The sequence below is a fragment of the Stutzerimonas urumqiensis genome, assembly GCF_003640395.1.
GTDB classification, from domain to species: Bacteria; Pseudomonadota; Gammaproteobacteria; order Pseudomonadales; family Pseudomonadaceae; genus Stutzerimonas; species Stutzerimonas urumqiensis.
Genome location: NZ_RBZQ01000001.1, coordinates 440,907 through 496,845 on the forward strand (window position 1 = coordinate 440,907; position 55,939 = coordinate 496,845).

Annotated in this window: 48 protein-coding genes and 1 pseudogene (1 of these 49 running past the window's edge); 30 read left to right on the forward strand and 19 right to left on the reverse strand. The window is 66.6% G+C overall.

Annotated elements, in window-relative coordinates:
- Positions 1–86 precede the first annotated feature (86 nt).
- The 3 genes from D7325_RS02290 (at position 87) to D7325_RS02300 (ending at position 5,066) form a co-directional block, all read left to right on the forward strand.
- Positions 87–587: a DUF4126 family protein gene (locus D7325_RS02290; RefSeq protein WP_120993663.1), complete on the forward strand. Its 501-nt coding sequence runs from the start codon at positions 87–89 to the stop codon at positions 585–587.
- Positions 588–680: 93 nt separating this feature from the next.
- Positions 681–2,822 carry a methyl-accepting chemotaxis protein gene (locus D7325_RS02295; RefSeq protein WP_120993665.1) on the forward strand — a complete coding sequence of 714 codons (2,142 nt, stop codon included), beginning with the start codon at positions 681–683 and terminating at the stop codon, positions 2,820–2,822.
- A 285-nt stretch (positions 2,823–3,107) separates the two neighbouring features.
- Positions 3,108–5,066 (forward strand): methyl-accepting chemotaxis protein, encoded by a 1,959-nt coding sequence (locus D7325_RS02300; protein WP_120993667.1) that lies wholly within the window; start codon positions 3,108–3,110, stop codon positions 5,064–5,066.
- 58 nt (positions 5,067–5,124) lie between these two features.
- Here the strand turns inward: D7325_RS02300 and D7325_RS02305 are convergent, their stop codons facing one another.
- The 3 genes from D7325_RS02305 to D7325_RS02315 form a co-directional block, all read right to left on the reverse strand.
- On the reverse strand, positions 5,125–5,688 hold the full coding sequence (locus D7325_RS02305; protein WP_120993669.1) for an NADPH-dependent FMN reductase: 564 nt from the start codon (positions 5,686–5,688) through the stop codon (positions 5,125–5,127).
- 192 nt (positions 5,689–5,880) lie between these two features.
- Positions 5,881–6,108, reverse strand: a complete 228-nt coding sequence (locus tag D7325_RS02310; protein WP_120993671.1) for a DUF2790 domain-containing protein — start codon at positions 6,106–6,108, stop codon at positions 5,881–5,883.
- Positions 6,109–6,217: 109 nt separating this feature from the next.
- A complete protein-coding gene (locus D7325_RS02315; RefSeq protein ID WP_120993673.1) occupies positions 6,218–7,168 on the reverse strand; it encodes a LysR family transcriptional regulator in 951 nt (316 codons plus the stop codon).
- A gap of 186 nt (positions 7,169–7,354) precedes the next feature.
- On the opposite strand from D7325_RS02315, the gene D7325_RS02320 reads away from it, so the two are divergent.
- Genes D7325_RS02320 through D7325_RS02330 form a run of 3 tightly spaced genes read left to right on the forward strand, consistent with a single transcriptional unit; the run spans position 7,355 to position 10,404 of the window.
- Positions 7,355–9,340 carry an FUSC family protein gene (locus D7325_RS02320; protein ID WP_120993675.1) on the forward strand — a complete coding sequence of 662 codons (1,986 nt, stop codon included), beginning with the start codon at positions 7,355–7,357 and terminating at the stop codon, positions 9,338–9,340.
- Positions 9,330–9,533, forward strand: a complete 204-nt coding sequence (locus D7325_RS02325) for a DUF1656 domain-containing protein (protein WP_120993677.1) — start codon at positions 9,330–9,332, stop codon at positions 9,531–9,533. The genes D7325_RS02320 and D7325_RS02325 overlap by 11 nt, the downstream gene beginning before the upstream one ends.
- A gap of 13 nt (positions 9,534–9,546) precedes the next feature.
- Positions 9,547–10,404: an efflux RND transporter periplasmic adaptor subunit gene (locus tag D7325_RS02330; RefSeq protein WP_120993679.1), complete on the forward strand. Its 858-nt coding sequence runs from the start codon at positions 9,547–9,549 to the stop codon at positions 10,402–10,404.
- 14 nt (positions 10,405–10,418) lie between these two features.
- Here the strand turns inward: D7325_RS02330 and D7325_RS02335 are convergent, their stop codons facing one another.
- Entirely contained in the window at positions 10,419–10,889 is a 471-nt protein-coding gene (locus D7325_RS02335; RefSeq protein WP_120993681.1) for a MaoC family dehydratase, read from the reverse strand.
- A gap of 237 nt (positions 10,890–11,126) precedes the next feature.
- On the opposite strand from D7325_RS02335, the gene fadD2 reads away from it, so the two are divergent.
- From fadD2 to D7325_RS02350, 3 genes are all read left to right on the forward strand, one after another.
- Entirely contained in the window at positions 11,127–12,815 is a 1,689-nt protein-coding gene (gene fadD2 / locus D7325_RS02340; RefSeq protein ID WP_120993683.1) for a long-chain-fatty-acid--CoA ligase FadD2, read from the forward strand.
- Between the two features lie 344 nt (positions 12,816–13,159).
- On the forward strand, positions 13,160–14,848 hold the full coding sequence (fadD1, locus tag D7325_RS02345) for a long-chain-fatty-acid--CoA ligase FadD1 (RefSeq protein WP_120993685.1): 1,689 nt from the start codon (positions 13,160–13,162) through the stop codon (positions 14,846–14,848).
- 356 nt (positions 14,849–15,204) lie between these two features.
- Positions 15,205–16,812: a M28 family metallopeptidase gene (locus D7325_RS02350; protein ID WP_120993687.1), complete on the forward strand. Its 1,608-nt coding sequence runs from the start codon at positions 15,205–15,207 to the stop codon at positions 16,810–16,812.
- Between the two features lie 52 nt (positions 16,813–16,864).
- Here the strand turns inward: D7325_RS02350 and D7325_RS02355 are convergent, their stop codons facing one another.
- A complete protein-coding gene (locus tag D7325_RS02355; RefSeq protein ID WP_120993689.1) occupies positions 16,865–17,782 on the reverse strand; it encodes a DMT family transporter in 918 nt (305 codons plus the stop codon).
- A gap of 123 nt (positions 17,783–17,905) precedes the next feature.
- Here D7325_RS02355 and hrpA point away from each other — a divergent pair, with 123 nt between their 5' ends.
- Positions 17,906–22,003 (forward strand): ATP-dependent RNA helicase HrpA, encoded by a 4,098-nt coding sequence (gene hrpA / locus D7325_RS02360; protein WP_120993691.1) that lies wholly within the window; start codon positions 17,906–17,908, stop codon positions 22,001–22,003.
- A gap of 1,539 nt (positions 22,004–23,542) precedes the next feature.
- Here hrpA and D7325_RS02365 read toward each other — a convergent pair.
- A complete protein-coding gene (locus D7325_RS02365; RefSeq protein ID WP_120993693.1) occupies positions 23,543–24,193 on the reverse strand; it encodes a DUF4198 domain-containing protein in 651 nt (216 codons plus the stop codon).
- Between the two features lie 89 nt (positions 24,194–24,282).
- Entirely contained in the window at positions 24,283–26,655 is a 2,373-nt protein-coding gene (locus tag D7325_RS02370) for a TonB-dependent siderophore receptor (RefSeq protein WP_120993695.1), read from the reverse strand.
- 380 nt (positions 26,656–27,035) lie between these two features.
- Between D7325_RS02370 and D7325_RS02375 the strand changes: the two genes are divergently transcribed.
- The 3 genes from D7325_RS02375 (at position 27,036) to D7325_RS02385 (ending at position 31,469) form a co-directional block, all read left to right on the forward strand.
- Complete coding sequence (locus tag D7325_RS02375) at positions 27,036–29,378, forward strand: M48 family metallopeptidase (protein ID WP_120993697.1); 2,343 nt, start codon at positions 27,036–27,038, stop codon at positions 29,376–29,378.
- A 277-nt stretch (positions 29,379–29,655) separates the two neighbouring features.
- Positions 29,656–30,189 carry a DUF3087 domain-containing protein gene (locus D7325_RS02380; protein ID WP_120993699.1) on the forward strand — a complete coding sequence of 178 codons (534 nt, stop codon included), beginning with the start codon at positions 29,656–29,658 and terminating at the stop codon, positions 30,187–30,189.
- Positions 30,190–30,272: 83 nt separating this feature from the next.
- Positions 30,273–31,469, forward strand: coding sequence for an MFS transporter (locus D7325_RS02385; RefSeq protein WP_120993701.1), 1,197 nt, complete (start codon positions 30,273–30,275; stop codon positions 31,467–31,469).
- Positions 31,470–31,535: 66 nt separating this feature from the next.
- On the opposite strand, the pseudogene D7325_RS02390 reads toward D7325_RS02385, so the two are convergent.
- A pseudogene (locus D7325_RS02390) lies at positions 31,536–31,754 on the reverse strand (helix-turn-helix domain-containing protein); the annotation flags it as partial.
- 163 nt (positions 31,755–31,917) lie between these two features.
- Here D7325_RS02390 and D7325_RS02395 point away from each other — a divergent pair.
- Positions 31,918–32,310, forward strand: a complete 393-nt coding sequence (locus D7325_RS02395) for a GFA family protein (RefSeq protein ID WP_120993703.1) — start codon at positions 31,918–31,920, stop codon at positions 32,308–32,310.
- A 78-nt stretch (positions 32,311–32,388) separates the two neighbouring features.
- Here D7325_RS02395 and D7325_RS02400 read toward each other — a convergent pair whose 3' ends face one another.
- Both D7325_RS02400 and D7325_RS02405 read right to left on the reverse strand, forming a co-directional pair.
- Complete coding sequence (locus D7325_RS02400; protein WP_120993705.1) at positions 32,389–32,616, reverse strand: hypothetical protein; 228 nt, start codon at positions 32,614–32,616, stop codon at positions 32,389–32,391.
- Between the two features lie 130 nt (positions 32,617–32,746).
- Positions 32,747–33,730, reverse strand: coding sequence for a ribonuclease Z (locus D7325_RS02405; protein WP_120993707.1), 984 nt, complete (start codon positions 33,728–33,730; stop codon positions 32,747–32,749).
- Positions 33,731–33,886: 156 nt separating this feature from the next.
- Here D7325_RS02405 and D7325_RS02410 point away from each other — a divergent pair, with 156 nt between their 5' ends.
- Genes D7325_RS02410 through D7325_RS02420 form a run of 3 tightly spaced genes read left to right on the forward strand, consistent with a single transcriptional unit; the run spans position 33,887 to position 35,354 of the window.
- The gene (locus D7325_RS02410; protein ID WP_162987985.1) at positions 33,887–34,075 is read left to right on the forward strand and encodes a hypothetical protein; all 189 of its coding nucleotides are present in this window, start codon (positions 33,887–33,889) and stop codon (positions 34,073–34,075) included.
- Positions 34,068–34,544 carry a GreA/GreB family elongation factor gene (locus D7325_RS02415; protein WP_120993711.1) on the forward strand — a complete coding sequence of 159 codons (477 nt, stop codon included), beginning with the start codon at positions 34,068–34,070 and terminating at the stop codon, positions 34,542–34,544. Before D7325_RS02410 ends, D7325_RS02415 begins: the two co-directional genes overlap by 8 nt.
- A gap of 54 nt (positions 34,545–34,598) precedes the next feature.
- Complete coding sequence (locus tag D7325_RS02420; protein WP_120993713.1) at positions 34,599–35,354, forward strand: SDR family oxidoreductase; 756 nt, start codon at positions 34,599–34,601, stop codon at positions 35,352–35,354.
- Between the two features lie 87 nt (positions 35,355–35,441).
- On the opposite strand, the gene D7325_RS02425 is transcribed toward D7325_RS02420, so the two are convergent.
- From D7325_RS02425 to D7325_RS02435, 3 genes are all read right to left on the reverse strand, one after another.
- Positions 35,442–35,864, reverse strand: a complete 423-nt coding sequence (locus D7325_RS02425) for a VOC family protein (RefSeq protein ID WP_120993715.1) — start codon at positions 35,862–35,864, stop codon at positions 35,442–35,444.
- A 168-nt stretch (positions 35,865–36,032) separates the two neighbouring features.
- Positions 36,033–36,809 carry a CPBP family intramembrane glutamic endopeptidase gene (locus D7325_RS02430; protein ID WP_120993717.1) on the reverse strand — a complete coding sequence of 259 codons (777 nt, stop codon included), beginning with the start codon at positions 36,807–36,809 and terminating at the stop codon, positions 36,033–36,035.
- A 6-nt stretch (positions 36,810–36,815) separates the two neighbouring features.
- Positions 36,816–37,160, reverse strand: coding sequence for an FKBP-type peptidyl-prolyl cis-trans isomerase (locus tag D7325_RS02435; protein ID WP_120993719.1), 345 nt, complete (start codon positions 37,158–37,160; stop codon positions 36,816–36,818).
- Positions 37,161–37,305: 145 nt separating this feature from the next.
- Between D7325_RS02435 and D7325_RS02440 the strand changes: the two genes are divergently transcribed.
- From D7325_RS02440 to D7325_RS02455, 4 genes are all read left to right on the forward strand, one after another.
- The gene (locus tag D7325_RS02440; RefSeq protein ID WP_120993721.1) at positions 37,306–37,749 is read left to right on the forward strand and encodes an HIT family protein; all 444 of its coding nucleotides are present in this window, start codon (positions 37,306–37,308) and stop codon (positions 37,747–37,749) included.
- Between the two features lie 92 nt (positions 37,750–37,841).
- On the forward strand, positions 37,842–38,843 hold the full coding sequence (locus D7325_RS02445) for an ABC transporter substrate-binding protein (protein ID WP_120993722.1): 1,002 nt from the start codon (positions 37,842–37,844) through the stop codon (positions 38,841–38,843).
- 44 nt (positions 38,844–38,887) lie between these two features.
- Positions 38,888–39,601, forward strand: a complete 714-nt coding sequence (locus tag D7325_RS02450; protein WP_425452243.1) for an ABC transporter permease — start codon at positions 38,888–38,890, stop codon at positions 39,599–39,601.
- Positions 39,594–40,226 carry an ABC transporter ATP-binding protein gene (locus D7325_RS02455; RefSeq protein WP_120993726.1) on the forward strand — a complete coding sequence of 211 codons (633 nt, stop codon included), beginning with the start codon at positions 39,594–39,596 and terminating at the stop codon, positions 40,224–40,226. Before D7325_RS02450 ends, D7325_RS02455 begins: the two co-directional genes overlap by 8 nt.
- 1 nt (position 40,227) lies before the next feature.
- On the opposite strand, the gene D7325_RS02460 is transcribed toward D7325_RS02455, so the two are convergent.
- Positions 40,228–41,493 carry a DUF445 domain-containing protein gene (locus D7325_RS02460; protein ID WP_120993728.1) on the reverse strand — a complete coding sequence of 422 codons (1,266 nt, stop codon included), beginning with the start codon at positions 41,491–41,493 and terminating at the stop codon, positions 40,228–40,230.
- Positions 41,494–41,721: 228 nt separating this feature from the next.
- Between D7325_RS02460 and D7325_RS02465 the strand changes: the two genes are divergently transcribed.
- Positions 41,722–41,931, forward strand: coding sequence for a DUF2188 domain-containing protein (locus tag D7325_RS02465; protein ID WP_162987986.1), 210 nt, complete (start codon positions 41,722–41,724; stop codon positions 41,929–41,931).
- Between the two features lie 172 nt (positions 41,932–42,103).
- Positions 42,104–42,529, forward strand: coding sequence for a 3-isopropylmalate dehydratase (locus tag D7325_RS02470; RefSeq protein ID WP_120993732.1), 426 nt, complete (start codon positions 42,104–42,106; stop codon positions 42,527–42,529).
- Between the two features lie 12 nt (positions 42,530–42,541).
- Here D7325_RS02470 and D7325_RS02475 read toward each other — a convergent pair whose 3' ends face one another.
- Together D7325_RS02475 and D7325_RS02485 are read right to left on the reverse strand one after the other, a co-directional pair.
- Positions 42,542–43,579: an RNA methyltransferase gene (locus D7325_RS02475; RefSeq protein ID WP_120993734.1), complete on the reverse strand. Its 1,038-nt coding sequence runs from the start codon at positions 43,577–43,579 to the stop codon at positions 42,542–42,544.
- A gap of 1,950 nt (positions 43,580–45,529) precedes the next feature.
- Positions 45,530–46,468 (reverse strand): DUF808 domain-containing protein, encoded by a 939-nt coding sequence (locus D7325_RS02485; protein ID WP_120993738.1) that lies wholly within the window; start codon positions 46,466–46,468, stop codon positions 45,530–45,532.
- 268 nt (positions 46,469–46,736) lie between these two features.
- On the opposite strand from D7325_RS02485, the gene D7325_RS02490 reads away from it, so the two are divergent.
- From D7325_RS02490 to D7325_RS02500, 4 genes are all read left to right on the forward strand, one after another.
- Complete coding sequence (locus tag D7325_RS02490; protein WP_120993739.1) at positions 46,737–47,798, forward strand: NAD(P)H-dependent flavin oxidoreductase; 1,062 nt, start codon at positions 46,737–46,739, stop codon at positions 47,796–47,798.
- Between the two features lie 83 nt (positions 47,799–47,881).
- Positions 47,882–48,019: a hypothetical protein gene (locus D7325_RS19020; protein ID WP_162987987.1), complete on the forward strand. Its 138-nt coding sequence runs from the start codon at positions 47,882–47,884 to the stop codon at positions 48,017–48,019.
- An 89-nt stretch (positions 48,020–48,108) separates the two neighbouring features.
- Positions 48,109–48,657, forward strand: a complete 549-nt coding sequence (locus tag D7325_RS02495; RefSeq protein WP_120993741.1) for a sugar O-acetyltransferase — start codon at positions 48,109–48,111, stop codon at positions 48,655–48,657.
- A gap of 129 nt (positions 48,658–48,786) precedes the next feature.
- Positions 48,787–49,107: a hypothetical protein gene (locus tag D7325_RS02500; protein WP_120993743.1), complete on the forward strand. Its 321-nt coding sequence runs from the start codon at positions 48,787–48,789 to the stop codon at positions 49,105–49,107.
- A 66-nt stretch (positions 49,108–49,173) separates the two neighbouring features.
- Here the strand turns inward: D7325_RS02500 and D7325_RS02505 are convergent, their stop codons facing one another.
- The gene (locus tag D7325_RS02505; protein ID WP_162987988.1) at positions 49,174–49,833 is read right to left on the reverse strand and encodes a single stranded DNA-binding domain-containing protein; all 660 of its coding nucleotides are present in this window, start codon (positions 49,831–49,833) and stop codon (positions 49,174–49,176) included.
- Positions 49,834–50,160: 327 nt separating this feature from the next.
- On the opposite strand from D7325_RS02505, the gene D7325_RS02510 reads away from it, so the two are divergent.
- The gene (locus D7325_RS02510; protein ID WP_120993746.1) at positions 50,161–50,490 is read left to right on the forward strand and encodes a hypothetical protein; all 330 of its coding nucleotides are present in this window, start codon (positions 50,161–50,163) and stop codon (positions 50,488–50,490) included.
- A gap of 75 nt (positions 50,491–50,565) precedes the next feature.
- On the opposite strand, the gene D7325_RS02515 is transcribed toward D7325_RS02510, so the two are convergent.
- Both D7325_RS02515 and D7325_RS02520 read right to left on the reverse strand, forming a co-directional pair.
- A complete protein-coding gene (locus D7325_RS02515) occupies positions 50,566–51,894 on the reverse strand; it encodes a dicarboxylate/amino acid:cation symporter (protein WP_120994117.1) in 1,329 nt (442 codons plus the stop codon).
- 333 nt (positions 51,895–52,227) lie between these two features.
- Positions 52,228–52,911: a hypothetical protein gene (locus tag D7325_RS02520; RefSeq protein ID WP_120993748.1), complete on the reverse strand. Its 684-nt coding sequence runs from the start codon at positions 52,909–52,911 to the stop codon at positions 52,228–52,230.
- A 333-nt stretch (positions 52,912–53,244) separates the two neighbouring features.
- Between D7325_RS02520 and D7325_RS02525 the strand changes: the two genes are divergently transcribed.
- Positions 53,245–54,888, forward strand: coding sequence for an alpha-glucosidase (locus D7325_RS02525; protein ID WP_120993749.1), 1,644 nt, complete (start codon positions 53,245–53,247; stop codon positions 54,886–54,888).
- Positions 54,889–55,033: 145 nt separating this feature from the next.
- On the forward strand, positions 55,034–55,939 hold the 5' portion of the coding sequence (malK, locus tag D7325_RS02530; RefSeq protein ID WP_120993752.1) for a maltose/maltodextrin ABC transporter ATP-binding protein MalK. It continues 210 nt past the right edge of the window; the window shows 906 of its 1,116 coding nt (coding positions 1–906); the start codon lies at positions 55,034–55,036; the stop codon falls past the right edge of the window.

Consider the following 55,939-nt stretch of genomic DNA (forward strand, 5'->3'; position numbering starts at 1 on the left):
GTGCGGCCAGAACGGCCCGGCATCGAGGGCGAGGCGGCGAAGAGGTCGGCCGAGCGATGAAAGCTGCACCGGCGTGGAGAACGATCATGACGACATCGAGCGGTGTTTTATGGGGCGCCCTGGCGATCGGGCTGGTCACCGGCATGCGCAGCACGCTGGCGCCGGCGATGGTCAGCCACGCGCTGGCCGATCGAAACGATCTGGACGCCATCGGCGAGCCCGCGCGCACGCTGGCCGCGCCCCGCACGCGCCATCTGCTGGCGCCGCTGGCGGCCGGTGAGTTGCTGGGCGACAAGCTGCCCTTCGCCCCGGATCGCACCATCGCGCCGTCCATGGCGGTTCGCGCGGTATCGGGTGGCCTGTGCGCAGCGGCGCTCGCCGGTGCCCGTCGACAGCCGATGATGCTGCCGGCACTGCTCGGCGCGACGGCCGCCTGCGTTTCCTCGGTGGTCATGATTCGCCTGCGCAAGCGTTATCGCACCGGCGCGATCAGCAACGCCGCGCTCGGCCTGGCGGAGGATGGACTGGCATTCGCGCTTGGCAATGCGGGGTTGCGGCGCGCCTTGCAGGTTGAGCCCGACGGTTGAGCCGACGGATGGGCAGGCTCGAGCCGTGCCTGGCCCTTCAGCGCATCATGCAGCGGACGATAAGCCGGCTCATCTGTCTTGCCGGCGACTCCCATGCTCAATCGATCTTCCATCAGGTTCAAGCTCACCGCCCTGGCCGGCCTGAGCCTGCTTCTCATCGTGACCGTGCTGGTCTGCGCGTCCCTGTACCAGTCCAAGCGCAGTGGCGAGGTCGTCAAGCGCACCAGCGTCAGCATGCTCGAGGATGCCGCGCGCTTGCGCCTGCAAGCGCGCGCCGAGGCCGAGGCGCAGCAGATTCGCACCCAGTTCCTCGAAATCCATACCTTCGCCAGCGGGCTGGCCCGTCAGGCCGCCTTGCTGCGTGTACAACAGGCCCAGGGCGTGCTCGCCAGCGAGGCGCTGCGCCAGACGCTGACCGCCGTATTGGGCGATGCGCTGAAGGCGCGGCCCGAATTGCTGGGCATCTACATGGCCTTCGAACCCGACCGGCTGGATGGTCAGGATGCGCTGCACATCGACCGGGGCGAGCTCGGCAGCAACGAGCAGGGCCGCTTTGCGCTGTACTGGTCGCAGGCTGAGCCGGGCGACTTCCTGCTCGAGGTCATGACCGAAGAGGAGATGCACGACACCACGCCAGGGCCGAGCGGGGCGGCCTACAACGCCTGGTACACCTGCCCGCTCGAGGCTGATGCCGCCTGCCTGCTGGAGCCATACGTCGATACGGTTAATGACGCGCCGGTCCTGATGACCAGCATCGCGTTGCCGCTGCGCGAGCAGGGCCGGGTGATCGGCGTGATCGGGATCGACATCAGCCTCGCCACGCTGCAGAGCTTCGCCGAGGGTGCCAGCCGTCAGCTGTACGACGGACAGGCAGACGTCGCCATCGTCAGCCCGGCGGGACTCATGGCCGCCAACAGCCGGGACGCGGCCACGCTTGGCGAACCGGTCGAGCGCGCCTATCCCGATCAGGCCGCCCTGTTCAAGCAGGGCCTCGCCTCCGGCCGGGCGCTCCCCGCCTCGCAGGGTGAGACCTTCGGCGTGTTCGAGCCCATCGTGCCGATTCCCGGCGCGCAGCCGTGGGGCATCGCGATTCAGGCGCCGACCGAGGTGGTGCTGGCGCGTGCCGAGGCGCTGGAGCAGACGCTGGATGACCAGCGCACCCGCGACAGCCTGTTGTCCGTCCTGCTTGGACTGGCCGCAGTCGTGGCAGGGCTGGGGCTGATGAGTCTCATGGCGCGGCGGGTCACCCGCCCGATCCTGGCCGTCGCAGGCATGCTGGAGAATATCGCCAGCGGGGAAGGGGATCTGACCCGCAGGCTCGACTACCCGCGCCGGGACGAGCTGGGCCAGCTCGCAGGCGCCTTCAACCGCTTCCTCGACAAGCTGCAACCTATCGTCGCGGATGTGAAACGCTCGGTGCAGGATGCCCGCACCACTGCCGATCGGTCCGCCAACATCGCCAGGCGCACCAGCCAGGGCATGCAGGCGCAGTTGAGCGAAGTGGATCAGGTCGCGACTGCTTCGACCGAAATGAGCGCCACCGCGCAGGACGTCGCCCGCAATGCCGCGGAGGCGGCCGAGGCTGCCAGCACTGCGGACCAGGCCACCCACGACGGGCTCGCCGTGGTGGACCAGACCACCCGGCGGATCGAGCGGCTGGCGCGCGACATGAGTTCGGCCATGCAGGAGGTCGAAGGCCTGGCGACCAGCAGCGAGCAGATCGGCTCGGTGCTCGAAACCATCCGTGCCATCGCCGAGCAGACCAATCTGCTCGCCCTCAACGCCGCGATCGAGGCGGCGCGTGCCGGCGAGGCCGGGCGGGGTTTCGCGGTCGTAGCCGACGAGGTGCGCAACCTCGCGCGGCGCACCCAGGAATCGGTGGAAGAGATTCGCCATGTAATCGAGCGCTTGCAGCAGGGCACCCGTGATGTCGTCGAATCGATGCGTGACGGCCATCTGCAAGCGCAGGACAACGTGGCGCACGTCGCGTCGGCCGCGACGGCGCTCGATCGGATCGGCGACGCGGTCTCGGTCATCACCTCCATGACCTTGCAGATCGCCAGTGCCGCCGAACAGCAGAGCGCGGTCGCCGAAGAGATCAACCGCAACGTGGCCGGCGTTCGAGAGGTGACCGGGACCCTGACCGAACAGGCCGACGAATCGGCCCGCGTCAGCCAGGCGCTCAATGCCCTGGCCAACCATCAGCAGGGTCTGATGGATCAGTTCAAGGTCTGAGGACGCTGCCGCACCCGAGGAGCGCTGGCGGCCGGGTGCGGCGCCGGTCGACGTACGGCCTGGATTACGCCGCGTTCGTTGACGCAGATCAGCCAAGTTGCCGCAGGCAAAAAAATGCCGTCAATAAATTGCAGGCCCAGACGATACCCATCGCGCAAGGCCTGCCACAGAGCGGCCCTGCCGTATTTCCGAACCTGCCCGGCGAACGTCGGAGCAGTGCAGATGCGAATTCGGCCCTGGCATCGGGATAGCCAGGGTCAGGCAAACGAGGTTGCAAAAAAAGACGTGCTCAGGAACATTTCTCTGCGGTTCAAGTTGTTGATGATTCTGCTGCTGCCCCTCGTGGGTTTCCTCTGGCTGGCCGGGCTGTTCATCGCCGACCGCTATCAGACGCTGCGTGACATGGAGGCGACCGTCCAGGCGAGCGCCACGGCGCAGAAGGTCAGCCGGCTGATCGATACGCTGCAACGCGAACGTGGCGCCAGCGGCGTCTACTTGGGCAGCCAGGGCAAGGTCATGAAGAATCGTCTGCCGGTCATGCGGCGCGACACCGACGAGGCGATCGAAGCCGTGCGGGCGTCGCTGTCGGCCGCTGGCGGTCAGGGCGAGGCGGTGGCCGCGCTGAACGCCTTGCAAGGCACTCGCGGCCAGATCGATGCGCTGGGCATCGACGGGCGCGAATCAGGTGCACGCTTCACCGCCACCATCAAGTCCCTGATCGGCTTCACCTATGCGCTGAAGAACAGCGTCGACGTGATCCAACTGTCCGAGGCGCTGGGGTCGCTGAACCAGTTCATCGAGATGAAGGAGCGCGCCGGTCGCGAGCGCGCGACGCTTGGCGTGGTGTTCGACCAGGACCATTTCGATGCGGGCCTGCTGGCCAGTTTCAGTGGCAACCTCGGCGAGTTCTCCGCTTACCTGGAAAACTTCCGGCGTGCCGCGCCCGCGGACTTCGTTCGCCAGTTCGACGAGAAGCTGCAACAACCCAGTTCCCTGGAAGTGGCGCGCTTGCAGCGGCTGGCCTTCGACGTGCCGCTGGGCGCGCCGCTGGGCGTGAACCCTGAGGCCTGGTTCGAAACCGCGACCACCCGCATCGATCTGCTGGGCCAGGTCGAGGAAGCGCTCGGCAAAAGCGTGGGCGACATGGCCGCGACGGCGCGGGCCAGGGCCAGCGTGCAGCTGTGGACGACTCTCGCGCTGGTGCTGGGTGCGCTGCTGGCCGTGACGTTGCTGTCGTACGTCATCATCCGCAACATCAACCGGTCGGTCGCTGCGGTGAACGAGGCGCTTGTGGCGCTTTCCTCGCGGGATCTCACGGCCCGTGCGGCCTATCAGGGCCAGGACGAGTTCGGCGTCATCGCCAACAACCTGAACCACATGGCCGACGAACTCACCCAGGTCGTGCAGGAGATCGGCAATGCGACCGGTCAACTGGCCACCGCGGCGGAAGAGTGCTCGGCGGTAACTGTGCAAACCAGCGAGAGCGTCGAGCGCCAGCGCCAGGGCACCGAGCTGGTGGTGACTGCGATCAATCAGATGAGTGCGACCGTGCGCGAGGTCGCCAAGAGTACCAACGATGCGGCGGAGCTTTCGCAGCGGGTCAATCGCAGCACGGCGCAGGGCAAGAACGAGATCGACAGCACCATCACGGTGATTCGCGAACTCTCGACGCAGGCCGACCAGACCGCCGAGATCATCGGCCACCTCAAGCAGGAGAGCGATTCGATCTCGTCGGTGCTCGACGTCATCCGCGGCATCGCCGAGCAGACCAACCTGCTGGCGCTCAATGCGGCGATCGAAGCGGCAAGGGCTGGAGACCACGGCCGCGGGTTCGCCGTCGTCGCCTCGGAGGTGCGCGTCCTGGCGCAGAAGACCCAGGAATCGACCGGCGACATCCAGCAGATGATTGCCAACCTGCAAGCCGGCTCCGACCGCGCCGCGCGTTCGATGCAGGAGACCCTGGCGACCGTCCAGGCGGGTGCGAGCAACGTCGAGCGCGCCGGGGAACTGCTGGCCGAGATCGCCGATGGCGTGGCCGGTATCAGCGACCGCAACATCCAGATCGCCTCGGCCGCCGAAGAGCAGAGCTCGGTCGCCGAAGACATCAACCGCAACGTCACCGAGATCAACGACGTCGCCATCCAGGTCAGCGCCGGCGCCGAGCAGACGGCGACCACCAGCCTGGAACTGGCCCGTCTGGCCGAGCAACAGCAGCAACTGGTGGGGCGGTTCAAGGTCGCCTGATCGCAAGATCGCTCGATACGAAGGCGCCGCTAACCCCGGCGCCTTTTTCATTTCGTAATCAGCGACCGCCCGCGTGGCGCTCCACCCAGCCTGCGTAGGCATCGATGAATTTCTGGAGGAAAGGGCGGATGCCGTCGCTGAGCTGGCCCTGTTCGTCGAAGAAGCTGGCGGCGCCACCCAGGTAGGCCTCGGGCTGCTGCATCAGCGGCACATCGAGGAAGACCATGCACTGGCGGATGTGATGGTTGGCGCCGAAACCACCCATGGCGCCGGGCGAGGCGGTCAGTACCGCACCGGGCTTGCCGCTGAAGGCGCTCTGTCCATACGGGCGGGAACCGACATCGATGGCATTCTTCAATGGCGCCGGGATCGAGCGGTTGTACTCAGGGCTGACGAAGAGCACCGCATCGGCAGCGTTGAGCTGTTCGCGAAAGCGTACATAGGGTGCGGGCGCCGAGGGGCCGTCGATGTCTTCGTTGTAGAGCGGCAGGTCGCCGATCTCGACGATGTCCAGCTTCAGCGACTCGGGTGCGAGGTCCGAGAGGGCGAGGGCCAGCTTGCGGTTGATCGACGCCTTGCGCAGGCTGCCAACGAGTACGGCGATGGTGTAGACCTTGCTCATGCATACGCTCCGAAGATGAAGATGCGGGTTCAGGGCAGACCTTCTTCGGACGCGGATGACTGCATCCGGTGTGCATGTAGGTCGGTACGTGCGCAGGGGCTGCGTCGTCGTACGGTTGTAGCGAGGGCGATTCGATTAGCGGTAGATGGCAGCGGGCCGTCGGTTATTGCCGCGGCCCGCTCCGATGGCGTGTCAGTTTCTGCAATCGTCGCCGATTCGCTCGTACACCAGGCGATGGACCTGGCCGTGGGAGTCCTCATAGACCATCACCGCTTCGCCGACCTGGCAGCCGGTTGGGTTGGTCATCGAGATGACTTTGGCGATGTCCAGTGTCTGGCCGTAGTGATAGGTCTCTTCGTCGGCAGCCAGCGCGCCGGTGGAAAGCAGAGCCAGGGCGGCCAAGAGGGCGAAAGGTTTCATGGTGCATCTCCGATGGGGTTGGGATGCACGCAGGCTAGGGAAGCTGGGGCCATAGAAAAACCAATCTACGGCAAACGATCTTTTGTCTAATCCGTAACAATCGCTCGACCTACAGGCGCGTCGCATCCGCCCAGTAGCGCCGGTCTTCGATGATGGCGGCCACCCCGTCGAAGGCCTTGGGGACTTCCTCCTTCAGGAAGGCGATCCAGGTCTTGACCTTTGCATCCAGGTAGCGCCGTGACGGGTAGACCGCATACAGGCCCTTCGGGTGCAGGCGGTGCTCGGGCAGCAGGCGAACCAGGCGGCCCTGCATCAGGAGGTTGGCGGCGACGTAGTCAGGCAGCAGGCAGATGCCCATGCCGGCCTCGGCGGCCTGGGCGATCGCTTCGGCGACGTTGACCTGGAAGGCGACCGGTGGGCGCACGGGGCGCTCCAGGCCGTCTTCGAGAAAGACCCAGCCCTCCGGGAAGGCCGGGTCTACCAGGCGCAGGCAGCGGTGCTCGACCAGTTCATCGGGCGTGCGTGGAATGCCGTGCTGGCGCAGGTAGGCGGGCGATGCGCAAACCACCGAATGGATGTCGGCGATGTGCTGGGCCACCAGGTCCGAATCCGAAAGCTGGCGGGACAGCGAGATCACCACGTCGTGGCCTTCCTCGAGCGGGTCGGGGTTGCGCTGGGACAGCATCAGGTCGAGCGTCACCTCGGGCCAGCGATCCCGATAGCGCGCCGCCAGCGGTGCCAGGAACTGCGTGCCGAAGCCGATGATCGAGTGCACGCGCAGCCGGCCGCGCGGCGTCAGGTGCGCGCCCCCGGCTTCGGCGTTGGCCGCATCGAGGTCGGCCAGGATGCGCCGGCAGTGCTCGAGGTAGCGGGCACCGGCTTCGGTCAGGCTGACCCGCCGCGTGGTGCGTTGCAGCAGGCGTGCCTGGAGATGACGTTCGAGATCGGCCACCAGCCGCGAGACGTGGGCGGTCGACTGGTCGCTGGCCTGCGCCGCGGCGGTGAAGCTGCCGGCGTCGGCCACGCGGACGAAGGTACGGATGGCGTGCATCAGGTCCACGGGAAATGCTCCGTCTTGTCTGTTGGGCGCGATTATCACCTGACAGGTAATGGTCTATCACCGCATGGCCGGTTTTTCCGGGGAGCGGTGGTTCTCTAGAGTTGCCCGTCGTTCGAGCCGCGCCAGGGGAGCATTCGCGCCTGCTGGCGTTGTCTCTGTCTGAAACCTTCCGTCAAGAGCCCGACCTTGCGCGAACTCCTTCACGCTCTGTTGCTGCCTTCCCCGCTGGCGCTGCGTTTCGCCACGAAAACCCTGTTCGGCGGTCTGCTGGCGCTTTGGGTGGCGATGCGGCTGGGCCTCGACCAGCCGCAATGGGCGCTGATGACGGCCTTCATCGTTGCCCAGCCGATGGCGGGCATGGTGGTGCAGAAGGCCTTGGCGCGGATCGTCGGCACCTTGGCCGGCGCGGCGATGGCGGTGCTGATGGTGGCGGTGGCCGCTCAGGCGCCGTGGCTGTTCCTGGGTTGGCTCGCCTTGTGGATCGGGCTGTGCACGGCCAGTTCGACGCTCCTGCGCAGCGCCTGGTCGTACGCCTTCGTGCTGGCTGGCTACACCGCGGTGCTCATCACCCTGCCGGCGATCGGCGAACCGACGCGGGTGTTCGATCATGCGGTCGCGCGGTGTTCGGAAATCCTACTCGGCATCGTCTGCGCAACGACGGTCAGCGCGGTGGTGTGGCCGCAGCATGTCAGCGAGCGGTTGCTGGGGCAGGCCCGATCCACCTGGCAGGCGACCCTGCGCATGGCCGCCGCCGAGATCGCCGACGACACGGCCGGTGAGTCCGGCCTGTTGCCCTTGCTGGGGCAGATTCTGGCGATCGAGGCCCAGCGTGAGCATGCCTGGTTCGAAGGCGGGGAGGGCCGTCGTCGGGCGCGCGCCATTCGTGCCCTGAGCCGCGCCTTGCTGAGCCTGATCCGAACGGCGCGCGCGGTCGGACGCCAGCGCCGGGATCTCGAAGCCGCGGACGCCGCCTGGCTGATGCCCTGGCTCCGGCGAGTGGACGCGCTGTTGCAGGCGCCTGATTCGGCCGACCCTGCCCAGCTGCGCCGCGAGCTTCTGGAGCTGGCACAGCCGGCAGGCAGCAGTGCCGGCGCGTTGTACCTGCGGGGGCGGCTGGTGTTGCTGCTCGACTGTCTCGCCCGTGCCCGCCAGGCCCTGGCCGCGGTCGAGCAAGGCGCGGCGGTGGCCATCGACGAAGGGGGCTTTTCGGCTCACCGCGACCTGCGCCTGGCGGCCTTGTACGGTACGCGCGCGGCCGTGGCGTTGCTGGTGCTGTCGGCGTTCTGGCTCGCGACCGGTTGGGGCGCCGCGGTGGGCGCGATCATCCTGGCGGCGGTCGTGTGCGGCCTGTTCGCCAGCCGTGAGAATGCCGTGCAGATCGGCTTCGGCTTCTTGCGCGGCATCCTCCTGGCGATTCCGGCGTCCTTCGTCTGTGGGCAACTTCTGCTGCCGCAGTGGAGCGGCTTCGCCATGCTGGCCCTGGCCCTCGGCGTGCCGCTGTGGCTCGGCGCCCTGTGCATGGCGCGCCCGGCATTGATGGGCACGGCGACCTCGTTCAGCCTGCATTTCATCGTGCTGACCCTGCCGACCACGGGTATCGCGCCGAACGTGGCCAACTTCTTCAACGAATCGCTCGGCATGCTGCTGGGCGTGGGGACGGCGGTCATGGCGTTCCGCCTGTTCGATTTGCGCAGCCCGGGTTGGCACGGTCGCCGTCTGAGACAGGCGACGCTGCGCGACCTCGCTGCGCTGACCGAGCGCCACCTGGCCGGTGCCGATGCCTGGTTCGCCGGGCGCATGACCGAGCGGCTGATCCAGCTGGCTCGCCACTTCCCGCAGCTGCCCGCCGAGCAGCGCCAGCGTTGGGACGACGGGCTGCTCGGCCTCGACATCGGTGACGAGCTGCTGCACCTGCGCCTGTGCCTGGCGGCCGCCCACCCGGCGGATCGGCAGCGACAGACCGAGGGATTGGCGCTGCTCAGGGATTCGTTGCTGCGCGGCCCCGCGGCCGGTCGGGGCGAAGCCTTGCAGCCCGCGATCCGTGCGCTCGGCGCGGCGCTCGAGTCGGCCGCCGATGGGCCGCCCCGCCGGCTCGGCGAAGGCGCCATGCGGCAACTTCAACGAAGCTGGAACCAATGGTGCGCCGCGCAGGAGGCCGTCGATGTGGCATGAGTGGTCGTTCGGGGGCGTGCTCGTCAGCCCCTATCTGGTCGCCGCGGGTTTCGCGCTGCTGGCGACGCTCGCCGTGCGGACCCTGCTGAGGCATACGCCGCTCGGTCGCTGGATCTGGCACGAGGCGCTGTTCGACCTGGCGCTGTTCATCGTGCTGATGGGCGTGGTTGTTGCCCTGATGAGCCAATCATGAGAGGAGGCCGTGCATGAAAACGCCGCTGCGTGTCGTTGTGACCCTGACCGTCGTCGCCCTGGCGGCGCTGGCCGGTCATCGGCTCTGGCAGCATTACCTGATCGCCCCCTGGACGCGCGATGCGCGCTTTCAGGCCGATGTGGTGACGCTGGCCGCCGATGTGTCGGGCGCGGTGGTCGACCTGCGCGTGCGCGACAACCAGCATGTCGCCAAGGGCGAGGTGCTGATGGTGATCGACCCCGAGCGCTACCAGGCGGCGCTGGACCAGGCCCGTGCGGTGGCGCAGGTGCGGGCGCAGGAGCTGCGCCTGCATGAGCACGAGGCCGAGCGGCGCGCCAGGCTCGGCCAATCCATCAGCGCCGAACAGCGGGAAAACGCGCAGATCGCCGCTGCCATTTCCCGTGCGCAGCTGCGCCAGGCCGAAGCGGCCGTGCGTGCCGCCGAGCTCGATCTGGCCCGCACGCAGGTGGTCGCACCGCAGGCCGGGCAGGTGACCAACCTGCGGCTGGTGCAGGGCAACCACGTGAGTGCCGGCGACCCGGTAATGGCGCTGGTGGTGGACGATTCGTTCTATGTGCAGGCGTATTTCGAGGAAACCAAGCTGCCCGCCATCCAGCTCGGCGATCCGGTGCAGGTGTGGCCGATGAGTACCGGCGAGCCGCTGCGCGGGGAGGTGGAGGGCATCAGCCTGGCGATTGCCGATCCAACCGTCGGCGCTGGCGATCGATTGCTCGCCAGCGTCGATCCGGCGTTCGACTGGGTGCGGCTGGCGCAGCGTATCCCGGTGCGGATTCGCCTGCTGGAGCGGCCGGAATCGCTGCGCCTGACCGCCGGCATGACCGCCAGCGTGAAGGTGCTGGATGCACCCTGACCAGGCGGCCAGCCTTAGCCGATGCTGATCGGCGGCAGCTCGGCGAGCTGGAAGGTTTCCTGCTTGCGGGGGGCGAGCACCTGCGCTTCGCCGTCGACGACCTGCTCGTCGTGCTGGTTGAACACCCGCGTGGCGATGCGCACGCGGTTCTTCGGCTGCTTCTCGAGAATCTCGAGTTCGACGCGCAGGGTGTCGCCGAGCTTGACCGGGCGGCTGAACGAGAGCTGCTGGCCGAGGTAGATGGTGCCGGGGCCGGGCAGCTCGCAGGCGATGGCGGCGCTGATCAGCGCGCCGCTGTACATGCCGTGTGCGATGCGTTCCTTGAACAGGGTACCGGCGGCGAAGTCGGCGTCCAGGTGGACCGGGTTGCGGTCGCCGGAGACGGCGGCGAAGAGCTGCACGTCCGCTTCCTGGACGGTCTTGCTGAAGGTCGCCTTCTGGCCGACTTCGAGGGCCTCGTAGGGTGTGTTGGTCACGTCGTTCATGAAGGTCTCTCGTACATGAAGGGAGGGGCATTCGCGTCGGCAGGCATTCTAGGCGCCCGGTCGCCGGTGCCCAAGCGATGCCTGCCAGGCCGGCCATTCAGCAGCAAGGCGGGATGAGCGAAATTCAGCCGAGTGATGACGCCGCCAGGCTGTTTGCCCTCGGCCCGCTTGCTGCTACTTTCCAAGCAGTGCGCCCGATGCGGGCCAGACGTTCTCAGGTAAAGAGGCCAATAACAAATGCAACCTGAATTCTGGAAGGACAAGCGCCCGGCGGGTGTGCCCAGCGAGATCGACATGGGCGGCTTCCGCTCGGTCGTCGAGGTATTCGAGCGATCGTGCAAGCACCACGCCGACCGACCGGCCTTCAGCAACATGGGCGTCACGCTGACCTATGCCGACCTTGAGCGCCACTCCGCGGCGTTCGCCAGCTACCTGCAGAACCACACCGATCTCAAGCCCGGCGACCGCATCGCCGTGCAGATGCCCAACCTGCTGCAGTACCCGATTGCCGTGTTCGGCGCGCTGCGTGCGGGGCTGGTGGTGGTCAACACCAACCCGCTGTACACCACGCGGGAGATGCGCCACCAGTTCAAGGATTCGGGCGCGCGTGCGCTGGTCTACCTCAATACCTTCGGCAACGCGGTGCAGCAGGTGCTGCCCGATACGGATATCGAATACCTGATCGAGGCGAAGATCGGCGACATGCTGCCGGCGCTCAAGGGCCTGCTGGTGGATGCCGCGGTCAAGCATGTGAAGAAGCTGGTGCCGGCCTACAGCCTGCCGCAGGCGGTCGCCTTCAAGGCCGCGCTGCGCGACGGCGCGCGTCACAGCCTCAAGCCCGTGCAGTCGACCCTCGACGATATCGCGGTGCTGCAATACACCGGCGGCACCACGGGCGTGGCCAAGGGCGCGATGCTGACGCACGGGAATCTGGTCGCCAACATGCGCCAGGTGCACGCGAACATGCAGCAGCTCGGCGACGACGGTCACCCGATCATCAAGGAAGGCCAGGAGGTGATGATCGCGCCGCTGCCGCTGTACCACATCTATGCGTTCACCGTGAATTGCATGTGCATGATGGTCACCGGCAACCACAACGTGCTGATCACCAACCCGCGCGACATCAACGGCTTCGTCAAGGAACTGCAGAAGTGGCGGTTCACCGGCTTCCTCGGGCTGAACACCCTGTTCGTCGCGCTGATGTCGCACCCGGAGTTCAAGAAGATCGACTTCTCCGCGCTCAAGGGCACCAATTCCGGCGGCACGGCGCTGGTGTCGTCGGTGGCCGATCGCTGGAAGAGCCTGACCGGCGTCACCGTGACCGAGGGGTACGGCCTGACCGAAACCTCGCCGGTGGTGAGCGCCAACCCGCACGGCGAAAAGGCCCGGCTGGGTACCGTCGGCCTGCCCGTGCCGGGCACTGCGCTCAAGGTGATCGACGATGAAGGCAACGAACTGCCGCTCGGCGAGCGGGGCGAGCTGTGCGTCAAGGGCCCGCAGGTGATGAAGGGCTACTGGAACCGCCCCGACGCCACCGCCGAGGTACTCGACGCCGAGGGCTGGCTCAAGACCGGTGACGTCGCGATCATCGACGAGGACGGCTTCGTGCGGATCGTCGACCGCAAGAAGGACCTGATCATCGTCTCGGGCTTCAATGTCTACCCGAACGAGATCGAGGACGTGGTCATGGCCCATCCGAAGGTCGCCAGCTGCGCGGCGGTCGGCGTGCCGGACGAACGCTCCGGCGAGGTGGTCAAGCTGTTCGTGGTCCGTAGCGATCCGAGCCTGACCCTCGAGGAGTTGCAGGCCTACTGCCGCGAGAATTTCACCGGCTACAAGATTCCCAAGCACTACGTGTTCAAGGACGCCCTGCCGATGACGCCGGTCGGCAAGATCCTGCGGCGCGAGCTGCGCGACATGGCCTGACGACCGCCCACTGACCCGACGCCTGCATCGGCTCGTCCGGCGCGGGGCAGTCCCAATCCACGCCGCGCGATTTGCGCGGCGTTTTCATTCCCGCTTCGCCCGTCAGGTGCGTGCCAGAGCCGTTGCGATCGCTGGCGGCGTCGCCTGGTCGACGGTGACCGAAGCGCCTTGATCGGTCATATTTTTGTCAGCCGGCCCCGCTTTCGGCTCTGTTCCGCCTGCGGCAAAACTGCTACGCTCGGCCCCGATTTTTGGCCGGGATAACGGTACAAAAGTTAACAAAACACAACAAAACAGCTGCAATCGCGCGCGAACATGCAGCTGACGCGTAGGAGTGGGGCGTTATGACCGATAACTTCTGGAAGGATAAATATCCAGTCGGGATACCCAGCGAGATCGATCCCGAGCAGTACCAGAACATCCAAGCCGTGCTGAAGCAGTCCTGCGAGCGCTTCGCCAGCAAGCCGGCCTTCAGCAATCTCGGCAAGACCCTCACGTACGGCGAGCTGTACCGGCTCTCGGGCGACTTCGCCGCCTACCTCCAGCACCACACCGACCTCAAGCCCGGCGACCGCATCGCCGTGCAGATGCCGAACGTCCTGCAATACCCGGTCGTCGTGTTCGGTGCCCTGCGCGCCGGGCTGATCGTGGTCAACACCAACCCGCTGTACACCGCGCGGGAAATGGAGCACCAGTTCAACGATTCGGGCGCCACGGCACTGGTCTGCCTGGCCAACATGGCGCACCTCGCCGAGCAGGTCCTGCCCAAGACGGGCATCCGGCACGTGGTCGTCACCGAAGTCGGCGACATGCTGCCGGGCCTCAAGCGCCTGCTGGTCAATAGCGTCGTCAAGCATGTGAAGAAGATGGTGCCGGCCTACCGCCTGCCGCAGGCCGTCAAGTTCAACCAGGCCATGTCGATGGGGCACGGCAAGGCGGTGACCGAGGCCAGCCCGCAGGGTGAAGACCTCGCCGTGCTGCAGTACACCGGCGGCACCACCGGCGTGGCCAAGGGGGCGATGCTCACGCACCGCAACATCGTCGCCAACATGCTGCAGAACCGCGCCCTGATGGGCAGCGAGCTGGCCGAAGGCGCCGAGGTGATGGTCGCGCCGCTGCCGCTGTATCACATCTATGCCTTCACCTTTCACTGCATGGCGATGATGCTGATCGGCGCGCACAACGTGCTGATTACCAACCCGCGCGACCTGGCGGCCTTCACCAAGGACCTGGCGAAGTACCGCTTCACCGGCTTCGTCGGTCTCAACACCCTGTTCGTCGCCCTGTGCAACAACGAGGCGTTCCGCAAGCTGGACTTCTCCTCGCTCAAGCTCACCGTCTCCGGCGGCATGGCGCTGCAACTGGCGACGGCCGAACGCTGGAAGGCGCTGACGGGCTGCGACATCGCCGAAGGCTTCGGCATGACCGAGACCAGCCCGGTGGTGTCGGTGAACCCGGTCAACCACATCAAGATCGGCACCATCGGCATCCCGCTGCCGTCGACGCAGTGCAAGGTCATCGACGACGAGGGCAACGACCTGCCGATGGGCTCGGTCGGCGAGCTGTGCGTCAAGGGCCCGCAGGTGATGAAGGGGTATTGGCAGCGCCCCGAGGCGACCGCCGAGATCCTCAGCGCCGAGGGTTGGTTGAAGACCGGCGACATCGGCATCATCCAGGAAGACGGCTACATGCGGATCGTCGACCGCAAGAAGGACATGATCCTGGTCTCGGGCTTCAACGTGTACCCCAACGAGCTGGAAGACGTGCTCGCCACGCTCCCTGGCGTGCAGCAATGCGCGGCGATCGGCGTGCCGGACGAGAAATCCGGCGAAGCGATCAAGCTGTTCGTGGTCACCAAGCCCGGCGAGAGCCTGACCAAGGAGCAGGTCATGCAGCACATGCACGACAACGTCACGGGCTACAAGCGACCCAGATACATGGAGTTCCGCGACAGCCTGCCGACCACCAACGTCGGCAAGATTCTGCGTCGCGAACTGCGCGACGAAGAGCTGAAGAAGCTCGGCAAGAAGTGATCTCGCGCTGAAGAAAAGAAGCCCCGCATTCGCGGGGCTTTTTGTTTTCTCGCACGGCTTCGAGCGTAACGCCAGGTGGTTAGTTGGGAACGGTTGACCTCGCCAAGACACACGCCGCTCGCCGCGGTGCGTTTATGCACGCGGTTGGCCAGAGGGAGGGGTGCGGCAGTGCCGTTTCGCATCGTTGCACAGGCTTTGCGGCGCTTGCCGACCAACGGCGCGGCAACGAACGGAACCGCGCGAACGCGGCTGCATGGAACCGGTCTAGCAGCCTATGGCCGCGCCCTGCGGTTCGCTGAGATTGATGTCGTGAGGCAGCGGCCTACCCATCAACTTTCCGCAAGGATGAGTTACCCATGCACAAGAAAAACAATGCAGTACGGGTAGTCGCGTCGCTCGCTCTGGCCGTGTCCACGGCCGCGCTCGCCGCACCGCAAAGCGATCCCGCTCAGTTCAACGAGTTCTGGACCCCCGGCATGCCGAACCCGGCGCTCTGCCGGTCGCCGTTGCTGGTCAGTTCGCCGCTCGGCTTGCCGCGCTGCATGGAAGTCAGCAACGTGATGAATCACCTGGAGGCGCTGCAGGACATCGCCTCGCTGAACGACGGCAACCGCGCATCCGGGACGCCGGGCTATCAGTCCTCGGTCGACTACGTGCGCACCCAGCTGGAACAGGCCGGTTACCAGGTGACGATCCAGCCGTTCCCGTTCCTGGCGTTCTATCCCAAAGGTCCGGGCACGCTCGCGGCCGTCGCGCCGCAGGCCGAGCAGTACGTCTGGGAAGAGGACTTCTCCTACCCCGAGCAGACCGATCCGGGCAGCGTCACCGCGCCGGTGGTGGCGGTCGACCTGCAACTCGGGCTCGGCAACACCTCTACCAGCGGCTGCGAGGCGGAAGACTTCGCCGGCTTCCCGGCCGGCTCGATCGCACTGATGCAGCGGGGCGCATGCACCTTCGAGCAGAAGGCCGAGAACGCCGCGGCGGCAGGGGCGGTGGGCGCCATCATCTTCAACCAGGGCGACACCGAGGACCGTACCGGGCTGATGGTCGCCACCCTCGGCTCGACCTACGAGGGCGGCATCCCGGTGCTGTTCGCGACCTACGAGAACGGCGTGGCCTGGTCGCAGACCGAGGGCCTGCAACTGGCCATGACGGTCGACGTGATCCGCGAACAGACCGAGACCTACAACGTGCTCGCCGAAACCCGGCGCGGTGACCCGGACAACGTGGTGATGGTCGGCGCGCACCTGGATTCGGTGTTCGAGGGTCCGGGCATCAACGACAACGCCTCCGGCAGCGCTGCGGTGCTGGAGATGGCGCTGCTGATGCGCAAGGCGCGGCCGTTCAACAAGGTGCGTTTCGCCTGGTGGGGCGCCGAGGAGTCGGGGCTGGTGGGTTCGACCTACTACGTCAACAGCCTGTCCGAGCAGGAGCAGGGACGGATCAAGGCGTACCTCAACGCCGACATGATCGGTTCGCCGAACTACGCCAACTTCATCTATGACGGCGACGGCTCCGACTTCGGCCTGCAAGGGCCGCCCGGGTCCGGCGCGATCGAGCGGCTGCTGCGTGCCTACTTCGATGTGCGGGGTGAGGCGTCGGAAGGCACCGAGATCGACTTCCGCTCCGATTACGCGCAGTTCTTCGAGGTCGGCATTCCGTTCGGCGGCCTGTTCACCGGCGCCGAAGGGATCAAGACGGTCGAACAGGCCCAGCTGTATGGCGGCGCGGCCGGCCAGCCATACGATCCCTGCTACCACCAGGCCTGCGATGACCTGACCAACCTGTCCACCGAAGCGTTGGAGTTGCATGCCGATGCGTTGGCGTTCGCGACCAGCTGGCTGTCGCTTTCGACCCAAATGATCGACGACGAGATCGCCGAGGCCGAGCAACAGAGCCAGCAGAGCCTTCGCATGCTGTCGGTTCCGCAGGAGCGCTCGCGTTGGGGTGACCTGATCCGCTAAGCACCAGGCCAGGCAGCGGCCCTCGACGCCGCTGCCTGCTGCCCGCCGACCATCAGGTCGCCTCCTGCGCCGCTGGGCTTCGATCCGGGCGCGACATCAGCACCACACCGATGACCACACAGACGGCCGCCAGCAGCATCGACAGGCTGCCGCTTTCGCCGAGCAGCAGGATGGCCACCGCCGCCCCGGCCATCGCACCCACCGAACCGATCTGGCTCAGGTACACCGGGCCGGCGATCTTTTGCAGGCGGAAAAACATCGCGTAGGTACAGGCGAACAGGAGCATCTGCGCCAGCACCGGCCACAGCTCAGGTTGCCGGGGCGTGCCCGCCGTATCGGTATTCGCCAAGCCCTGCATGGCCAGGCTCGGCACCAGCAGTAGCGCGCCGGCCAACAGCATGCCCGGCGCCAGCGCGAGCGGCGTGGCGCCTGCCGGCCAGCGCAGGGTGCGGTAGATGTTGCCCAGCGCCAGGAACACCGGAACCACCAGCACCGCCAGCACCCAGCCGAGCGGTGCATCGCCGGCGCTCGCCTTGCCGATCGCCAGCAGCAGGCTGCCGATCAACCCGAGCACCACGCCGAGCAGCCGCAGGCCGCGCAGCCGTTCCAGCTTCAGCAGCACCGCCAGCCCATAGGTGAGCAGCGGCGGAAAGGCCAGGCACAGCGAGGCATAACCGGCGCCGACATGGGGAATCGCGCTGAACATCACCGCGTTCGGCAGACTGATGCTGATCAGCCCCGACACCAGGTAATAACGCAGATGGGCTCGACCGAGGGGTGGCCGCGCCTGGCTCGCCATCGCCAGACCGACCAGCAGCACACCCGCGCCGAGCAGGCTCCATAGCAGGAAGGTCACCGGCTGCCAGCCACCCGTCGTGGCGATCTTGACCAGGTTGTTGGTCAGCCCCAGCAGCGTCCCCGTCCCGATCAGCAGTGCAAGGGGGGAGTGCCAGGGGTTCGATTGCTTCATGAAGGTCTCCGATAAGGTTGCATTCCGAGTTCGGCGCAGCGACCCAGGGTCGATTCGGCCTGCGGCGGGCCGGGCAAATCTGCGACAATCCCGGCCTTTGTCGCCAAGCCTCCAAGCCGCCTGATGACCGATTCGACACCCGCTTTCTCCACGTTGCTGAACAACCTCGATCAGGCGCTCAACGCCGATCGCCACCGCCTGCGCCGACAGCTGCACGAACTGCAGAAAAAGCCCGACGAGGCGAAATTCGCCCAGTGGCTGGAACGCTTCCAGGCGTCCTGCGCCAAGGTCGAGGCCCGGCGCCGGAGCGTACCTGTCATGCGTTACGACGATGCCTTGCCGATCGCCGCCAAGCGCGACGAGATCAAGGCCGCGCTGGAGCAGCATCAGGTGCTGGTGCTGGCCGGCGAAACCGGCTCGGGCAAGACCACCCAGCTGCCGAAGATCTGCCTGGAAATCGGTCGCGGTGTGCACGGGTTGATCGGCCACACCCAGCCGCGCCGGCTGGCGGCGCGCAGCGTGGCGACGCGGGTGGCCGAGGAAATCGGCACGCCGCTGGGCGAGCTGGTCGGCTATCAGGTGCGCTTCGAAGACCACAGCGCCGAAGGCACGCTGGTCAAGCTGATGACCGACGGCATCTTGCTGGCCGAGACGCAGCACGACCGCTTCCTGGAAAAGTACGACACGATCATCGTCGACGAGGCGCACGAGCGCAGCCTCAACATCGACTTCCTGCTCGGCTACCTGAAGACGCTGCTGCCACGCCGGCCGGACCTGAAGGTGATCATCACCTCGGCGACCATCGACCTGGAGCGCTTCAGCCAGCACTTCGATGATGCGCCCATCGTCGAGGTGTCGGGCCGCACCTATCCGGTAGACCTCTGGTACCGGCCGCTGGCCGCCGAAACCGACGAAGACGGCAACCGCGTCGAGGACGACCTCACCGTCGACCAGGGCATCCTTGCCGCGCTGGGCGAGATCGAAGCGCATGAGAAAGAGGTGGGCAAGCGGCCCGGCGACGTGCTGGTCTTCCTGCCCGGCGAGCGCGAGATTCGCGATGCCGCCGAGGTGCTGCGCAAGGCCAACCTGCGCCACACCGAGGTGCTGCCGCTGTACGCGCGCCTGACCCCGGCCGAGCAGCAGAAGATCTTCCGGCCGATGCCGGGGCGCAAGATCGTGCTCGCCACCAACGTGGCCGAAACCTCGCTGACCGTGCCGGGTATCCGCTACGTGATCGATTCCGGCACCGCGCGCATCAGCCGCTACAGCTACCGCGCCAAGGTCCAGCGACTGCCGATCGAGGCCATCGCCCAGGCCAGCGCCAACCAGCGCAAGGGCCGTTGCGGGCGGGTCGAGCCGGGTATCTGCATCCGGCTGTACAGCGAGGAGGACTTCCTCGGCCGACCGGAATTCACCGACCCGGAAATCCTGCGCACCAACCTGGCCGCGGTGATCCTGCAGATGCTGCACCTGCGCCTCGGCCAGATCGAGGACTTCCCCTTCATCGAGCCGCCGGACGGCAAGGCCATCAGCGACGGCTTCAACCTGTTGCAGGAGCTGTCGGCGGTCAATCGCGAGAACCAGCTGACGCCACTCGGCCGCCAGCTGGCGCGCCTGCCGATCGATCCGCGGCTGGGGCGGATGCTGCTCGAGGCGGCCAACTTGGGCAGTCTGGACGAGGTGTTGATCGTCGCCAGCGCGCTCTCGGTGCAGGACGTACGCGAACGCCCGGTCGATCGCCAGACCCAGGCCGACCAGGCGCATGCCCAGTGGAAGGACCCGGACTCGGACTTCGCCGCGCTGATCAACCTCTGGCGCGGTTTCGAAGAACAGCGCCAGGCGCTGGGCTCCAACGCGCTGCGGACCTGGTGCCGCAAGCACTTCCTCAACTACCTGCGCCTGCGCGAATGGCGCGACGCGCATCGGCAGCTGACGTTGATCGTGCGCGAGCTGAAGCTGGGCGCGAACAAGTCGGTGGATGGCTCCGGCCATCCACCCTACGAAAAGGCGGACGCGCGCCGAAACCGTAGGGTGGACAACGGCGAAGCCTTGTCCACGCGTCAGGCCGAGGCTGACTCCCAACCCGCGCTCACCACCGACAAGCGCGTCAACGCCAAGCTCGCCCAACAGGCCGAGGCGACCGAGGCAGCAGTGCGCGCGAAGAACTACGCCGCCGTGCACAAGGCCATTCTCGCCGGCCTGCTCAGCCAGATCGGCAGCAAGACCGAGGACGGCGACTACCTTGGCGCGCGTCAGCGGCGCTTCTGGATTCATCCGTCCAGCGTCATCGGCCGCAAGAAGCCGAACTGGGTAATGGCCGCCGAGCTGGTGGAAACCACCAAGCTGTTCGCGCGCATGGTCGCCAAGATCGAGTCGGACTGGATCGAGCCGCTGGCCCGGCACCTGATCAAGACAAACCACTTCGAAGCGCACTGGGAGAAGAAGCGCGGGCAGGTCGTCGCCTTCGAGCAGGTCACCCTGTACGGCATGATCATCGTCGGCCGCCGCGCGGTGCATTACGGGCCGATCGAGCCGGTGCTATCGCGCGAGTTGCTGATTCGCGAGGGACTGGTGCGCGGCGACATCAACAGCCGCGCCCGCGCGCTCAGCGCCAACCGCCAGTTGCTCGAGCGCCTCGACGAGCTGGAAGCCAAAGCCCGCCGGCGCGACATCCTCGCCGACGAAGAAACGCTCTTCGCCTTCTACGACGCGCGCATCCCGGCGGACATCTACCAGACCGCGACCTTCGACAGCTGGTACAAGCGCGAGGGCGCCAAGGACCCGCAGCTGCTGATCATGCGCGAGGAGGACGTGCTCGCCCGCGAGGCGCGTGAGGTCACCGCTGCGCAGTATCCGGACACGCTGCAGCTCGGCGAACTCCAGCTGCCGCTCAGCTATGACTTCGAGCCCGGCAGCGAGCGTGATGGCGTGACCCTGCGCGTGCCGGCGCCGCTGTTGCCGCAACTGCCGGCGGAACGGTTGGACTGGCTGGTGCCAGGGCTCATCGAAGCCAAGGCGGTGGCGCTGGTGCGCGGGTTGCCGAAGGCGATCCGCAAGAACTTCGTGCCGGTACCGGACTTCGTTGCCGCCGCGCTTTCCAAGATCACCTTCGGCCAGGGCTCGCTGTTCGAGGTGCTAGGGCGCGAGCTGCAGCGCATGACCGGGGCGCGCATCCCCGACGAGGCCTGGCCGGAGGCGGTTGCCGGGCTGGAGCGTCATCTGCGGATGAACATCGAGGTGGTCGACGCCAGCGGCAAGTACCTGGGCGAGGGACGCGACCTCGCCGCGCTCACCGCGCGCTTCGCCGAGGCCAGCCAGGCCGCCCTGGCCGTCCCGCAGAAGCAGCAGCAGGCCGACAAACCGGTCGAGGCGCGCGCCTTCGAGGCGGTCCCGGAAAAGACCCAGCAGAAGGTCGCGGGGCTGGCCATGACGGTCTACCCAGCGCTGGTGGAAGAGGGTGGGGCGGTGAAGGAAGGACGCTTCCCGACCCAGGCCGAGGCCGACTGGCAGCACCGCCGCGCGCTTCAGCGCCTGCTGCTGCAACAGCTGAACGAACAGGCCAAGTTCCTGCGTAACAAGTTGCCAGGCTTGACCGATCTGAGCCTGCTCTACCGCGACATGGGCAAGCCCGATGCGCTGGTCGAGGACATCCTGCTGGCCAGCCTCGACGAAGCCATCCTCGACGGCGTGACGCCGCTACCGCGCGACGGCGCCGCGCTGGCCTCGCTGGCCGAGCAGAAACGCGGCGGCTGGACCGAGCACGCCGAGCGCCTGGCGCGCCGCGTGCTCGACATCCTCAAGCTGCGTCAGACTTTGCAGAAGCGCTTCAAGGGCAAGATCGACCTCGCCCAAGCCGTGGCGCTGAACGACATCAAGGCGCAACTGGCTAACCTGATCTATCCCGGCTTTGTGCGCGACACTCCGCCCGAGTGGCTGAAGGAGTACCCGCGCTACCTCAAGGCCATCGAGCAGCGCCTCGACAAGGTCGGCGCCCAGCTGCAGCGCGACCGCGTCTGGACTGGCGAAATTGCAGGCCTGTGGGAGCGATACCAGGCGCGCCTGAACAAGCACCAGCAGGAAGGCAAGCGCGACCCCAATCTCATGCTCTACCGCTGGATGCTTGAGGAATACCGCGTCTCGCTCTGGGCGCAGCAACTGGGCACGAAGATGCCCGTGTCCGATAAGCGCTTGAACAAGCAATGGAACGAGATCGAGGGCTGAACGCCGGCGGCCGGTGTGGTTCGGTGGGTAACCAACGCTTTGCGTAGGAGCCAGCTTGCTGGCGAACAGGCCGCTCTGATGGCTCGGTCATCCAACCCGCCATCGCCGGCAAGCCGGCTCTTACAGGAACCGTTGTGCTTGCACGAGTACACGTAAGCGCGACCCCCTCGGCGTAAGGTGAATTGTGAAGAGGGAGACGGCCCGCCATCGCAGGGCAGTCCGCTATGCAGGTCGTTGTGTTTCGGTGGAGATGACCAGCGCTTTGCGTAGGAGCCAGCTTGCTGGCGAAGCTCTTGTTTCTGAACGCCGCACTTTCCTCGGCTCGGACTACCGATTGCGCCTTGCACGGCGCGTCACTTTCTCTTGTCTCGCCAAGAGAAAGTAACCAAAGAGAAGGCGACCCCGTCATCCGGGTCTTCGCTGTGCGAAGACTTCCCTCACTCCGGCGCCGCTCTGGGGGGCGCGTCACGACGGGACGTCCCTGTCCCGCCGCGCCTCGCTCGGCGTCCTGCCTCTCGTCCCCCTGCGCAACGCCTGCGTTCGGCCGGATGAAAGGGGGTTGGTCCGAGTGGCTTGATGGTTGGGTGCAAGCGGTGGAAAACGCTTTGCGGTTTTCCACCCTACGGTGGCTGGCGGTCGGTGATGGCCTAGTCCGTGGGCTTCGAAGACGTAGGGCGGATTCAGGAGCGAAGCGAACAATCCGCCGGGGACATTGCCGATGTGAAACCGGTGCATTGCATTCGCGAATGCACCCTACGGTTGTCTCGCTTTCGAGACCACAACAGCTCTGCTCTGCTTTGCTTCTCTCGCTTTCCACACCCAAACCATCAGGCCACACCCTCGCCCCATCAGCAGGCCGAGCGCAGGTGTCGTGGAGGGGGTTGAGCGGCAGGGATGCCGCGAGAGCCGCGAGGGCCAGGGATGGCCCTTCGTGGCGGGCCCCTGGAGCGGCACCGGAGTGAGGGGACCCCGGCGAAGCCGGGGCCGGATGCAGGGGTGGGCTTTCTTTTGCTTACTTTTCTTTGCCCAGACAAAGAAAAGTGAGGCGCCGTGCAAGGCGCAATCTGTAGTTCGGGCCGAGGAAAGCGCTGCGGCCAAAAAACCTCAGCGAGACGCCAAGAAACAGAAGCAAAAGCATCGCCCGCAAGCGGGCTCCTACAAGTTCTTCAACGCTTAGCGCCGTGCAAGGCGCAATCGGTAGTTCGGGCCGAGGAAAGTGCAGCGTCCGAAACTCCCGAACGTGAAGCCAAAAGACAAAAGCATCGCCCGCAAGCGGGCTCCTACAAAATCTTCCAACGCTTAGCACCGTGTAGGACGCAACCTGTAGGGCAGGCGGGAAAGCGCGGCGTCCAAATACCTCAGCGAGATGCCGAGTAACAAAAGCAAGAGTTTCGCCAGCAAGCTGGCTACAGCAATCGTTGTGCTTGCAGGAGAAGCGAGGCGTTCGTGCACGCAGGTGGCGTGATCGGGCGCCGGTGAAGGCGGTTGGCCGGCACCCTTCGCGCCGCATGGCGCGAGGGGCGGCCGTTAGGCGGTCGGTTACTCGGCGATGAAGCTAGTGGTGGTGCCGTAGTAGAGCTTGTCCACGGCTTGGCCGGCGACCTTCTGTCCATTGGCCGGTACTTCGTGGCCGCTGGCGACGATGTAGCGCCCCGCGCCCTCGACCGGCACCGTGACCTGACCGCTGGCGTCGGTCTTCAGCTCCTTGGCCTTGTTGTCCGGCGTGATCAGCATGACGTCGTTTTCGGCGAGCGGTTCGCCCTTGAACATCAGGGTGAAGCGATCGGCACCTGCTTCCACCGGGACCAGTTCGAAGTCCATGCCCGGCTTGGTTTCGGTCCGGCCGTAACGGGCGTGCATCAAGGCGGCGGTGACTTCGCCCTGGTCGTTTTCCCAGGGCTTCCAGACCTGGTCGTTGGTGGCGCGAACGTCGCCGGTTCCTTCGACGCTGGCTTCCAGGTGATCGTCCTTGACGGTGAGCGTGGCCGCGTCCGCGGGCGTAGCGACGAACAGCGTGGTGGTCGGGGCGAGGGCGGCGATGGTTTCGCCGCGCTCCAGCACACCCTGATCAGGCTCGCCGAGATAGAGCTTGACGGGGCCTGTTCCGTCCCGCTCGAGCCAGAGTTCGTGGGCGGTAGCCGGCAGTGCGAAGGTACCGAGGAGCAGCGCATAGGCGAAAGGCTTGAGCATGTTTCGTTCCTTGTTCGAAGGGCGGGTGGGTTGTGGTGGTCCGATCAGGAGTAAGAGGTACCGCGCCTCGCACGGCACCCCTCGGTCGCTTACAGGGTCCAGTTGACGCTGAACATCAGGTTGCGCGGATCGCCGTAGCCGATGCTGGTATTGCTGTTGAGGCTTGAGTAGTACTCCTCGTCGAACACGTTATTGAGGTTGACGCGGGTATCGACGTGTTCATTGACGCGATAGCCGAGCATCAGACCGACGACGGCGTAGGCGTCCTGTTCGATGCGGTAGGTGGCGGTTTCATTGAAGGTGCTGTTCTGCGCATTGATCGTGCCGCCCACGCGCCACTGTTGCAGCTCGCCCGGCAGGTGGTAGACGGTCGATACCTTGAGCAGATGACGGGGCTGGTCGGGATCGAACAGCTTGCCTTCGTTAGAGGCGGTGCTGTCCTTGCGGTACTTCGCTTCGACGTAGGTGTAACCGACGCTGCCTTCCCAACCTTCGGCCAGCAAGCCGGCCACTTCGAGGTCGATACCCTTGCTTTCCACTTCGCCGGCGGCCTCGTAGCAGGCGACGCTTGGGTTCGGGCAGAACGAGCTATCGAGCAGCTTGGCGCGGTTTTCCTGAAGCATGCGGAACAGTGCTGCCGAAGCGTTGAGCCTGCCGTCGAAGTAGGCCGCTTTCAGACCGATCTCGTAGTTGGTTCCCGTCATCGGCGCGATGATGCCGCCACTGGCGTCGGGGCTGTTTTGCGGCTTGAAGATGTCGGTGTAGCTGGCGTAGACCGAGTAGGTGTCGTTCAAGTCGTAGATGACGCCGGCGTAGCGCGTCACGTTGCGGGTGACCTTGTAGCTGTTGGCTTCGTTGGCATCGTCGTAGTCGTACCAGTCGAGCCGGCCGCCGAGGATGACCTTGAGCGGATCGGTGATGCTCAGGCGAGTCGCGGCATAGACGCCTTTTTCCTCGCTCTGGAACTTGAGGTTCCACAGGTTCATGTCGTAGCTGGGTTCGGGAACCGCTCCGCTGTCCCATTCGTACGGATCGATGTTGGTTGCCGTGGTGCCCCAGCCGCCATGGCCATCGAAGATTTCATTGCGCATGCTGGCACCGACCACCAGCTCATGGGTGCGGCCGAACAGCTGGAACGGGCCGGAGAGGTTGCCGTCGTAGCTGTTGTAGTTGTCGGTGTAGGTGTACTCACCGGCGCCCTGGTTGAGCGAGCCGGCTCGGTCGTAGAAGAAGTACGAGCCGAGCATGTTGATCCGGCCCCACATTTTGTTGCCGGCGAGGCGCAGCCTCCAGTCGTTGTCGAAGCGGTGCTCCAGTTCGGCGAACAGGTGGCGTGTATTGGTGTTCCAGTACGCCCAGTCGTTGCCGAGGTAGGCGGAACGGGACAGACCAAGGTCCGAGCCGTCGAATGCGGTGGGTGTACCGCCCCAATCGGCATCCTTGTTGTCGTTCTGGTAGGACGCGCCGATGGTGAACAGCGTGCGATCGGTGAGATCGGCTTCGACGATGCCATAGGCAAAGCCATGCTCGGTACTGCCGTAGTCGCGGTAAGTGCCGTTATCTTCATACGCCGTGACGATGCGGCCGCGCAGAGTGCCGGCTTCGTTCAGCGCATTGGAGGCATCCACTTCGGTGCGGTAGCGGTCCCAGCTGCCGGCACTGGCGCCGATGCTCACATAGGGCTCGTAGGTCGGCCGCTTGCGAATCAGGTTGATGGCGGCAGAGGGATTGCCGGAGCCCTGCATCAGGCCGGTGGACCCTCGTACCACTTCGACGCGATCGAGCATGGCGCTATCTGGCGCGGTGATGACGTCCTGCGAATAGCGCGACAGGCTGATCGGCAGGCCGTCGTACATGATGTTGTCAACCTGGAAGCCCCGCGCATAGTAGCGCTGGCGCTCCGGCCCGGATTGCTGGATCGTCAGGCCTGTCGTGTTCTGCACGATTTCGTTCAGATTGCCGAGACCTTGGTCCTCGATGCGCTGACTGGTGATCACGCTCACCGATTGCGGTGTTTCACGCAGCGACATGGGCAGCTTGGTCGATGAGTTGACCACGCCCGTGGTGTAGGAGCCGGTGCCTTCCGTTCGCGCTACGCCGGTCAGGCCGGTCGAGATGACATCCATCGTGCCGAGGTTCACGCGCTCATCGGTCGCCGAGGACGATGCCGCCTGGCTCACCGTGGCGGTGCCGTCGCGAAGCTCGAAGTCGAGCCCGGTGCCTGCCAGCAAGGTCTGCAAGGCCTCGGTTGGCTCCATGTCGCCCTTGATGGCAGGTGCCTGGTGGTTAGCCACGCCCTCGGCCTGGAACTGGATACGCAAACCACTTTGCGCCTCCAGCTGTTGCAGTGAGCTGGCCAGCGGCTGGGCGGGCAGGTCGAGGCTGACCGGCGTCGCCTGTGCGACGGCGCTGATGCCGAGCCATACCGACAAGGCGAGCGGATGGAGGACTGACTGTTTCATTGCGGGATCCCTGCGTGCGAGGCAACGCCAAGGTGACGTGCCGGTAGTACCGTGCGGCTGCAAGCCATCGTGTTAGCGGCCCCGATCCGTGCGGACGGCATGTGTGCCGGCTCGTGCGCTGGCGAGGCGGCGAGAAGCCTAGTCAAACGCGAATTGGCTGTAAATGAGAAAAAATATTAAATGCGGCTGTTTATCTTCTTTGGGCGGAGGGTCCGTAGTGCGGCGTCGCTGGGCGAAGAGGCGATAGTCCGGCGAGCCGCCCTTGCGTTTCGCCGGTAGCGCCTCGCTGTGATGTGGTTCTCGCTTCGTCACGGCCTCGTCTGCCGGCCATTCAGGCCGCTTGCTAACCTCCGCGGCTGGACTCGGGGGCAGGGAAGGCAATGAAATTTCGTCTGGTGCTGACAGGCAAGGCGGTGACGGGCGTCGCTCGCGCGGATATTCAACAGCGGCTGATCGAGCAATTGCGGCTTCCGCCCGAACAGGCGGCGGCACTGCTGCCGCCGGCCATGCGAGTGATCAAGCAGGGCCTCGATCGGCAGGGTGCCGAGCGCCTGCGGCTACGGTTTGAAGCGGTCGGGCTGGAAACCCGTGTCGAGGCAATCGAAATCGCGCCGCCAATCGACCCGCTCGAGTCGCTGCGCACGCTGGCCGGGACCGGCCTGAAGCGCTCGCGTCCGAGCCTGTCGTACGTGCTGCACCTGTTCCTCGTCACGCTCTGCTGCGCATTGATACCCGCGCTCTATGCGGGCCTTGTACTTGCCCTGGCCGGTGCGCTGGGTTGGTATCTCACGCACCTGCATCTCTACCTCGACGAGGTTCGGAACGTCTGGCTGAAGCTGTGTGCCTACGGCATTCCCGCGATCAGCGGCGGTGTGCTGCTGTTGTTCATGGCGCGCCCCTTGTTCCTCGGGCGCAGGCCGCCCGAGCGGCCGATGACGTTGGACCTTGCGCGTGAGCCGCGCCTTCGTGCGGTTCTCGAGCATCTTTCGCAGGCGATCGGGTTGCAGCCGCCGGTCGCGGTGGAGCTGTCCGGCCAGGTCAATGCCAGCGTGCATTTCGAAGGCGGCTGGCGTGGCTTCTTCACCGGTCGCAAGGTGCTCACGATCGGCCTGCCGCTGGTCGCCGGGCTGACGGTGCAGCAGTTCGTCGGCGTGCTGGCCCACGAGTTCGGTCATTTCGCCCAGCGCTTCGGCTTGCGTTGCAGCTTTCTCATCAACCACGTCAACGCCTGGCTGGAGGCGCGCAGCTACGCTCGCGACGCGTGGGACGATCGGCTGGACGACTGGCTGGAGCGCGAGCTCTGGTTCCCGCTGCCGCTGGCCTTGTCGCTCGCCCGGGCGGGCATCGCGCTGTCGCGCTGGATCATGGGCGGCTGTTTCCGGCTCAGCTTCCGGTTGTCCCGTTCGCTGTCACGGCAGATGGAATTCGATGCCGATCGCTACGAGGCGCTCGTCAGCGGCAGCGGGACCTTCCGCCAGACTGCGTTGCAGCTGCGAACGCTCTCTGAGGCGTGGCGCGAAGTGGATCGGCACAACGGCCGCCTCTGGCGCGAGCGCCGGCTGCTGCGCGACATGCCGGAAGCGACGGCGCTGATGGCGTCCCGGCTGGACGGCGCGACCCTCAAAGCCATCGAGGAGAGCCTGGAACGCCAGGCCACGCGCTACTGGGACACCCACCCGGCGGACCTCGATCGCATTCGCTACAGCGAGGCGCTGGCAGCGCCCGGTCATCTGCACGACCGGCGCCCGGCGGCGGCGCTGTTCGAACGCTTCGCGGACCACTGCCAGCGGGTGACGCTCGCCTACTACGGTGATCTCGGGCTCGATCATCAGGGCGCGCAGCTGCAGGACAGTCACAGCCTGTTGCAGGCCAGCCAGCAACGCGAGCAGGCGCTCGATCAGCTTCAGGAATGGTCCGGCCGGCAATGGCGCGCCGAACCGTGGCTGCCGTTGCACCTGCCGGTGCGGGAGGCGCACGGGTCGCTGGACTGGCAAGCGACCATCGACCTGTTGCGCCAGCAGTCGCCTGAAATCGCCCGCGCCTGGGAAAGCGCCGAACAGGAGCAACGACAGCGTGCCGCCCTGGCCTACTGCCTGTCCTGGCACCAATGCGGCGTGAACAGCTGGCTGAGCGACCATGAGCCGCTCGATCCGGCGACGCACCAGCCGCTGTATCACCGTATCGACGAGGGCCGCACGCCGGCGCAGCAGCAGCTCGTGCCGGTGGCTTCGCTGTACCGTCGCCGGCTCGAACTTGCCTTGGCGAAGGCCGACGACGCCACCCGTGCCGCCGCGACCGCGCTGATGCAGATGAGCGGACTCGGGCGCGACTTCCTGCGCCTGCGTGAAGCCCAGGAGCTCGCCGGTCGCTTCGTCGCCGAGTACCGTCACGAGGGTGGCGAGAAGGCGGATCGCCTGAGCCACGATGCCCTGGTGCGCTATCAGGACCTTGCCCTGCGTCTGCTGAAGAAAGCCGATCGCATCGCACAGCCCTTGCTCGATGGCGAGACCCTCGGCGGATACCTGCGGCTGCGCTGCCCGCATCTGCAAGGCGAGCCGGGCCAGCCGATGGCGTTCTTCGAGCAGAGCCAGACGCTCATCGACAGCCTGTCGTACGCCTTCGCGCGCGTGGCCTCCGAGGTAGCCAGCGGGTGCCTGGCGATCGAACGGGAGCACGGCATTCGCGGCATCCGCCTGATCGCCAGGGTCGGCGCGACCGCTTGACGATGCTCGGATGAGCGAGCCTTCGCGGCCCCGATTCAGCTCAGCGGTTGAGCCCGTCGATGGTTCGCCGCCAGGCGAGCCTGGCGGCCTGCTGGTCATGGCGCGGTTCGAGTCGTTACGGAAGCCATGGGTCGTGCCTGCATTGAGCGTCACCCAGCGGCCGATCTCGGCAGCGCCGCAGGCGGGTCAGCAAAACCGAGCGTGTGGGCGCCCGTTCGGTGACAATGCCTCGGTCGCGCGACCGTTCGCGGCGCCCAGCCCTTCTGGTGAGAACCTCATGTTCGAACTTCGCCCCCTTGACCCGGAACGCTACCGCCGGGACACCCGTCGCATTGCTTTCGTGCTCATTGCCGTCTTTCTCGTGCTGGCGATGCTGCTCTCCACGCTCGCCGTCCGGCTATTCGGCGAGCCGGGGGGCGACAACTTCCGCTGGAACCTGATCGGCGTGCTCGCCGGGCTTGCCGCGACGGCGGTGGTGGTCAGGCTCAAGCTCTGGTCGACGCCCTGGATGGCGCCGGCGGTGTACGGCTGGCAGCTCAAGCGCAACCTGATGCGCGTCACCAACGTCATGCACGGGGTCAAGGCCGGCGTCGCGGCGCGGGATGCCGACGCGCTGAAGCTGCTGCGCTTCTATCATCTGGGCGTGATGCAGATGCACCAGCTCGACGGCAACCCGGCCGATAGCGCCCTGGTGCGCGAAATCGACGCCCATCAGGCCTTGATGGACGCGCAGGGGATCGCTCCCCAGCAGACGCGCCTCGATCCCGAGTGGCTCGATGCGGTGCGGCGTCATCTGCCGTCCGGCCGATGATCGCTTAGGCCCGTTGCGAGCGACCCGCCGAACCGAACGATGCCGCCGGCATCGACCGACTAATTTCCCGCAGGCGTTTCACGATGAGAGAGAAGTGGTCAGCGTTTCCCTGGGTGTGCTTCGCCATGTGCGTGGGCGTCATGGGCACGGCGCTCATCTCGCCGCTCTATCCGCTCTACAAGGACGTGTGGGAGCTGCGCACCAGCGACATTTCGCTGATCTATGTCGTCTACATGTTGGGCGCGCTCTGTGGGCTGCTGTTCATGGGCAGGCTGGCGGATCGTCTGGGGTTTCGCGCGGTGATGATGCTCGGGCTGATCCTGGGCTGGGTCGGCACGCTGGTGACCCTGTTGGCCTGGGATCTGACGAGCTTGAACATCGGCCGGTTCGCGGTGGGCCTTTCGTCCAGCCTGATCGTGACCAGCGCGTCGGTCGGCCTGGTGCAGCTGTCGCGTGATGGCGCCTCGCAACGGATCTCGACCATCACCAGCTTCCTGCTCGCCTTCGGCTTCGGCCTCGGCCCGATCACGGGCGGCGTGATCGGCCAATGGTTACCGAACCCGCTGGTCGTCACCTACATCCCGACGCTCGTGCTCGGCCTCGTCGCGATCTATGCACTGACGCGCATCGACCTTGGAGCGCATGCCGAGGCCGCGCGAACGCCACTGGGCTGGCCCGACCTGATGCCGCGCCTGACCTGGACCGAACGCCGCGACTCGGTCGCTTTCATGCTCACCTGCGCCTGCCCGTTCTTCGCGTTCGGCGTGTTCGGGCTCTACGCCTCCATGTCGCCGCTGTTCCTCGACAAGATGCTGCCCTGGCACGGCCCGGTCGTGAGCGGCACCGCGATCGGCGTCATCCTGCTGGCCTCGGCTACGGTGCAATTGCTCTGCGCGAAGCTATCGATTCGCTGGTGCGGCCTGCTGGGCCTGTTGTCGGTGGTCGTGAGCAACGCGCTGCTGGTCGCCAACTTCAAGGTCGGTTCGAGCATGCTGTTCGCGATCGGCGTCGGCACGGCAGCGACGGCACATGGGCTCTGCCTGCTGGCCGGCATCAGCATGGTCAACCACATCACCAGCCCGGCGCAGCGCTCCGGGCTGATTTCGACCTACCTCGTCTGCGGCTACGTCGGCAGCATCGTGCCGCTGCTGGTTGCCGGCTGGATCGCCGACCACTTCGGCCTGCCGACGGCCATCACCGCGCTGGGTCTGTGCGTCGTGGCCGTGGCGACGCCGCTGGCGGTGTGGTTCTTCGTCCATCCGCGGATGCGGCGCGTCTGACGTGCGCAGCGCCTCCTGAGCTAGCGCCGTTGCGGCGGAACGATCAAGGACATCCGGGCCGGGACTTCGATAGGCGCTGGGCGCCACGCCCACTTCGCGCCGGAAGACCTGGGAGAAGTGGCTGGCGCTCGAATAGCCCACCTCCAACGCGATGTCGATGACGCTGCGATCGGTCGCCAGCAGCAACTGCCGCGCCCGGGCCATGCGCAAGCGGATGAAGTAGCGGGAGGGCGACAGACCGGTCGCCCGTTTGAACAGGCGACTGAAATGGCATTCGCTCAGTTTCCATGCGGCGAGTCCTCGTGAACCGGTATGTGCCCTTGGCGGGGCTACGCTATGCAGGCATGGCGCTCGCACAGGCTGGTAGCCGTCGCCAAAAGGCGTCGGTTCACCGAGCTGGCTGACGCGAGCGCCGCCGCTTTTCCAGACACGTCAGAGGAGACGCACCATGGAGCGATTCACCGGCGGTTGCCTTTGCGGCAACGTCCGCATCCTCGCCACGGGACGCCCGTACCGGGTCGGCCTTTGCCACTGCCTCGATTGCCGCAAGCATCACGGCGCGCTCTTTTTCGCGGCTGCGATGTTTCCCCAGGCGGCCGTGACCATCGAGGGCGAAACCCGCGAGTACGCCGGGCGATGCTTCTGCCCTCGTTGCGGCTCGCCCGTGTTCGCGCGCAGCGCCGATGAAATCGAAGTACACCTGGGCGCCCTGGACGCCCCCGATCAGCTGACCCCGACCTACGAGTGCTGGACGATTCGCCGCGAAGCCTGGCTGCCGGCCTTTCCGCTCGCAAAGCGATACGAGCGGGACCGGGAGGGCGAAGGTCGATCGGAGGGGTAGGGCATGCGTTGAAACACGAATGGATGCCTGCCGGAACTAGCCCCGGCGCAAGTCCGGGCTCTTTCGTATCGCAGGCGCTCAAGGCAGCGGATTGCCCAGCCCTGGCTCGTTGATGTCGTCTTCTGAGGCATTGCCCGGTTGGCGGACATCTCGCCCGGTTGCCGGGCGGTCGGTGGCAGTGCGTGCTGTGCCGGGTATGTCCGGGTTGTCGGTGACGAACTCGGGATCGGCCGTATGGCTCGGGTTCTGTTCCTGGCCGGGTACGGGTTGTTGGTCGTGGGGTCGGTCGAGCGGATCGATGCTCATGGTTCACCTCCGGTTAGCCAATGGGTGGCTCTTCATTCGAGGTGCTTGGGTCGCCTTCGTGCGGGCCGCATGTCGCGTGGCGGTCGAGCGAGGGAGGGGCCGGTCTCAGCGGCTCGCTGCGCCCGTGCGGCTATGGACTCGCGTGCACTGCATCAGGTCCTGACAGCGAAAGGGTGCCGTCCTTTTCCAATCGCACCCGCAGGAAATCTTCTGCCAGCAGTAGCGTTCCCCCGTAGCAGCTGGCGGCCTCGGCCCGGATATCCGCCATCGACAGGCCCCGGCTCGGGTCGTTCTGGTAGCGGGCGCTGAAGTGGGTGAGGACGAGGTTGGGCAATTCGATCGACTGGGCGAAGGTGGCGACCTGCGCGGCCGTGCTGTGGCCGAAGTCCGATTTGCCGGCGTCGGCGATGGGCTGGGTGTAGGTCGCCTCGTGCACCAGCACATGCGCGCCCTGGCAGGCCTCGCGCAGCAGCTCGGGACGGTCGTTGTCGCCGGCGATGACGATGCGGCGCGGCGCTCGGGCGGTGATGAGGTAGTCGTCGGCCTGCAGGATGCGGCCATCTAATGCGACGTCATGGCCGCGTACCAGCTGCCCCCAGAGCGGACCGCGCGGGATGCCGTCGCGGTCGAGCTTTTCGGTGTCGAGGCGTGGGTCGGGGCGGGCTTCGGTGAAGCCGTAGCCCCAGCTCGGCACGCGATGGGACAGGGCGGTGGCGTCGACGCGCACCTGCGAATTGCGCCAGCCGTCGAAGGTTTCGATGGGGTGAAAACGCAGCTCGTAGGGTAGCCAGCTGTGGCTCATGCGCAGGGTGCCGCGCAGCCAGTCTTCGATGGCGGCGGGGGCGATGATGTCGAGCGGTTCCGATCGCCGCGCCATGCCGGCGCTGGCGAGCAGGCCGGGCAGCCCGTAGCAGTGGTCGCCATGAACATGGGTGATGAAGATCGCGCGCAGGCCGTGCAGGGTCAGCGGTGTGTGCAGCAGCTGGTGCTGGGTCGCCTCGCCGCAATCGATCAGGTACCAGCCCTTGCCGCTGTCTTCGAGCAGTGCGACGCCGCTGACGTTGCGCGCCTTGGTCGGGGTGCCGGAGGAGGTGCCGAGAAAGAGCAGGTCCAAGGAAGTCTCCACTGCCGATGGCGTTGGGTGAGCAGTATGCCGTGCCGATCCTGTGGTTGCCCGGCGTCCGGTGCAGGCAGCCCCTCGGATGCCGTGATGGTCTGGCGGGTGGCGATTGTCTACCCTTGGGCTTTCGCCACTCCGAGGCAGCCAGCGATGCGCCTGTTTAGCCCTCACCTGACGGTTGTGATCGTCTTCTTCTGCTGCGGTTTCAGCTTTGCGGTCATCGGGCTGGCGACCGGGTTGGATACCTTTCTCTACATGGCGCCCGGGTTTCTGATCCCGGCAATCGTGCTGTTCATCACGGCTCGCCGCGGGCGTAACGGCATCGGCCGGGATGAGTAACGCGCAGGTCCGCCGCCTGATCGTCGAGCGGCTCGAAAGCGATCTGCAGGTCGCGCGCACCGCGCTGGCCGCGGCGCACGAGGCGGCGACACACAGCGAGAGCAAGGCCGAGAACAAGTACGACACCCGTGGGCTGGAGGCCGCCTACCTCGCCGATGGCCAGCGACGGCGCGTGCACGAGATCGAACTGGCCTTGGCGGCGTTCCGGCAGTTGCCGGCAGAACTGGCGCCGCAGGGCAGGGTGCGTGTCGGCATGCTCGTCCAGCTGGCCCAGGAGGACGGCGAGCGCTGGGTATTCCTCGGTCCCGATGGCGCCGGAATGAAGATTCGCTGGGACGACGCCGACGTGCTGGTCATTTCGCCGCGCTCCCCGCTGGGCCAGCTGTTGCCGGGCCGGTGCATCGGCGATGAAGTGGAGCTGCGGGTCGAGGGCCGCGTGCAGGTCTTCGAGGTGCTCGCGATACGTTGATCGCCGGTGCTTGGCTATAGTCGTTCCCGTTCCGGCAGACGATAAGGACAGGCCATGATCACAGGACATCCCACGGTGCTGGTGACCGGCGCCAGTCGCGGCATTGGCGCGGCAACGGCTCGCCTCGCCGCACAGCGCGGCTATCAGGTGTGCATCAACTATCGCCACGATGAAGCGGCGGCGCAGGCGCTGGTCGAGGCCATTCGTGCCGACGGCGGGCGCGCCGAGGCGTTCGGTGCCGACGTCTCGCGTGAAGACGAGGTGCTGGCGCTGTTCGGGTTCGTCGATCGCGTCTTCGGCCCGCTCAGCGGGCTGGTGAACAACGCCGGCGTGCTCGAACGTCAGATGCGGCTCGACGAGATGCCTGCCGACCGCCTGCAACGGCTGTTGGCGACCAACGTGTTCGGCGCGCTGCTGTGCGCACGCGAGGCGGTGCGGCGGATGTCCAGCCGTCACGGCGGCGCGGGCGGCGCCATTGTCAATGTGTCGTCGGCGGCGTCGCGGCTCGGCTCACCCGGCGAATACATCGATTACGCAGCCACCAAGGGCGCGATCGACAGCCTGACGCTCGGTCTGTCGAAGGAGGTCGCCGCCGAGGGCGTCCGCGTCAATGCGGTGCGGCCGGCGTTCATCCACACCGACATCCACGCCAGCGGCGGCGAACCCGACCGCATCCAGCGCGTGCAGGGCAGCATCCCGATGCAGCGCGGCGGTACGGCGGAGGAGGTGGCGCAAGCGATCGTCTGGCTGCTGTCTGACGAGGCGTCATACGTCACTGGCAGCTTCATCGAGCTGGCGGGCGGCAAGTGACCGAAACGCGGCGCGTACGGGCCGCGCAGTGTTGCCGCCAGGTCCCGCTGGCTGGCGATTTCCACCGGGGATCGCCAGCGCTCGGGTTCATGCCTGCTCGCAGTTGACCATCCAGGACACGCCGAAGCGGTCGGTCAGCATGCCGAAGCGCTCGGCCCAGAAGGTCTTTTCCATCGGCATGATCACCTGGCCCCCTTCGGCGAGGGCGACGAACAGGCGCTCGCCCTCGGCAACGCTGGCCGGGTGCAACGCGATCGAGCAGCCCTTGATGCCCTCGTACCGCTCGGCGCCGCAGGCACCCTCGGGCATCGAGTCCGAGGCCATCAGCGACTGGCCATCGAACGTCAGGCAGGCGTGCATGGTCCGGCCGTGATGCTCGGCCGGCATGTCGCCGGCAACGGGGGATTCGCCGAACGACATCACGGCCAGCTCGCCGCCCAGTACCTGCTGATAGAAGGTGAAGGCCTCGCGCGCGTTGCCGTCGAAGGTGAGGTAGGTCGAGAGTTTCATGGAGGTGTCCTCAGTTGTTGAAATGGTCGGGCTACCCAGCGGCCGTGCCCGCGCCGGAGCGATCGTCATGGCCGGTTCAGTTGTAGTCGAACAACAAGACAGCGGCTCGACAGGCGGGCCTCTTTTTTCGTTGGGGAGCGGCCGAACTCGGCAACGCATCGCTGCGCTTCAGGGCAACGGGTAGGTCAGCAGCAGGAGGTGCACCGCGTTCACCGCGGTATGCAGTGCCACGGCTACGGTCAGGCGGTTGCCGGAGAGATGGAAGGCCAGCCCGTAGGCGAGGCCGGCCAGCGCGGCGATGGCGGCGAAGGCGGCGCTGAACGGCAGGTGCGCCGCGCCGAACAGCAGGGCAGTGAGCAAGACGCCGGCCGCGACGCCGAGCCGCTCGATGAGCCAGCGTTGCAGCAAGGCGCGGAACAGCAGCTCCTCGGCCAGGCTGGTGACCAGCAGGTTGATCGCCAGCCAGCGCAGCAAGTGTTCCGGCCACTTCGGCGACCAGCCCAGGACATCGGTGACGAGTGCCAGCAGCGGCACGATCATCGGCGCGGCAAACGCCACCGCCGCGGCGGCGATCGGACGGCAACGCCTCGGATGTGCGTGTCCAAGCCACCAGCCCAGCAGCGTCGCGGCGACGAGCGCCTTGTCGAACGAGAGCTGCAGCGTCCAGGGTCGCGAGCCGCCCAGCTCCTGTGGCGATGCCAGCGGCAACGGCGTGAACCCCGGCAACTGGTGTGCCGCCAGCAGCACGCTACCCAGCAGCATGCCCGCCAGCCCGATGCCGGGCGGCAGGCGGTGATGACTCGTCACCCAGCCGATGAACATCAGCCCGGCGAGAAGCCCCGTCGCGTCGACCCGGCCGAGCAGGAGGCCGACCGGCAGCAGCGCCAGTGCCGGGCCGAAGCGCAGCACGAGCGGCCACTGCGCTGCCGGCGCGATGGCGAGCATGGGCGCTCAGTCGTCGCGGGTCAGCACCTCGAGCAGCTCGATCTCGAAGAGGAGGTTCGAGTGCGGCGTGATATGCGCACCCACCTGCCGTTCGCCATAAGCCAGGTGCGCCGGAACGCGAAGCCGGCGTTTGCCGCCTACCTGCATGCCCATCAGGCCGAGGTCCCAGCCCTTGATCACCCGGCCCGTGCCGATCACGCACTGGAACGGCTTGCCGCGCGACCAGGACGAGTCGAACTCGGTGCCGTCTTCCAGCCAGCCGGTGTAGTGGGTGGTGATCAGGGCGCCCTTCACGCACGCCTTGCCGGTGCCGGGGGTGAGGTCTTCGATGTCGAGGTCGGTAGCGGTCATGGCGAGCAGCCTGCGCGGTGAGGAGGCGGCGAGGGTAGCGGTGCGAGGGTGCCGGCTCAAGCGTCGCGGGGCGAGCGTCATGCCCGGCACGACCGCGGCGGCGAAAACCGGTAAGGTTCGTCGATCACCCCGCAGGAGACCCTCCATGAGCCTGACCGACGCCTACGACCCGCAGAACATCTTCGCCAAGATCATTCGTGGCGAGGCCCCGTGCTACACGCTGTACGAAGACGACGACACGCTCGCCTTCCTCGACCTTTTTCCGCAGTCCTACGGCCATGCGCTGGTGATTCCCAAGCGCTCGGCCGCGCGCAACATGCTCGATGTCGATACCGAGGCGCTGTGCAAGATGATGGTCACCGTGCAGCGCGTGATGCGTGCGCTGGTCGAGGAACTCAAGCCTGACGGGGTGCAGGTGGCGCAGTTCAACGGCGCTCCGGCGGGGCAGACGGTGTTCCACATTCATTTCCACGTCATCCCGCGCTTCGCCGGCGAGGGGCTCGACATCCATGCGGCGGGCAAGGCCGATCCGGCGGAGCTGGAAGCCTTGCAGGCGCGACTGGTCAAGCGGCTCCAGCAGGGCGGCTGAAGGTCCGCTGCTTGCCGACTGCGACCATCGCATCAGCCGGCAGGCACCAAAGTACTATTCGGGACACTCGCGCCGGCTTTTAACCTGCCGGCATGAAGCGAATTCTCGGTTTTGACGGGTGGTTCCGACAGGCACGGCGGGCGCTGACCGTGGCGGCGGCGGTCACGGCACTGGCAGGCGCGACGATCGCCGTCGCCGACGTGGCAACGCCAGCGGTGCTGCACCTTGGCGCGTTGCAGTACGGCACCGTGCATTGGGAACTCGAACATCTGCAACGGCGCGGCCTCGACCGGGCCAACGGCTTCGAGCTGCGGGTGCGGTTGCTCGCCGACCTGCCGGCGTCGCGGCTGGCGCTTGCCAGCGGCAGCGTCGACGGGGCGGTGGGCGATCTGCTGTGGGCCCAGGCGCGCCATGAGGCCGGTTCGACCTACGCGTACCTGCCGTTTTCCTCGCAGATCGGCGATCTGCTGGTGCCGCTGGCAAGCGACATCCAGGGGCTAGCCGATCTGCGCGGCAAGCGTATCGGCGTCGCGGGCGGGCCTGATGGGCAAGGCTGGTTGCTGTTGCAGCAGGCTGCGCGCGCCCAGGGCCTGGACCTGACGGACGCCGCCGAGGTGCAGTTCGCCGCGCCGCCCCTGCTCGAGCAGGCGCTGCGACGCGGCCAGCTCGATGCGGTGCTGACCTTCTGGCAGTTCGCCGCGCGGATGCAGGCCGCCGGCGGGGTGCGCTCGGCCCTGCGGGTCGAATCGCTGCTCGGTGAGCTCGGGCTCGAGGGCGACGTACCGGTCCTCGGTTATCTCTTTCCTCGCGACTGGGCTGTGCGCAACGCCAATCTGCTGGCGCGTTTCGCCCGGGCGGTACGCACCGCCAAGCACGAACTGGCGACCGACCCCGCCGCCTGGGCGGCACTGCGCCCGTTGATGCGCACCGACAGCGAGGCCCTGTTCGACGCATTGCGCGCCGGCTACTTGGCAGGCACGCCGGCCCCGCTGGATGCCGCGCGCATCGCCAATCTCCAGCGCTTCCTGCGGCTGACCGGCGCCGACCCGAGCCGGCTGCTCCCGGCCGAGGCCTTTGTCCGGGAGCAGCCGTGAAGCCGCCGCGCTGGAGCCATTGGATCGCGCTGCCCGCCGCGTTGATGGTGTGGACGGCGCTGTCCTCGGTGCTCGACGCCAGCGTGCTGCCGACGCCACTGACGGTCGGGGACCGGCTGTGGAGCGCCCTGCAGAGCGGCGAATTGCTGCATCACCTCGGCATCACTCTGCGCCGGGTGCTGGTGAGCTTCGCGCTGGCGATGGCGCTGGGCACGTTGCTGGGCGTCTGGATGGGCCGGTCACGGCTCGTCAATGCGGTGCTCGATCCCCTGCTGGTGCTGTTTCTCAACCTGCCGGCGCTGGTGACCATCATCCTGCTGTACGTCTGGTTTGGCCTGATCGAGGTCGCGGCGGTGATGGCGGTGGTCATCAACAAGGTGCCCAGCGTCGCGGTGACGCTGCGCGAAGGCGCGCGCAGCCTCGATCCGAAGCTGGAGCAGATGGCGCGCGTCTACCGCTTCGATCGTCGCCAGTGGCTGCTCGACCTCTGGCTGCCACAGCTCTTCCCGTACCTGATGGCGGCGACACGGGGCGGGCTGTCGCTGATCTGGAAGATCGTGCTGGTGGTCGAGTTGCTGGGCCGCTCGGATGGTATCGGTTTCCAGCTCCACCTGGCGTTCCAGGTGTTCGACGTCGCCGGCATCCTGGCGTACAGCCTGGCGTTCATCGCCGTGGTCCAGCTGATCGAGCTGGCGATCCTCCAGCCGCTCGAACGGCGTGCCGGCGCCTGGCGTACGGCGGGTGTCGCGCATGCTTGAGCTGGCGCTGACGGGCGAGGGCGCACACCCGCTGCTGGGCCGTATCGTCGCGCAGGTGTCGCCCGGCGAACGGCTCTGCCTGCTCGGCCCGTCCGGCGTCGGCAAGACGACCCTGCTCAACGCCATCGCCGGGCTGGATCCGCGCGTACCGGGCGCTGCGATCCGCCGCCGGCCCGCGCTGCGAATCGGCTATCTGTTCCAGGAACACCGGCTGCTGCCCTGGCGCAGCGTGCGGCAGAACCTCGCGATGGTCGGTGCCGAGGCGTCGCGCATCGACTGCCTGCTCGAACAGGTCGGCCTGTGCGACGCCGGCGACGCCTTGCCTGACCAGCTGTCGCTCGGCATGGCGCGTCGTGCCGCGCTGGCCCGCTGCCTGGCGGTTGAGCCGGAGCTGCTGCTGCTCGACGAGCCCTTCGCCTCGCTCGACGGGGAGCGCGCGCGGCAGATGCGGCGGTTGATCGCCGAGGTGCTGGCGGCCCAACCGCGGATGGCGATGATCTGCGTGACGCACGATCCGGGCGATGCCGAGGCGCTGGCGAGCCGCGTCTGGTACCTCGACGGCAAGCCCGCGACCTTGCAGCGCGACCTGCGCATGTCGGCCGGCCTGCTGCGCAGTGGCGGTTGAGTCAGCCCGCCGCCAGTTGCGTCAAGGCATGCAGCAGCAGGCCGACCAGCCCACCCACCAGCGTGCCGTTGATGCGGATGTATTGCAGGTCCTTGCCGACGCTCTGTTCCATCTGCGCGACCAGTTCGGCGCTCTCCCAGTTCTCGACGCGTTGGGCGATGTAGCGCCCGATCTGCCCGCGGTAGCGCTCAACGAGGCTCGGCGCGGCGGCCATGAGCTGATCGTCGATCCAGCGCCGCATGCCGTCATCGGCCGCCAGCGCCTCGCCGAGCCCGCGGGTCAGCGTGACCAGCCGGCGGGCGATGCGCGAGTCGGGATCGTCCAGGTCGGTCTGCAGCCAATCGATCAGCTCGCGCCAGAGACTGTGCAGGTAGTCGCCGGTGGCCGGATGTTCCAGCACGCGGGCCAGCACGCGCTCGACGTCCAGCCGCGAGACCGGGTCGTGCTTGAGCCGGTCGATGTAATGGGCCACGTGCTCGTCGAAGCGCTCCCGCAGGCGGTGCTGCGGGTCCTCGACGATCTCGGTGATCAGCGCCGAGAGGCCATCGACGAACTTGTTGGCCGACCAGCCGCCCACCGCGCGGCTCAACCCCAGGTAGCGCAGGGTGCGCACTTCCTCGCTGATGGCCTGGGCGACCAGTGCACGGGTGTCGTCGTCCTGTAGCAGCGCGTCAAGCCGGATCAGCGCCTCGTCGAGCATGGCCTGGTGCCGGCCTTCGCGTGTCAGCAGGTCGAGCACTTCGCCGAGGTAGGGCGCCAGGTCCACGCGCCGCAACCGGTCGAGCGCCTTGCGCTGGATGAACGCCTGCACCGGCTCGTCATGCAGCGCGCGCACGCCGAAGCGCGCCATCGCGACGAACTGGCGACCGACGGCCTCGGCGTTGTCGGGATGACGCAGCCAGTCGGCGATACGGCTGGCGAGGTCCAGCTCGCGCAACTTGGCCAGCACCAGCGGCGTGGCGAGGAAATGCGTGGTGATGAACGCCGACAGGGTGCGGCCGATCCGCGCCTTGCTGCGCGGGATGATCGCCGTGTGCGGAATCGGCAACCCGAGCGGGCGGCGGAACAGCGCAGTCACCGCGAACCAGTCGGCGATCGCCCCGACCATCGCTGCCTCGGCGAAGGAGGCCAGGTAGCCCCACGCCGGGTGGCGCGCCTGCATCGCGGTGGCGAGCGCGTAGAGCAGCGCGGCGAGCAGCAGAAGCAGGCCGGCGACCAGCTTCATGCGGCCAACGGGGGTCTGCCAGGTGGCCAAAGGACGCGTCATGGGGGACCTCGTGTCGGTATCGGTGACGCTGCGTCGCAGCGCAGCCCTCAAGGCAAGGGAGTGATTTTACGGCCAAGCGTTCGCTGCGACGCCGGGGTCGGACAGGCCCAGCGCGGCCAGTCCGACGGACGTGCTGCCCATCCGGCTCCCGGCGCGAACGGTGCAGGCGAGATGGGTTCTATCGCTGTACTGGCGTTGCCGCACCGCACTACTTATTCGGAGTCAACGATGAACCGCTATGACGTTACCCCCGTCGACCTAGGCTGGATCATGGTCGAACGCGAGTCGCAGGAGACCGTGCTGCACACCGTGACCAAGGCCGAGATGTTCGAGCAACTGCCCGATTACCTCGACCGCTCGGGCGGCGAAGTCACGGTGTACACCCGCGATGGTTCGGTCGAGGAGGAGCGCAGCTATCGGTCCAACGAACGGCGGTGATCGGCCGGGCGAGGGCGTTTTCCTCGACCTGCCGGGTAGGCATTCCGGCAATGCTGTCGGCGATGGCTGCGCTGCGGCCGTGCCAATGCAGTGGATTCAGGCACCTTCGCCGGCGGTGGCTTGTCCTAGCCTTACCGCTCCGCTTCACGGGGCTCGACCAAGGGAATGTGCCATGCGATTCGCGGTGTTGCTGCCTGTGCTCCTGCTTGCCGGTTGCTCCTCCTGGGCGCCGGACCCGGACGAAATCACCCCCGTGCCGCCCGAGCGGATCATGGCCTTCCAGGCGCCGGTGACCGGCGGCGGCGAGGTGGTGGTGACGCGGCACTTCGCGATCCTGGGCGGCGGCTGTTTCGTCGAGGTGCGGGTCGACCGCCAGCTCGGCGCGCGCATTCACGTGGGCGAGCGGGTTCGCTTCCAGTTGCCGCCCGGACAACACATCGTCGGCATCGCGACGGACGAGGCGGATGAGACGTTATGCGGCATGGGCCGGTTGAACCGCGAGGAGCTGGTGACCGTGAAGGCGGGCGAGGCGACGCCCATGCAGGTGATCGTCGACAGCAACATCGGCTTCGACATCCAGCCGGGGGGCGGTGACTGACCGGCCCGGCGGCTAACGCCGCAGGGCGCGGGTGTCGATGATCTGCTCGGCCTGCGCGCGGGCGCGAAGCTGGCCGCAACCGCCCTCGATATCCTGCCCGGCCGAGTTGCGGACCTTGGTCAGGATGCCGCGGCTGTGCAGGTAGCGAACCATGTGGACGATGCGCTCGCCGGTCGGGCGCCGGTAATCGTCACCGTCCAGGCTGTTGTACGGGATCAGGTTGAGCACCGCGTACTTGCCGCTGAGCAGGCGCAGCAGGCCGTCGAGCTCATCCTGGTTGTCGTTGATGCCTTCGAGCAGCGTCCACTGGTATTGGATCGGATGGCCGACGCGACGGGCGTAGTCTTCGCCCAGCTCGACCAGCCGGGCCGGCGCGATGCGCGGCGCCTTGGGCAGCAGTTTTTCGCGCAGTGCCGCATCGGTGGTGTGCAGCGACAGCGCCAGCGCCGGCTTGACCCGCTGCGTCGGCAAGCGCTCGAACACCCGCATGTCGCCAACGGTGGAGAACACCAGGTTCTTGTGCCCGATGCCGCCGTCGGTGCCGAGCAGCTCGATCGCTTCGAGCACGTTGTCGAGGTTATGGGCCGGTTCGCCCATGCCCATGAACACCACCTTCTTCACCGGCCTCATACGCCGCGCCAGGGCCACCTGGGCGATGATCTCGCCACTGCTGACCTGACGCAGCAGGCCACTGCGACCGGTCATGCAGAACACGCAGCCCACGGCGCAGCCGACCTGCGTCGAGACGCACAACCCGTCGCGCGGCAGCAGCACGCTCTCGATCATCTGGCCGTCATTCAGCTTCACCAGCAGGCGCGCCGAGCCGTCGGCGGCGGGGTGGTGCGCGTGCACCTGCGCCAGCGCGTCGAGCTCACGCTGCACCTCGGGCAAACCCTCGCGCACGCGACGCGGCAGGAAGGTCTCGGCCTGCTGGGCCTTGCGGCCTTCATCGAGCGGTGAGCCTTTCAACCAGGCACGCCGGATGCGGCCCAGGTGCCGAGGGTTGGCGCCGAGCTGGGTGAGTCGCTGGTTGAAGTCATGGATACGCATGGGGCGCGGATGCTACCACCGAGGGTGTTGGGGTGAAGGGGTTTTTGCGCTGGCGGCTCGATCAGGCGGCTTGGCCGCTGCGTCCTCGGCCCGCCCTGCCGGTTGCGCCCTGACATGCTACGAAAATTCTGTAGGAGCCCGCTTGTGGGCGAAGCTTTTGCTTTTTGGCTTTTTGGCTTTGCGGTCTCGGACACGGCATTTTCCTCGACCCGACCGACAGATTGCGCTCTGCACGGCGCGACATGCTACGAAAATTCCGTAGGAGCCCGCTTGCGGGCGAAGCTTTTGTTCTTTCTGGCATCTCGACTGTGCGCTTCGGACGCCGCACTTTCCTCGGCCCGGCCTACAGGTTGCGCCTTGCACGGCGCGTCACTTTCTCTTGTCTCGCCAAGAGAAAGTAACCAAAGAGAAGGCGACCCCATCATCCGGGTCTTCGCTGCGCGAAGACTGCCCTCACTCCGGCGCCGCTCCGGGGGGCGCGTCACGACGGGACGTCCCTGTCCCGCCGCGCCTCGCTCGGCGTCCTGCCTCGCGTCCCCCTGCGCAACGCCTGCGTTCGGCCGGATAAAAGGGGGGTGGTCAGAGTGGCTTGATGGTTGGGTGCAGAGCGGTGGCAAGGGTTTGACGTAGGGCGGATTCAGGAGCGAAGCGAACAATCCGCCGGGGACATCGCCGATGTGAAACCGGTGCATTGCTTCGCGAATGCACCCTACGGTTACTCCTGTTCGAGACCACAACAGCTTTGCTTTCTGCTTTTCCACACCCAAACCATCAGGCCACACCACTCGCCCCTTCAGCAGGCCGAGCGCAGGTGTCGTGGAGGGGGTCGAGCGGCAGGGATGCCGCGAGAGCCGCGAGGGCCAGGGATGGCCCTTCGTGGCGTGCCCCTGGAACGGCGCCGGAGCGAGGGGACCCCGGCAAAGCCGGGGCCGGATGCAGGGGCAAGCGGTTTTGGTTACTTTTGCCGCGATTGGCAAAAGTGACGCGCCGTGCAGGGCGCAACCTGTCGTCCGGGCCGAGGAAAGTGCGGCGTCCAAAACCCAGACCCGCAAAGCCAAAAGACAAGAGCATCGCCCGCAAGCGGGCTCCTACAAAAACATTTCGTGCCGTGCAAGGCACAACAGAACGCCCCCGATGCGAAACCGGTGCATTGCTTCGCGAATGCACCCTACGGTTGTCTCCCGCTCGAGACCACAACAGCTCGGTCTCTGCTTTTCTGCTTTTCTGCTTCGCTTTCTGGCTTTTCCCAACCAGAACCATCAAGCCACACCACTCGCCCCGTCAGCAGGCCGAGCGCAGGTGTCGTGGAAGGGGTTGAGCGGCAGGGATGCCGCGAGAGCCGCGAGGGCCATGGATGGCCCTTCGTGGCGTGCCCTGGAGCGGCACCGGCGCGAGGGGACCCCGGCGAAGCCGGGGCCGGATGCAGGGGTCGCCTTCTCTTTGGTTACTTTCTCTTGGCGAGACAAGAGAAAGTGACGCGCCGTGCAAGGCGCAATCTGTAGTTCGGGCCGAGGAAAGCGCTGCGGCCAAAAAACCTCAGCGAGACGCCAAGAAACAGAAGCAAAAGCATCGCCCGCAATCGGGCTCCTACAAGTTCTTCAACGCTTAGCGCCGTGCAGGGCGCAATCTATCGTCCGGGCCGAGGAAAGTGCGGCGTCCGAAACTTCCGATCGTGAAGCCAAAAGACAAGAGCATCGCCCGCAAGCGGGCTCCTACAAAAACATTTCGCGCCGTGCGGGGTGCAACCTGAAGGCCGGGCGCGGAAAGCGCGGCGTTCAAATGCCCAGTCGAGGTGCCGTAAAACCAAAAGCTTCGCCAGCAAAGACTAGGCGTCCCCCTGGCTCCTACAAAGACGCCTCAGATTCGGCATCCATGACCGGATGCAAGCGGGCAGGCCATGCAAAAAAAAGCGTGGCGCTCGAAGCTTGAGCGAGATACCCCCAGCACCGCTCAATGCGCCGCTTTCCCCTTCCCCTTGGGCAGCACCTTCCTCACCCCCATCACCACCGCCACGATGATCGCGCCGGCGATGATTCCGGTGATGGCGTTCAGCAGCATCGGGACGACTGCCGCGAACAGCCCGACGCCGGGCAGGGCGCTCACCGCTTCGGTGGAGTCTTCGATCAGGTGATGCAACCAGGCGATGCCGTGGGTGAGGATGCCGCCGCCGACGAGGAACATCGCCGCCGTGCCGATCACCGACAGGCTCTTCATCAGCCACGGGGCGAGGCGCAGGATGCCGTTGCCGATGGCCGCGACCGCGCCGGTCTTGCGGCTGAGGTAGAGGCCGGCGTCGTCGAGCTTGACGATCCCGGCGACCAGTCCGTACACGCCGACCGTCATGGCCAGGGCGATCAGGCACAGCACCGCGACCTGCTGGCCGAAGGGGGCACCGGCAACGCTGCCCAGGGTGATGGCGATGATTTCCGCCGAGAGGATGAAGTCGGTGCGCACGGCGCCTTTGATCTTGCCGCGCTCCAGCGCGACGAGGTCCACCGCCGGGTCGGCGACGCGCTGCTTGTGCTGGGCGTGCTCGGCCTCTTCTTCGTCGTGATGGGCGAACTTGTGCATGAGCTTTTCCACGCCCTCGTAGCAGAGGAAGGCGCCGCCGAGCATGAGCAGCGGCGTCACGGCCCAGGGGATGATGGCGCTGATCGCGAGCGCCGCGGGCACCAGGATCGCCTTGTTGATCATCGAGCCCTTGCACACCGCCCAGACCACCGGCAGCTCGCGGTCGGCGCGCACGCCGGTGACCTGCTGGGCGTTCAGCGCCAGGTCGTCGCCCAGCACGCCGGCGGTTTTCTTGGCCGCGACCTTGGTCATCAGGGAAATGTCGTCGAGCAGGGAGGCGATGTCGTCGATCAGCGTGAGCAGGCTGCTACCGGCCATGGGCGGTTCCTTGAATCGGGTGGATTACTGGGATGGACCATCGGCAGCCGGCTTGGATCGGTCGTTCGGACGAACAGGCATCCTGCGCTGGCGCCGCGGAGCCGGACGATACCGGCAACGCTCGGCCATCGGCTCCCCCGCGATGGGCCGATGCGACCCGGCGCACGCAAGCGGGCGTTCGTCCGGGTGCAATCGTTGGCAACGCGCGCGAGCGAGCGCCACGCCAGGCGTTAGCATGGCAGCTCCAGGCGATGACGAGGACCGACCCATGCGACAGCCCATCACCCCTTTGCTCGGCATCGAGCACCCGATCATCCAGGCGCCGATGGTGGGCGTTTCCACCCCGGCGCTGGCGGCCGCCGTTTCGAATGCCGGCGCGCTGGGGTCCATCGGTATCGGCGCGTCGACGCCGGAACAGGCCCGGCAGATGATCGAGGCCACCCGGGCGCTGACGGCGCGGCCGTTCAACGTCAACCTGTTCTGCCATCGACCGGCCATCGCCGATCCGGCGCGAGAGGCCGCCTGGTTGCGGGCGTTGGCGCCCTTGTTCGCCGAATTCGGGGCCGAGCCGCCCGCGGCGTTGCGCGAGATCTATCGCAGCTTCAACGACGACCCGGCGATGCTGGACACGCTGCTCGACCTGCGGCCGAAGGTGGTGAGCCTTCACTTCGGGTTGCCGCCCAAGGCATGGGTCGACGCGCTGAAGGGCGCCGGCTGCGTGCTGCTCGCCTGCGTGACGACGCCCGCGGAAGCCGCGCTGGCCGAGGCGGCGGGCGTCGATGCGCTGGTGGCGCAGGGGATCGAGGCAGGCGGACACCGCGGCGTGTTCGAGCCCGAGCGGGGCGACCGGGCGCTCGGCACGCTGGCGCTGGTTCGGCTGCTGGCCGAGCGCAGTCGCCTGCCGGTCATCGCCGCTGGCGGCATCATGGACGGGCAGGGCATCGCGGCCGCCCGGGCGCTCGGCGCGGCCGGGGTGCAGATGGGCACCGCGTTCATCCTCTGCCCCGAGTCGTCGGCGAGCGCGCATTACCGCGCCGCGCTCAAGGGGGAGCGGGCCAGCCGTACCCAGGTGGCGACGGTGGTGTCGGGCCGGCCGGCGCGCGGCATGCCCAATCGCCTGTTCGACGAGGTCGGCGCGCTGGACGCACCGCTGCCCGATTACCCGATCGCCTACGATGCGACCAAGGCACTGGTCGCCGCGGCCTCGGCGGCCGGGTGCAGCGATTTCGCCGTCGAATGGGCCGGGCAGGGTGCCCCGCTGGCGCGCGAGATGCCCGCCGCACAGCTGGTGGCCACGCTGGTTGCCGAGCTGGCCGCAGCCAAGGCCTGATCATCCGGGGCGCTCAAGCATGCGTTGTCGACCAAGAACCGGTGTGGCCTGCAAGGTACGCAGCCTGCCCAGTGCGGGCCGCCTTGAACGCCGAGACCCACCAGAAAATTGACCTGCTGCAAACCGGTGCCGAGGGTGCGGTGAGTGCGATCCAGACCAGCACGCACCTGCATGAGTTGTCGGGTCAGCTTAGGCACGTGACGGCGCGGATGAGCGCCTGATCGGCGGTCCTCCCCCGGCGCGGGTCGGGGGAGGACGCGCACGGGCGGTGCGTTGTGGCAGGCTGGTTTCCCTTCGACGGAGACCACTCATGACCCAGACCGAGAAGCAGAAGATGCTGGCCGGCGAGCTCTACCACGCCGGCGATCCCGAAATTCAGGCCGACCAGCTGGCGGCCAAGCAGTGGATGACCCGCTACAACGCCGCGCTGGCGCTGCCAGCCGGGGAACGACGGGCGCTGCTGGCCGAGCGGCTCGGCTCGGTCGGTGCGGACGCGGTGATCCGGCCGCCGTTCCATTGCGACTACGGCTACAACATCCACCTCGGCGACGGGGTGTTCCTCAACTTCAACTGCGTGATTCTCGACGTGGTCGAGGTGCGCATCGGTGCCGGCACCCAGATCGGCCCGGCGGTGCAGATCTACACGGCCGACCATCCGCGCGACGCCGAAACGCGGCGGACCGGGGTCGAGTTCGGCCGGCCGGTGGTCATTGGCGAGCATGTCTGGATCGGCGGCGGGGCGATCATCCTGCCGGGCGTCACCATCGGCGACAACGCCGTGATCGGCGCCGGGGCGGTGGTCACGCGCGACGTGCCGGCCGGCGCCACGGCGCTGGGCAATCCGGCGCGGGTGCGTTAGCGCGTCCGTCCGATCGGTGTGCCATGCGTCTTCTGGTCTCAGCTATTTGCCGGCGCCTGCTGTCGAGACCTTTGTCAGCGCCAATCCTCTGGTGGTGACGAACCTTTCGACAGACAGAGGAGAAAGCAGATGAAAGCGACATGGCAAACCGCAGTGTGCTCGTTGGTCCTTGCCGGTGCCTTTGCAGCCCCGGCGATGGCGAGTGACTTCGACGCCTGGGACACCGACAAGTCGGGCGGACTGAGCTACCAGGAATGGGATGCCGGCTTCGATGAAGAGAGCCTGGTGAAGAAGTGGGACGACAACGGCGACAACTTCATCTCCGACAAGGAGTTTGGCGAGAACATCTACCGCGCGTACGACGCCGACGAGAGCGGCGACTGGAAGGACGACGAGTACCGCACCTTCGAGCGGGACTCGTTGCAGGCCAACGGCCTGTACCGCACCTGAGCGGGCCGATGGAACGAAAAGACCGCCTGCGAGGCGGTCTTTTCGTTTGACGACGCTGGCGCCCGATCAGCTGGCGGCCTCGTCGTCCTGCGGCGTGAGCGAGGTCATCAGTTCGGCATTGAATTCGCGGTTGCCGAAGAAGGCGCGATCCATCTGGCCGGTCACGCGGATGGTGTCGCCGACCTCGATGCGCTGGTAGCCGTCGGCATCGAAGGGGTTGTAGCCCAGCGTCAGGGTATTGATGGTGAGCGTGCCATCGCCGGTGTCGAGGATGATCTCGCGGTCCTTGATGTCCTGCACCGTGCCCTGCAGGGTCGCCTGCGAGGTCGGCAGGAAGGTCGCGGTGCGCCAAGGCGTTTCTTCGTCAGCGGCGCTGGCGAAGAAGAAGCTGTTCAGGCCTTTGACGTAAACGGCGTTGGCTTCGATGGAGGTCAGCTCGTAGAGATCGTCGTCGACATCGCCGTAGACGGTCACCTGGTCGCCTTGCAGCAGCTTGCGACCCTCGGCGTACCAGTCCCAGTCGTCCATCTCGACGATCACATGGCCATCGCCGTAATCGAGCACGAAGGATTCCGGGCCGGCGGATTCGACGGTGCCGCCGATGCCGACCCAGGTGCTGTCGTGCAGGCTGTAGGGGTTGGGCGTGGTGTCCGCCGCCAGCGCGGGTTGGGCGATCAGCGGGGCGGTGGTGGCCAGGGCCAGCAGGGTCTTCTTCATTGGTGTCATGGGGTCGTCCTCTCGATGGTGGTTGCGATCGACGGCGAACCGGGGTTCGACGCCCGTGAACGGCAACTGCCCTGTATCGGAGCCTGTTCGGCAGGTGCCTTACTCGGTAGAAGCCCTGGGCGCCCGAAACGTTCAGGAAAATCGACCCTTCGGTTATTCCTTTTTTGAATCAATGGTTTACGTTTTGTTTCCGGGTGCCGCTCATCCCGCCTGAGCGACCATTGGTCCATCCTGCGAAACCCTTGGCGGCCGCCTGACTTCTAGACCTATGTCAGCGCCATCCTCTGGTGGTGACGTAAAACCGATCAACGTACAGAGGAGAAGCACATGAAAACCAAACTGCAAACCGTACTGGGTGGTATCGCACTGGCTTCGACCGTGGCCATCGCCGCACCGGCCTTCGCCGATGACGATCTGTTCCACGATTGGGACGCGGATTCTTCCGGGGTTCTTGACTACAGCGAGTGGGACGCCGGCTTCGATGATGAAAACCTGATGACGTCCTGGGACGAGGACGGCGATGGCATGGTTTCGGACGACGAGTACAGCCAGGGGTTGTACGAGAGCTATGACGTCGACAACAGTGGCGACTGGAACGACGAAGAGTACGAGCTGTTCGAGGACGACATCGGTGATGGCGGCATCTTCGATGTCTGACCGTTAGCGACACGGTAGCCCGAACGAAAAGGCCGCCCTCGATGGGCGGCCTTTTTCATTCGATCGGAGCCGGCGTCAGGCGGTTTCCCGCGCCTCGGCCAGTTCAGTCGCTTCCGGCCCCTTGTTCAGCTCCTCGTGCAGCACGCTTTCATCGAGCTGGTCGCACCACTTGGCGACGACGATGGACGCCACGCCGTTGCCGATGAGGTTGGTCAGCGCACGGGCTTCGGACATGAAGCGGTCGATGCCGAGGATCAGCGCAAGCCCGGCGACCGGCAGCTCGCCGACCGCCGACAGGGTGGCCGCCAGGACGATGAAGCCACTGCCGGTCACGCCCGCAGCGCCCTTGGAGGTGACCAGCAGCACCAGCAGCAGGGTGATCTGCTGCATCAGCGTCATGGGCGTGTCGGTGGCCTGGGCGATGAAGACGGCGGCCATCGTCAGGTAGATCGAGGTGCCGTCGAGGTTGAACGAGTAGCCGGTCGGAATCACCAGGCCGACCACCGACTTCTGCGCGCCGAGCTTCTCCATCTTCGTCAGCATGCGCGGCAGGGCCGACTCCGAAGAAGAGGTGCCGAGCACGATCAGCAGTTCCTCGCGGATGTAGCGGATGAACTTGACGACGCTGAAGCCGTGCGCCCGCGCGATGCCGCCCAGCACGACCAGCACGAACAGCACGCAGGTGACGTAGAAGCACAGCATCAGCTGGCCGAGCTGCACCAGCGAACCGACACCGTACTTGCCAATGGTGAAGGCCATCGCACCGAAGGCGCCGATCGGGGCGACCTTCATGATCACGTTGATGATGTTGAAGAAGATGTGCGAGGTCTGCTCGATGAACTGGAACATCGGCCGGCCGCGCTCGCCCAGGCGGTGCAGGGCGTAGCCGAACAGCACGGAGAAGAACAGCACCTGGAGGATTTCGCCCTGCGCGAAGGCCCCGACCACCGTGGCCGGGATGATGTTCATCAGGAACTCGATGGTGCTCTGCTTCTCGCCGGCCGAGGCGTAGGCGGCGATGCTGCTGGCATCGAGGCTCGCCGGGTCGACGTGCATGCCGGCGCCGGGCTGCACCAGGTTGACGATCACCAGGCCGATGATCAGCGCGATCGACGAGACGATCTCGAAGTACAGCAGCGCGTAGCCGCCGGTCTTGCCCACGGCCTTCATGCTCTGCATGCCGGCGATGCCGGTGACCACGGTGCAGAAGATGATGGGCGCGATGGCCATCTTGATCAGCTTGACGAAGGCATCGCCGAGCGGTTTGAGCGAGGCGCCGACGTCCGGGTAGAAGTGGCCGATCAGCACGCCGATGGCGATCGCCAGCAGCACCTGGAAATACAGCGTCCGATAGAAGGGTGGCTTGGCAACGGTCGAGAGTTCGAGCGTCTGTGCGGAGGGCATCATCTAATTGTTCTCCTGGCCCGCGAACGCGGGTTGGCCTGTGACACATGCAGCCGGCGCGTTGGACGCGGCTGCACACCTGTTAGCAGGCGGTGGAAGAGCAAGCGACATGCCATGCCGGGGCGAAACGGCGCGCAGGCCCCGCAGGGCGCGGGCTGCCGGGCGGCTGATCGGGCGGTCTTGGCACCGAAGGCTGGCGGGGATACGCCAGATGGGGTTGGCGAGGCGATGGGGCGCGGGCGGAAATCCGCCTCGCAGACGCGGGCAAAAAGAAGCCCGGGACCTGCCCGGGCGTCGGCCACGCTGGCCGAGTGGGGACTACGTGAAAGGCGCTCAGCCGGCCTGTTCGTTCGTGTCTTCGGACAGGGTGGTGATCGCTTGGGCCTTGAATTCGCGGCCGCCGAAGAAGTCCGGGTCCATCGCGCCGACCGCGCTGATGCGGTCGCCGACTTCGATCTGCTGGTAGCCCTCGTCGTCGAGCGGGTTGTAGCTCAGCGTCTCGGTGTCGACGGTGAGGGTGCCGTCACCGGTGTCGAGCTTCAGGTCGCGGCCATCGATCGACGCGACGGTGCCCTGCACGAGTGATTGTGCGGTGGGCAGGTAGACCAGCGTGCTGTGCCAGGGCTCCTCTTCGTCGGCCGGGCTGGCGAAGAAGTAGCTGTTCAGGCTTTCGACGTAGACGGCGCCGGCTTCGATCTTGGTCAGCTCGAATAGGCTGTCGTCGATGTTGCCGAAGACCGTGACCTGGTCACCGGACAGCAGCTTGCTGCCTTCGGGGTACCAGTCCCAGTCGTCCATTTCCACGACGATGGAGCCGTCGCCGTAATCCAGCACGAAGGACTCGGTCCCGGCCGACTCGACGGTGCCGCTGATGCCGACCCAGTTGCCGTCGGGTTGGCTGTAGGGCTTGGGTTCCTGCTGTGCCTGTTGGTTCTCCTGCTTGGCGTCGGCGGCCAGCGCCGGCGCGGCGACGAACGAGGCGAGGGCGGTGATGAAGGTGTTCTTGAACGTGCTCATGGGTCATTCCTCTGTTGCTGTGCGACAAGAAGCGCGACCGGCTGGCGGTCGCCCCAGGCAGCTCACCCACTTGGCGCGATGTTCTGCGCGCAGATGGCCTGTTCAGTAGAAGCCTCATCGCCGGCCAACGTTCTGCCATTCGGGGCGCTGTTTCGACCGTCCATGCCGGCAAGCCAGCGCCGGGTGCGGCAGCTCGTCGCGCCTACGTCCCCCTGCGCCCCCGCACTACGCCTGCCCCGTACGCCTCGACAAAGAAGGGGGCGGAGGATGTTTCGGCCCGGGGCGCTCCCTAGAGTGGCGCCGTGTTTTCCCCTCACTTCAAGGGTTCGCGGTATGACCGAGCATCTTCAAAACTGGTGGCGTGGCGGCGTGATCTATCAGGTCTACCCCCGCAGCTTCTTCGACAGCAATGGCGATGGCGTCGGTGATCTGGCGGGCGTGCTGCACAAGCTGGACTACATCGCCAGCCTCAAGGTCGACGCGATCTGGCTGTCGCCGTTCTTCACCTCGCCGATGAAGGATTTCGGCTACGACGTGGCCGATTACCGCGATGTCGATCCGCTGTTCGGCACGCTGGACGACTTCGACCGCCTGATCGCCGCGGCCCACGAGCGGGGCCTGAAGATCCTGATCGACCAGGTGCTCAACCATTCCTCCGACCAGCACGCCTGGTTCAAGGAAAGCCGCTCGAGCCGCGACAACCCCAAGGCCGACTGGTACGTGTGGGCCGATGCCAAGCCGGACGGCACCGTGCCGAACAACTGGCTGTCAGTGTTCGGCGGGTCCGCCTGGACCTGGGACAGCCGCCGCAAGCAGTACTACCTGCACAACTTCCTTTCCAGCCAGCCCGACCTGAACTTCCATTGCGAAGCGGTGCAGCAGCAGGTGCTGGATGACATGGAGTTCTGGCTCCAGCGGGGCGTGGACGGCTTCCGCCTCGACGCGGCGAATTTCTACTTCCACGACAAGCAGCTGCGCGACAACCCGCCGAACATGCAGGTGCGCGAAGGCAGCATCGGCGTGCGCGTCGACAATCCCTACGCCTATCAGTGCCACGTCTACGACAAGACGCAGCCGGAGAACATCGGCTTCCTGCGTCGCCTGCGGGCGCTGCTGGAGCGCTATCCGGGCAGCGCGACGGTCGCAGAGATCGGCTGCGACGATTCGCTCAAGACGATGGCCGCCTACACCTCCGGCGGCGACACGCTGCACATGGCGTACTCCTTCGACCTGCTGACCGAGCAGTGCAGCCCGGCCTACATCCGTCATACGGTCGAAAGCATCGAGCGGGAACTGGCCGATGGCTGGTCGTGCTGGTCGATGGGCAACCACGACGTGGTGCGCGTGATGAGCCGCTGGGCGCTCGATGGCCGGCCCGATCCGGCGCGCGGTCGCATGCTGATGGCGCTGCTGCTGTCGTTGCGCGGCAGCGTCTGCCTGTATCAGGGCGAGGAGCTGGGGCTGACCGAGGCCGAGCTGCGCTACGAGGACCTGGTCGATCCGTACGGCATCAACTTCTGGCCCGAATTCAAGGGGCGCGACGGGTGCCGCACGCCGATGCCCTGGGTCAGCGAGGCCACCCACGCCGGCTTCACCGGTAGCCAGCCGTGGTTGCCGGTGGACGACTCGCACCGGTCGCTGTCGGTCGCCGCGCAGGAAGTCGACCCGGATTCGATGCTCAACACCTACCGCCGCTTCATCGACTGGCGCGGCCGCCAGCCGCTGCTGATCGAAGGCGACATCCGCATGCTCTACGACGACGAAGCGCTGCTGGTGTTCGAGCGCCGGCTCGGCGATCAGGCCTGGCTGTGCATGTTCAACATGAGCAGCGCCGAGCGCCGCTACAGCCTGCCGGTCGCGGTCGAGCCGCTGACCGGCGTGCCGGGCAGCCTGGCCGAGATCAGCGCCGAGGGCGTTCGCCTGCCGGCGCACGGCTTCGGCTACGCACGGATCGTCGGCCAGGCCAGCGGGTCTTAACGCCAGCGCCTGCGGTGGAACCGGCAGGCCAGGCGGCCTATCCTGGCTTGCCCCGGCCTGCCGGTCCGAGGCATCGAGTCATGCGGGCCGTGCCCGCCAGTCAAGGAACATCGAGGCGCGTGGCAACGCCTCGGGGAGAACAACAATGGCCAGCGTCACCCTGCGCGACATCTGCAAGAGTTATGACGGCACGCCGATCACGCGGCACATCGACCTGGATATCGAAGACGGCGAGTTCGTCGTCTTCGTCGGCCCCTCCGGCTGCGGCAAGTCGACCCTGTTGCGGCTGATCGCCGGGCTCGAAGACATCACCTCCGGCGACCTGCTGATCGACGGCCAGCGGGTCAACGACTGCCCGCCGAAGGAGCGGTCGGTGGGCATGGTGTTCCAGTCCTATGCGCTCTATCCGCACATGAGCGTGGCCGAGAACATGGGCTTCGGCCTGAAGCTCGCCGGCGTCGACAAGCGCGAGATCAAGCGGCGTGTCGACGACGCGGCGGCGATCCTGCAGCTCGACAAGCTGCTCGAGCGCAAGCCCAAGGACCTCTCCGGCGGGCAACGCCAGCGCGTGGCGATCGGCCGCACCATGGTGCGCGAGCCCAAGGTCTTCCTGTTCGACGAGCCGCTGTCGAACCTCGATGCCTTCCTGCGGGTGCAGATGCGCATCGAGATTTCCCGCCTGCACCAGCGGCTCAAGTCGACGATGATCTACGTCACCCACGATCAGGTGGAGGCCATGACCCTGGCCGACAAGATCGTCGTGCTCAATGCCGGCGAGATCGCGCAGGTCGGGCAACCGCTGCACCTGTATCACTATCCGGCCAACCAGTTCGTCGCGGGGTTCATCGGCTCGCCGCAGATGAACTTCCTCTCGGTCCGCGCCGTGCGCGCGAGCGCCGAGTCGGTGGTCATCGAGCTGCCGAGCGGCTCGCAGCTGGAAGTGCCGGTCGACGGCACGCTGGTCAATGCCGGCGACACGCTGACGCTGGGTGTTCGCCCCGAGCACTTCGTCGACCCCGACGAGGCCGACTTCACCTTCCACGGCGAGATC

Bases quoted from the DNA above. Each gene is read 5' to 3' on its own strand.
- D7325_RS02290 (WP_120993663.1), top strand. From the start codon at position 87: ATGACGACATCGAGCGGTGTTTTATGGGGCGCCCTGGCGATCGGGCTG.
- D7325_RS02295 (WP_120993665.1), top strand. From the start codon at position 681: ATGCTCAATCGATCTTCCATCAGGTTCAAGCTCACCGCCCTGGCCGGC.
- D7325_RS02305 (WP_120993669.1), bottom strand. From the start codon at position 5,688: ATGAGCAAGGTCTACACCATCGCCGTACTCGTTGGCAGCCTGCGCAAG.
- D7325_RS02310 (WP_120993671.1), bottom strand. From the start codon at position 6,108: ATGAAACCTTTCGCCCTCTTGGCCGCCCTGGCTCTGCTTTCCACCGGC.
- D7325_RS02325 (WP_120993677.1), top strand. From the start codon at position 9,330: ATGTGGCATGAGTGGTCGTTCGGGGGCGTGCTCGTCAGCCCCTATCTG.
- D7325_RS02330 (WP_120993679.1), top strand. From the start codon at position 9,547: ATGAAAACGCCGCTGCGTGTCGTTGTGACCCTGACCGTCGTCGCCCTG.
- D7325_RS02335 (WP_120993681.1), bottom strand. From the start codon at position 10,889: ATGAACGACGTGACCAACACACCCTACGAGGCCCTCGAAGTCGGCCAG.
- fadD2 (WP_120993683.1), top strand. From the start codon at position 11,127: ATGCAACCTGAATTCTGGAAGGACAAGCGCCCGGCGGGTGTGCCCAGC.
- fadD1 (WP_120993685.1), top strand. From the start codon at position 13,160: ATGACCGATAACTTCTGGAAGGATAAATATCCAGTCGGGATACCCAGC.
- D7325_RS02350 (WP_120993687.1), top strand. From the start codon at position 15,205: ATGCACAAGAAAAACAATGCAGTACGGGTAGTCGCGTCGCTCGCTCTG.
- D7325_RS02355 (WP_120993689.1), bottom strand. From the start codon at position 17,782: ATGAAGCAATCGAACCCCTGGCACTCCCCCCTTGCACTGCTGATCGGG.
- hrpA (WP_120993691.1), top strand. From the start codon at position 17,906: ATGACCGATTCGACACCCGCTTTCTCCACGTTGCTGAACAACCTCGAT.
- D7325_RS02365 (WP_120993693.1), bottom strand. From the start codon at position 24,193: ATGCTCAAGCCTTTCGCCTATGCGCTGCTCCTCGGTACCTTCGCACTG.
- D7325_RS02370 (WP_120993695.1), bottom strand. From the start codon at position 26,655: ATGAAACAGTCAGTCCTCCATCCGCTCGCCTTGTCGGTATGGCTCGGC.
- D7325_RS02375 (WP_120993697.1), top strand. From the start codon at position 27,036: ATGAAATTTCGTCTGGTGCTGACAGGCAAGGCGGTGACGGGCGTCGCT.
- D7325_RS02380 (WP_120993699.1), top strand. From the start codon at position 29,656: ATGTTCGAACTTCGCCCCCTTGACCCGGAACGCTACCGCCGGGACACC.
- D7325_RS02385 (WP_120993701.1), top strand. From the start codon at position 30,273: ATGAGAGAGAAGTGGTCAGCGTTTCCCTGGGTGTGCTTCGCCATGTGC.
- D7325_RS02395 (WP_120993703.1), top strand. From the start codon at position 31,918: ATGGAGCGATTCACCGGCGGTTGCCTTTGCGGCAACGTCCGCATCCTC.
- D7325_RS02400 (WP_120993705.1), bottom strand. From the start codon at position 32,616: ATGAGCATCGATCCGCTCGACCGACCCCACGACCAACAACCCGTACCC.
- D7325_RS02410 (WP_162987985.1), top strand. From the start codon at position 33,887: ATGCGCCTGTTTAGCCCTCACCTGACGGTTGTGATCGTCTTCTTCTGC.
- D7325_RS02415 (WP_120993711.1), top strand. From the start codon at position 34,068: ATGAGTAACGCGCAGGTCCGCCGCCTGATCGTCGAGCGGCTCGAAAGC.
- D7325_RS02420 (WP_120993713.1), top strand. From the start codon at position 34,599: ATGATCACAGGACATCCCACGGTGCTGGTGACCGGCGCCAGTCGCGGC.
- D7325_RS02425 (WP_120993715.1), bottom strand. From the start codon at position 35,864: ATGAAACTCTCGACCTACCTCACCTTCGACGGCAACGCGCGCGAGGCC.
- D7325_RS02430 (WP_120993717.1), bottom strand. From the start codon at position 36,809: ATGCTCGCCATCGCGCCGGCAGCGCAGTGGCCGCTCGTGCTGCGCTTC.
- D7325_RS02435 (WP_120993719.1), bottom strand. From the start codon at position 37,160: ATGACCGCTACCGACCTCGACATCGAAGACCTCACCCCCGGCACCGGC.
- D7325_RS02440 (WP_120993721.1), top strand. From the start codon at position 37,306: ATGAGCCTGACCGACGCCTACGACCCGCAGAACATCTTCGCCAAGATC.
- D7325_RS02445 (WP_120993722.1), top strand. From the start codon at position 37,842: ATGAAGCGAATTCTCGGTTTTGACGGGTGGTTCCGACAGGCACGGCGG.
- D7325_RS02450 (WP_425452243.1), top strand. From the start codon at position 38,888: ATGGTGTGGACGGCGCTGTCCTCGGTGCTCGACGCCAGCGTGCTGCCG.
- D7325_RS02455 (WP_120993726.1), top strand. From the start codon at position 39,594: ATGCTTGAGCTGGCGCTGACGGGCGAGGGCGCACACCCGCTGCTGGGC.
- D7325_RS02460 (WP_120993728.1), bottom strand. From the start codon at position 41,493: ATGACGCGTCCTTTGGCCACCTGGCAGACCCCCGTTGGCCGCATGAAG.
- D7325_RS02465 (WP_162987986.1), top strand. From the start codon at position 41,722: ATGAACCGCTATGACGTTACCCCCGTCGACCTAGGCTGGATCATGGTC.
- D7325_RS02470 (WP_120993732.1), top strand. From the start codon at position 42,104: ATGCGATTCGCGGTGTTGCTGCCTGTGCTCCTGCTTGCCGGTTGCTCC.
- D7325_RS02475 (WP_120993734.1), bottom strand. From the start codon at position 43,579: ATGCGTATCCATGACTTCAACCAGCGACTCACCCAGCTCGGCGCCAAC.
- D7325_RS02485 (WP_120993738.1), bottom strand. From the start codon at position 46,468: ATGGCCGGTAGCAGCCTGCTCACGCTGATCGACGACATCGCCTCCCTG.
- D7325_RS02490 (WP_120993739.1), top strand. From the start codon at position 46,737: ATGCGACAGCCCATCACCCCTTTGCTCGGCATCGAGCACCCGATCATC.
- D7325_RS02495 (WP_120993741.1), top strand. From the start codon at position 48,109: ATGACCCAGACCGAGAAGCAGAAGATGCTGGCCGGCGAGCTCTACCAC.
- D7325_RS02500 (WP_120993743.1), top strand. From the start codon at position 48,787: ATGAAAGCGACATGGCAAACCGCAGTGTGCTCGTTGGTCCTTGCCGGT.
- D7325_RS02505 (WP_162987988.1), bottom strand. From the start codon at position 49,833: ATGACACCAATGAAGAAGACCCTGCTGGCCCTGGCCACCACCGCCCCG.
- D7325_RS02510 (WP_120993746.1), top strand. From the start codon at position 50,161: ATGAAAACCAAACTGCAAACCGTACTGGGTGGTATCGCACTGGCTTCG.
- D7325_RS02515 (WP_120994117.1), bottom strand. From the start codon at position 51,894: ATGCCCTCCGCACAGACGCTCGAACTCTCGACCGTTGCCAAGCCACCC.
- D7325_RS02520 (WP_120993748.1), bottom strand. From the start codon at position 52,911: ATGAGCACGTTCAAGAACACCTTCATCACCGCCCTCGCCTCGTTCGTC.
- D7325_RS02525 (WP_120993749.1), top strand. From the start codon at position 53,245: ATGACCGAGCATCTTCAAAACTGGTGGCGTGGCGGCGTGATCTATCAG.